This window comes from Terrabacter lapilli (assembly GCF_039531305.1).
Taxonomy (GTDB): Bacteria; Actinomycetota; Actinomycetes; order Actinomycetales; family Dermatophilaceae; genus Terrabacter; species Terrabacter lapilli.
Window position 1 is genome coordinate 392925 of the sequence record NZ_BAAAPU010000011.1, and the last position, 55388, is coordinate 448312.

A 55388-nucleotide genomic window follows, 5' to 3' on the forward strand; every position below is an offset into this window, starting at 1 on the left:
CGCACGGCGCCGCCGGGCCAGACGAAGCCTGAGGTCCCGATGTCGACCACCACCCACCCCACCACCGAGCCCACCAGCCCGGGCCAGCACACCGGCCCCGCACCGACGACGGTCTCCCCGGCCGCGCGCCGCGGCGCCATCGGCCTCGGTGTCGTCCTCGTCGCCCAGCTCATGCTGGTGCTCGACGGCACCGTCGTGAACGTCGCGCTGCCGCACATCCGCACCGACCTCGGGTTCACCCCCGCCGGCCTGTCGTGGGTCCTCAACGCGTACACCCTCGCCTTCGGCGGCCTGCTGCTCCTCGGCGGGCGCCTCGGCGACGTGTTCGGGCGCCTGCGCACCTTCGAGATCGGCCTCGCGGTCTTCACCGTGGCGAGCCTCCTCGGCGGCCTCGCCACCTCGCCCGCCTGGCTCGTCGCGGCTCGCACGCTCCAGGGCGTCGGTGCTGCCCTGGCCGCGCCCAGCGTGCTGGCACTCGTCACCACGAGCGCGCCCGACCAGGCCGCCCGCAACCGCGGCCTGGCCCTCTTCACCGCCGTCTCCTCGGCCGGCGCCTCCATCGGGCTGCTCCTCGGCGGCGTCCTGACCAGCTACGTCAGCTGGCACTGGACCCTGTTCGTCAACGTGCCGATCGGCGCCGTCGTCCTCGTCCTGGCCCGCCGCTTCGTCACCGAGACGCCTCGGGTGCCCGGCCGCTTCGACGTCGTCGGCGCCGTCACCGCGACGCTCGGCTCGGTCGGGATCGTCTACGGCTTCATCAGTGCTGCCGACCGCGGCTGGACCGCGCCGGCGACGCTCGTGTCCTTCGCCCTCGGCGTGCTCCTGGTCGCGGCCTTCGTCCGCGCCGAGTCCCGCGTGGCCTCGCCCCTGCTGCCGCTCGGGCTCGTGCGCAACCGCACCCGAGCCGGCGCGCTCGTGATCATGGCGCTCGTCGTCGGCGCACAGTTCTCGACGTTCTTCCTCGTGACGCAGTACCTCCAGCTCGTCCTCGGCTTCAGCCCCGTGGCGACGGGTGCGGCGTTCCTGCCCCTCAGCCTCGCCATCTTCGCGACGTCGCGGGTCAGCGCCCGCCTCGTGGCGACCGTGGGGCCCCGGGTCATGCTGCTCGTCGGCACGCTGGGCCTGACGGCCAGCTTCGTGTGGCTCAGCGGCATCTCCACGACGACCACCTATGCCGGTCACCTGCTCGGCGCGCTCGTGCTCAACGGCGTCTCGGCGGCCCTGGTCTTCATGCCGGTCACCGTGGTCGTCCTCGGCGGCGTCGACCGCTCGCAGGCCGGCACGGTCTCGGGCCTGCTCCAGACCGCGCAGCAGCTCGGCGGGGCCGTCGGCCTGGCCGCGATCGTCAGCGTCTACGCCTCGAGGTCGGTCCCCGGCCAGTTCGTGCCCGGCGTCGAACCGGCCTTCCGCACGTCGGCGGCCTTCACCCTCGTCGGCCTGCTGGTCGCCGCCTTCGTCCTGCGGCCGCGGCCGGCGCGCGACGCGGAGCCGCAGCCGGGGCCGCAGCCGGAGCCGGCCCGCGAGCCCGTCGCGGTGGCGACCGCGGACGCGGCCGAGGCCTGCTGACCGCTCCCTCGGCGAGAGGACGCACCTGGGGCTGCGCCCGGTGGGGTGATCACCCCACCGGGCGCAGCACCAGGTGCCGCCTCATGGCCTCCGACACGAGCGAACCCCCGCCACCCGATCGGGCAGCGGGGGTTCGGCGTCACGGCATACGAACGAATGCCCAGGGGCGCGGGGAGGCTCAGTGGCCCTTCGGCATCGCCCACCGGGCGGTCGAGGTGCCCTGCTCCTTGGCGCGGTCGAAGGCCTCGCCGATGATCTTCTCGGCCGCCGCGCGGTCGCCCCAGTGGGAGCCGTCGACGTGCTTGCCGGGCTCGAGGTCCTTGTAGCGCTCGAAGAAGTGCTGGATCTCCTTGAGCTTGAACTCGTTGACGTCGGAGATGTCCTGGATGTCCGCGTTGCGCGGGTCGATGGGCACGCACAGCACCTTGTCGTCGCCGCCGGCCTCGTCGGTCATGTGGAAGACGCCGATCGGGCGCGCCTCGACGAGGACACCGGGGAAGACCGGCTCGGGCAGCAGCACGAGGGCGTCCAGCGGGTCGCCGTCCTCGCCGAGCGAGTCCTCGATGTAGCCGTAGTCCGCGGGGTAGGCCATCGGCGTGAAGAGGTAGCGGTCGAGGCGGATGCGACCCGTCTCGTGGTCGACCTCGTACTTGTTGCGCTGTCCGCGCGGGATCTCGATGGTGACGTCGAACTCCACGTCTTCCCCTTCTCGGGCTCTTCGGGTGCGCTCGGGTGCCGGGGCACTCGGCGGCGGCTGACAGAATCGTTCGCGACAGTGTGTCAGCAAGGCCGGTCCCAGCGCGAAACAGGGCAAGGCAGCGACGAGACGGCGACGGACGGGGGTGGCGACAGTGACGCACGACGGTCCGCCGCGCCGGCGCCACTACCTCTGGGCGCTCGGCTGGTCACTCGTGACCGTCCTGCTGGGGTATGCCGTCCTCGACGTCGCGGACGCTGCGCCCGGTGTGCTGACGATGCGTCCACTCCCACCGCCCCCGCCGACCGAGACGGTCGCCACCCGCACCCTGCCCTTCGTGCCGCAGCCGACCCTGCCGACCTCGGCGGGCCCGCTGCTGCCCTCGCTCGCGGGCGAGGCCGAGGTGCCCTCGACCGGCGGCGTCGCCAAGGCGCTCGCCGCGGTCCGCGCCCTGCCCGCGCTGCGTGACTCGGCCCTCGTGGTCCGGGACGGGCAGACCGGCCAGGTCCTGCTCGACCAGCGCGGCAGCGACCTGCGCATCCCGGCCTCGACGACCAAGCTGCTCTCGGCCACCGCCATCGGCCAGGTGTTCGCCCCCGACGAGACGCTCCGCACGGTGGTGCGTGAGGGCGACCGACCGGACCAGGTCGTCCTCGTGGCGGGCGGCGACTCCCTCCTGAGCCCCGGCAAGGGCGACCCGCTCGCCGTCGCCGGTCGGGCAGGGCTCGCCGACCTGGCCGCCCAGGTGGCCACCAGGCTGAAGGCGCAGGGCACCCGCGCGATCACGCTCTACGTCGACGAGACGTATGCCGACGGGCCGACCACCGCCCCCACCTGGGCCCCGACCTTCCGCAGCTCCGGCATCACGGGCGCCGTCGCGATGCTCGGCCTCTCGACCCAGCGGGCCGCCGGCGGTGCGCCCGGACCGGCCGACCCGGTGGCCGCCGTACGCGCCGCCTTCGCCCGGCAGCTCGGGGCGATGGGCGTCACGGTGCGACTGGCCCCGCGCGGCCCCGCCCCCGGGGTGTCGGGCTCACCCATGCCGACACCCAGCCGGCCGGCGGCGAAGGCGCCGACGTCGCCCACCGACGGCTCGGGCACCTCGAGCGGCCCTTCGCCCAGCGCCGCGCAGAGCATGTCGCCGAACGGCACGGCCGGGGCGTCGGCCGTCCCGACGAGCGGCCCCGGGTCGGTGCTCGGCAGCGTGGAGTCGGCACCGGTGCGCGAGCAGCTGGCGCTGGCACTCACCGACAGCGACAACGCGCTCACCGAGATCCTCGCCCGCCAGGCGGCATACCGCTCGGGGGCCGGGACGGCGTTCGACCGGGTCGGCGCCTGGGTCGTGTCGCAGGTGGCCGCGCTCGGGCTCGACACGCGCGGCGTGACCCTGTCGGACGCCAGCGGGCTCTCCCGCGAGAACCGCGTCCGCGCCGACCTGCTCTCCGACGTGCTCGTCCTCGGCTACGACGGCCGGCACCCCGTGCTGCGGCAGGCGCTGGACGGCCTCCCGATCGGCGGGCTGACCGGGACCATGGCCGACCGGCTCTCCGGCGCGAACCACGACGCGGCCGGCCGCGCCCGGGCCAAGACCGGCACCCTGACGGGCGCGAACGCGCTGGCCGGGAGCGTGGTCGACGACAGTGGGAGGCTGCTCGTCTTCGTGGGTATGGTCGCGGGGGCAGGAACCAACGAGGCGCGGGCGGCGTTGGACCGGTTCGTAGCGGCGATCGCCTCGTGCGGCTGTCGCTGACGGTCCGGTGAGCCGCTCGGAGCGCATCGTCACGGCACGGAAAGGCCTGGCATGACAGACAGCACCATCCCGACTCCCCAGGGCGCTGACCGCCCGGACCGCTCGGGAGGGGCGCCGGCCGCCTCCGTCGACTACGAGTTCGCCAAGCGGACGGGCCGCGCGATCGTCAACCCGGGCCCGCAGGTCTCCAGCGACGAGGCCGCGTCGATCGTCGCCGACCTGCGCGAGGCGGCCGCCTCGGCCGTCGCCCCCGTGGCCGAGACGAGCGACCTGCGGGCCCCCGCGGACGCGCCCGCGCCCCTCGTCGTCGACCGGCCGGGCTGGATCAGCGCCAACGTCGACTCCTTCCGCTCGATGCTCGACCCCGTTGTCGACAAGCTCAACGCGGCCCGCAAGTCGCCCACCAACGCCACGGCCGCGCTCGTCGGCGGCAAGGTGACCGGCGCCGAGATGGGGGCGCTGCTCGCCTTCCTCTCGTCCAAGGTCCTCGGCCAGTACGACCTCGCGCCCAACGGCACCCCGCGCCTGCTGCTCGTCGCGCCCAACATCGTGGCCACCGAGCGCCGGCTGGAGGTCGACCCCACGGACTTCCGTCGGTGGGTGGCGATGCACGAGGAGACCCACCGGGTCCAGTTCACCGCCGTCCCGTGGCTGCGCGAGCACATGGTCTCGCGCACGCAGGCCCTCGCCGTCGACCTCGCGCCCACACCGGAGGACCTCTCGAGGCGCTTCGAGCAGCTGACGAGGAACCTCCCCGGAGTGCTCAGCTCCGGTGAGGGGGTCGCGCAGCTGTTCGCCACCCCCGAGCAGAAGGCGCAGATCGCCGAGCTCACCGCCGTCATGTCGCTGCTCGAGGGCCACGCCGACGTCGTCATGGACGACGTGGGGCCGCGCGTGATCCCCACCGTCGGCGAGATCCGCCGCAAGTTCGACCAGCGCCGCAACAGCGCGGTCGGCGTCGACCGCCTGCTGCGCAAGCTGCTCGGCCTCGAGGCCAAGATGCGGCAGTACCGCGACGGGGCGGTCTTCGTCCGCGCCGTGACCGACCGGGTCGGGCGCGACGGCTTCAACGCCGTGTGGTCCTCGCCCGAGACCCTGCCGCAGGCTGCCGAGATCCTCGACCCGCAGGCGTGGGTGCGCCGGGTCCACGGCTGATGCGGGGCCCCACAGACATGCCCGGACCCGACCCCGCCGTGGCCGCCACCCGTCTGGCCGTACGCGAGCACCTGGCCGACGTCCCGGAGGGCGCGCTCGTCCTCGTCGCGTGCTCGGGCGGCCCCGACTCGGTGGCGCTCGCGGCCGCCCTCGCCTTCGAGGCGCCGCGCTCGGGCGTCCGCGCCGGCGCCGTCGTCGTCGACCACGGCCTGCAGGACGGCTCGGCCGAGGTCGCCGAGGAGGCCGCGACGCTGTGCCGCGACCTGCGGCTCGACCCCGTCGAGGTGGTGCGCGCCGACGTCCGCACGACCGGAGCCGGGGTCGAGGCCGACGCCCGCTCCGCGCGCTACGCCGCCCTCGAGGCGGTCGCGGACCGGCTCGATGCCTTCCTCGTGCTCATCGGCCACACCCGCGACGACCAGGCCGAGCAGGTGCTGCTCGGCCTGTCCCGCGGGTCGGGTGCGCGCTCCCTCAGCGGTATGCCGGTACGCCGCGACCGCTTCGTGCGCCCGCTCCTCGCCCTCCCGCGCGCCACGACCCTCGCCGCCTGCGCGGCCTACGGCATCGAGCCCTGGGTCGACCCGCACAACAGCGACGACTCGTTCCGGCGGGTGCGCGCCCGGCGCCTGCTCGCGACGCTCGAGTCGGAGCTCGGGCCGGGCTTCGCGGCGGCCCTGGCCCGCAGCGCCGACCTGCTGCGCGAGGACGCCGACTACCTCGAGAGCCTCGCCATCCGGGCCCGGGCCGACCTGCCCGCCGGCCCGAGCGGCGAGGGTGTCGAGCTCGATGCCCTCGCGGCGCTGCCCCGGGCGATCCGCACCCGCGTCTGGCGGCTGCTGGCCGCCGAGGCCGGCGCGCCGCTCGCCGACGTGAGCGCCGCCCACGTGGAGTCGCTCGATGCCCTGCTGACCTCGTGGCACGGCCAGGGGCCGCTCCACGTCCCGGGTGGCATCGCCGTCGCCCGCACCGGCGGAGCCATCGTGTTCAGCCCCCTGCGCCAGACCGCCCCCGCCTGAACCCCTCGACCGCCTGGCGAGCGCTCGCACCTCGCGCCCCACGCCTGACGGCACGTCCGGGCGGTGCGGTTGAATGGTGCCGCCCCGCACGACCCCCAACCGCTACATCGAGGAGCCTTCGTGGACCACGAGCACATGGGAGAAGACCTGGCCAAGGTCCTGCTCACCGAGGAGCAGATCAAGGCCCGGCTCGCCGAGCTCGCCGAGGAGATCTGGAAGGACTACGAGGGCAGGGAGTTCCTGCTCGTCGGGGTCCTCAAGGGCGCCGTCGTCGTCATGGCCGACCTCATGCGCGCCCTGCCCGGCACCGCGCCGATGGACTGGATGGCCGTCTCGTCGTACGGCTCGGGCACCAAGAGCTCGGGTGTCGTGCGCATCCTCAAGGACCTCGACACCGACATCAGCGGCCGCCACGTGCTCATCGTCGAGGACATCATCGACTCCGGCCTGACCCTGTCGTGGATCAAGTCCAACCTCGAGTCGCGCAGCCCGGCCTCGGTCGAGATCTGCACGCTGCTGCGCAAGCCCGACGTCGTCAAGGTCGACATCCCGGTCAAGTACGTCGGCTTCGACATCCCCAACGAGTTCGTCGTCGGCTACGGCCTCGACTACGCCGAGAAGTACCGCAACCTGCGGTGCGTCGGCACCCTCGCACCGCACGTCTACGCCTGAGCAGGAGACCGCCGCATGACCTTCTCGATCGTCGCGCGCCAGGGTGAGGCCTACGGCGTCGCCGTCGCCAGCAAGTTCCTCGCCGTCGGGGCGGTCGTCCCCGACGCCCGCAGCGGCGTCGGCGCCGTGGCGACGCAGTCCTTCGCCCGGTTCGCCTACCGCGACGAGCTGCTGGCCCGGCTGGCGGCAGGGGAGGGGGGCGAGGAGGCGCTCGCCGCGGCCACGGCTCTCGACGAGGGCCGCGAGACGCGCCAGGTCGGCGTCGTCGGCGCCGGCACGGCCGCCACCTTCACCGGCGCCGAGTGCAACGCCTGGGCCGGTGGCGTCGCGCGCGAGGAGGGCGACACGGCATACGCCATCCAGGGCAACATCCTCACGGGCCCCGAGGTCATCGAGGCCATGGAGCGCGCGTGGCGCGAGTCGGCCGGCCGGCCGCTCGCCCAGCGCCTGCTCGCCGCGCTCGTGGCCGGTGACGCCGCCGGCGGCGACTCGCGCGGGCGCCAGAGCGCTGCACTGTATGCCGTCGAGCCGGGCTCGGGCTACGACGGCTGCGGGGTGCTCGCCGACCTGCGCGTCGACGACCACGCCGACCCCGTGACCGAGCTCGGCCGGCTGCTCGCCGAGTGGGAGATGTACTTCGGCAGGCCCGAGGACGTCCAGCCGCTCGAGGGCGAGCTCGGCGACGAGGTGCGCGAGCGCCTCGCCCGCGCCGGCTTCCCCGACGGTGACCTCTCCACGGCGCTGGCCGACTGGGCCGGCAACGCCAACTACGAGGCGCGCCTGACCCCCGACGGCATCGACCGCCGCGTCCTCGAGGCCCTGCGCGCGGCGACCGCCTGAGCCGGGCCCCGGCATGCGCGGGCGGCCGCAGCCACTTCCTCGACAGCGGCGGGTACGCAACTCTGGACGGGCAGGTTGGTCACCGGCCTGCCGCATGCGGAACACTGGAAGTCCCCCGGACGTTGTGCCGGTGGACCAACTCACCGGACGAGCAGGAGGACCGGGGCCGACGGCCTCGCACGTACATGGACGCTAAGCGGATTCTGCGCACCCCACTGTTGTGGATCTTGGTCCTCATCAGCGCGCTCGTCTTCGGCATGATGTTCTCGGAGTCCGGGCCGCCCCGGATCGACACCTCGGCCGCGATGACGCAGATCAACGACGGCAACGTGGAGTCGGCCAAGCTGCTCAACAACGAGCGCATGGAGCTGACGCTCAAGACGCCCTACACCTCGCCCGACGGCTCCGTGAAGGACGCCAAGACGGTGTACGCGTACTACGTCGACGCTCGCGGCGGCCAGGTCGTGCAGGCGCTCAACGCCAAGGCGCCGCCCAAGGGCGTCAACGACCAGATCGACCAGCCGAGCTGGTTCGGCTCCTTCCTCTTCTCGGTGCTGCCGGTCATCCTGATCCTCGGCCTCTTCTGGTTCCTCATGGGCCAGATGCAGGGCGGCGGCAACCGGGTCATGCAGTTCGGCAAGTCGCGCGCCAAGCTCGCCACCAAGGACACCCCGAAGGTCACCTTCGCCGACGTCGCCGGCTGCGACGAGGCCATCGAGGAGCTCCAGGAGATCAAGGAGTTCCTCCAGGAGCCGGCCAAGTTCCTCGCGGTCGGTGCCAAGATCCCCAAGGGCGTGCTGCTCTACGGCCAGCCCGGTACCGGCAAGACGCTGCTGGCCCGCGCGGTCGCCGGTGAGGCGGGCGTCCCCTTCTACTCGATCTCCGGCTCGGACTTCGTCGAGATGTTCGTCGGTGTCGGCGCCAGCCGCGTCCGCGACCTCTTCGAGCAGGCCAAGGCCAACGCGCCCGCCATCGTCTTCGTCGACGAGATCGACGCCGTCGGCCGCCACCGCGGCGCCGGCATGGGCGGCGGCCACGACGAGCGCGAGCAGACGCTCAACCAGCTGCTCGTCGAGATGGACGGCTTCGACGTCAAGACCAACGTCATCCTCATCGCGGCGACCAACCGCCCCGACATCCTCGACCCGGCCCTGCTGCGCCCGGGCCGCTTCGACCGCCAGATCGCCGTCGACGCGCCCGACATGATCGGCCGCCACCGCATCCTCGAGGTGCACGCCCAGGGCAAGCCGATGGCCGCCGACGTCGACCTGCTCGCCGTCGCCCGCCGGACCCCCGGCTTCACCGGCGCCGACCTGGCCAACGTGCTCAACGAGGCCGCGCTGCTGACCGCGCGCAGCGACAAGAAGGTCATCGACAACCCGGCGCTGGACGAGGCCATCGACCGCGTCATCGCCGGCCCACAGAAGCGCACGCGCATCATGTCGGCCAAGGAGCGCAAGATCACCGCCTACCACGAGGGTGGCCACGCCCTCGTCGCCGCGGCGCTCAACCACACCGACCCCGTCACCAAGGTGACGATCCTGCCGCGCGGCCGGGCCCTCGGCTACACGATGGTCATGCCGATCGACGACAAGTACTCCACGACGCGCAACGAGATCCTCGACCAGCTCGCATACGCCCTCGGTGGCCGCGTCGCCGAGGAGATCGTCTTCCACGAGCCGACGACCGGGGCCAGCAACGACATCGAGAAGGCCACCGGCATGGCCCGCAAGATGGTCACCGAGTACGGCATGTCCGCGCGCGTCGGCGCGATCAAGCTCGGCCAGAGCAACGGCGAGGTCTTCCTCGGCCGCGACATGGGCCACCAGCGCGACTACTCCGAGGAGATCGCCCGCGTCGTCGACGAGGAGGTCCGCAGCCTCATCGACGCGGCCCACGACGAGGCGTACCACGCGCTCAACGCCAACCGCGACCTGCTGGACCAGCTCGTCCTCGAGCTGCTCGAGAAGGAGACGCTCAACGCCCACGAGCTCGCCCAGCTCTTCGCGTCGGTCACCAAGACGCCGCAGCGGCCGACGTGGCTGTCCTCGCAGACCCGCCAGCTCAGCGACCGGCCGCCGGTGCTGACCCCCGCCGAGAGGGCGGCCCTCAACGGCTCCAACGGCCAGAACGGCCACCTGCCGCCGCCCGTGCCGGCCGACAAGGTGATCGAGGGCAGGATCGACGAGGCCGCGGCGGTCGGGGCTCACCCGCTCGCCGAGGAGCACCCGGCCGAGCAGGTCATCGAGGTGCCGGAGGACGGTCGCGTCAACCCCGACGAGAAGAGCTGACGTGGCGATCGACACGGCGCGCGCCGAGGCGGCGGTGCGCGAGCTCCTGCTGGCCATCGGCGAGGACCCGAAGCGTGAGGGGCTGCTCGACACCCCGGCCCGGGTCGCCCGGTCCTTCTCCGAGATCTACGCCGGCCTCGACATGACGGCGGCCGACGTGCTCGGCACGACCTTCGAGATCGACCACCAAGAGCTCGTCATCGTGCGCGACATCGAGGTCTACAGCACCTGCGAGCACCACCTCGTGCCCTTCCACGGCGTGGCCCACGTCGGCTACATCCCGAGCAAGGACGGCCGCGTCACGGGGCTGTCGAAGCTGGCCCGGCTCGTCGAGGTCTTCGCCCGCCGCCCCCAGGTCCAGGAGCGCCTGACCACCCAGATCGCCGACGCCCTCGTCGAGCACCTCGACGTGCAGGGCGTGATCGTGGTGGTCCAGGCCGAGCACCTGTGCATGTCGATGCGTGGCATCCGCAAGCCGGGAGCGAGCACCATCACCTCCGCCGTGCGCGGCCAGCTGCGCGACGCGGCGACTCGAGCGGAGGCGATGGCGCTGATGCTCGAGGGCAACAAGTGACGGCGAGCGGCCCCTCCACAGCAGCAAGCCACACTCCGGCGACGACACAATGACGCCCATGAACGCGCCCGCCGCCGACCCCAGCCGTCCCGATGCCGGCAGCACCGACGCCCGACCACACGCCCGATCGGACGTCCGACCCGACGCTCGACCCGATGCGATGACTCTGCTCGGGGTGCAGGACCGCACCCTCGTCATGGGCGTCGTCAACGTCACCCCCGACTCCTTCTCCGACGGCGGTGAGTGGTTCGAGCACGACGCCGCCGTCGCGCACGGTCGTGACGTGCTCGCCGCGGGCGCCGACATCGTCGACGTGGGCGGCGAGTCCACCCGCCCGGGCGCCGGTCGCCCCTCCGTCGAGGAGGAGCTGCGCCGCGTCGTCCCGGTGGTCGAGGCCCTCGCCGCCGACGGCGCCGTCGTGTCCATCGACACCATGCGCGCCTCGGTCGCCCGGGCGGCGGTCGACTCCGGCGCCACCATCGTCAACGACGTGTCCGGCGGCCTCGCCGACCCCGAGATGGTGCCGTGGGCGGCCGCGAGCCGCCTGCCGTTCATCGCGATGCACTGGCGCGGCCACAGCACCTCGATGCAGTCCCGCGCGGTCTACGACGACGTCGTCACCGACGTGCTGCACGAGCTGACGCGGCGCCGGGACGAGCTCCTTGAGGCCGGCATCGAGCCCGAGGCGCTCGTGCTCGACCCGGGCCTCGGCTTCGCCAAGAACGCCGACCACAACTGGGCGCTGATGGCGGCCCTGCCGGTGCTGCACGACCTCGGCCAGCCCGTCCTGCTCGGCGCCTCCCGCAAGACGTTCCTCGGTCGCCTCGGGCGCGGCGAGGGCGAGGCGCCCCGTCCCGCCGCCGACCGTGACGTCGAGACCACGGCGACCTCCGTCATGGCCGCCATGGCGGGACTGTGGTGCGTGCGCGTCCACGACGTCGCCTCCACCGTCCGTGCCCTCTCGGTGGTGCAGGCCGCCCTCGACCATGCGCCCGACGACCTCGAGGAGGACCACGGCTGATGGCCGCCGACCGCATCGCCCTGCACGGCGTCTCGGCGCGCGGGCACCACGGGGTGCTCGACTTCGAGAAGCGCGACGGGCAGCCCTTCCTCGTCGACGTCACGATGTGGTGCGACCTCGAGCGAGCCGGGCGCTCCGACGACCTGGGCGCGACCGTCAACTACGCCGAGGTCGCCGACGCCGTCGTCGCCCGGATCACCGGCCCGTCGTTCGACCTCATCGAGCGCCTCGCCGAGGTCATCGCCGACGACGTGCTGCGCCACGACCTCGTGGAGTCCGTCGAGGTGGTCGTCCACAAGCCCGAGGCCCCGGTGGGGCAGCCCTTCACCGACGTGCAGGTGTCCGTGCAGCGGGCGAACGCCGCCCACGTGGCCATCGCACTCGGGTCCAACCTCGGCGACCGCGGACAGACCCTCGGCGCTGCGGTGCAGGCACTGCGGGAGCTGCCCGGGCTCACCGTGATGGCAGTGTCGTCCCTCGTCGAGACCGACCCCGTGGGCGGCCCGGAGCAGCCGCCCTACCTCAACGCCGTCGCCGTCGGCCGGGCCACGCAGCCTCCGGCAGAGCTGCTCGCGGCCCTGCACCACATCGAGGCCGACCACGGGCGCACCCGCGAGGTTCGTTGGGGCGCAAGGACCCTCGACCTCGACCTCCTCCAGTACGGCACTCCCGGCGGCAGCCGCGAGGTCGTCAGCGACGACCCCGCGCTCCTGCTGCCGCACCCGCGGGCCCACGAGCGCGCCTTCGTCCTGGTGCCGTGGAGCGACGCCGACCCGGAGGCGACGCTGCGGATGGGGCCCGGGGACGGCGGCATACGCCCCGTGGCCGACGTCCTGACCGACCTCGACCGATCGGGCGTGCGGCCCGGTCCCGAATGGGAGCAGCCGTGAAACCCCACGCCGGCATCCGGGTGACGACGCTCCTGCTCGCTGCGGCCGCCATGATGGTGATCGCCTGGCTGCTGCTGCGCTTGCTGTCCTCCGGCGGCAGCGCCGTGCCCGACCCCGGCTGGATCGGCGGCGTCGCCATGCTCTTCCTCGGCGCCGCGCTGCTCATCGGGGGGTGGCAGGTGCGCAAGGTCCGCGACGGGCACCCGAACCCCGTCATCACGCCGCTGCGCGCCGCGCGCACCCTCGTCCTCGGGCAGGCCGGCGCGCTGACGGGGTCGGTCCTCGTCGGCTGGTACGTCGCCAACGTCCTCGTGCTGCTGCCCGACGCGGACGTGGACTCGCAGCTGGCCCGGATCTGGGCGTTCGCCGTGCACGCCGTGATCGCGCTGCTGCTGGCCGTCGCCGGCATGGTCGTGCAGAGCTGGTGCCGCCTGCGCCCGCGCGACGACGAGGACGAGAACGGCTCCGACCACAGCTGACGCCCGTTCTGGCGCAACGAACCTCCGTGGCGTGGTGTCATCAGGGACATGCAGCCACAGGGGGCACCCGCCGGGTCGGTTCATCCCTGGGACGACGGGCACCGACGGCGCCGGCCCCGTGCGTCTGTCGAGGCCGCGGCGCTCCTGCTCGCGGCAACGGGACTGCTCGCGGCGTGCGGCACGTCGGCGCCGTCGCCCGGCCTGCCGGGTGGAGCGGTGACGGACGTCCTCGAAGGGGGCGTCACCGGCGCGCCCGACGCCACGGACGTGCCGGGCCAGAACGGGGTCGTCGCACCGGTCGCACCGGTCGCACCTGTCAGGCCGGCGCCGCCGGACTTCGCCGGCCGTGCGGCGGTCGTGGCCGACGCTGTCCGTCGGGCCGGGGTGCCCACGGCGCCCGCGGTTCCGGTGCTCCTGTCGGGCTGGGCCCTGGACCTCGGGTTCGACACCGACGAGCAGAAGATCGCCTGGAACGCTCGCAAGGTCGACCTGGCCCCGGGGGTCCCGACCCACACGACCGGGACCGTGACCGGCCCGATGACCTCGGGGCGGGCCACCCGGTCCGTGGGCGTCATCGGTCCCCGCGAGGCGCTCGACCGGGCCCTGCGCGCGGACTCCGATGCCCCCGGCAGCTGCGACGGCGTCCCGGCCGTCTCCTGCCGGCTCGTGGTCACCCGGGCGGTGCGCGGCGATGCGCCGGTCCGGACGAGCACGGGTGAGGTGCGGCTCCCCGTCTGGCGGCTGACGATCGACGGTCTCTCGCACCCGATCTCGGTCATCGCCGTCGCGGACGGTGTGCTGGAGTGGCACGTGCCCGGGTCGGTCCAGCCGCTTCCGGGCCTGCCCGAGACGGCACCCCTCGTCCACCAGGCCGACCGGCTGATCGCCGTGAGCGGCTCGACGGTCGAGGTCGGGATCGGCGGCGGTGCGTGCGACGTCGACCTGGCCGCCCATGTCGTCGAGCTCGACGACATGGTCGTCGTCGGCGGCACCTCGCAGCCGGACCCGCAGGACACGGCATGCCCGGCGAGCTACGAGTCCAGGAGCGCCCGGCTGCAGCTGGCGCGGCCGCTGGGCTCCCGGCCGGTCATCGACGTCGTCTCGGGACGGCCCCGGATCCTCGGCGTCCCGGCGTACTGACCCGCTCAGGTGGTGCCGGTCACGGTCGCCGTCGACGTAGCCCGCGAGCCCGTCGTCGTCGTGGGCACGGCCGGCGGCTTCGGCGGCCCGTCCGGGGTCGTCGTGCGGGTCGGCCACGGCGGCGGCACGGTGTCGACGGTGTCCTCGTCGGAGCAGGCGGCCGCGAGCGTGATCGCGGCGGTGATGACGGCGACGGCGACGCCGCGCAGGAGGTTCTCGCGCGAGACCCGGCGGGGCGGCATACGACCCCTCACTTGTCGACGTCCCCGACGACGAAGAACATCGACCCGAGGATCGCGACCATGTCGGAGATCAGCTGCCCCGGCAGCATCTCGGACATCACGCTGATGTTGTTGAAGGACGCGGAGCGCAGCTTCAGGCGCCACGGCGTCTTCTCCCCGCGCGAGACGAGGTAGTAGCCGTTGAAGCCGAGCGGGTTCTCGGTGGCGGAGTAGATCTCCCCCTCGGGGACCTTGAGCACCTTGGGCAGCTTGACGTTGATGGGGCCCTGCGGCAGCTGTACGAGCCGGTCGAGGCACGCCTGCGCGACGTCGAGGGAGACGTGCACCTGCTCGAGGAGCACCTCCAGGCGGGCGAGGCAGTCGCCGGCGGTCCGGGTCACGACGCGCCCCGGGCCCTTGTCGGTGAAGAGCTCGCCGTAGGCGAGGTAGGGCGCGTCGCGTCGCAGGTCGACGTCGAGCCCGCTGGCGCGCGCGATGGGCCCGGAGACGCCGTACGCCTCGACGGTCCCGCGGGGGAGCACCCCCACTCCACGCGTGCGCGCCTCGAGGATCTCGTTGCCGACGATGAGCCGCTCGAGGGCGGGGAGCCGCTTGCGCACGTTGGCGATCGCCTTGTCGACGCGGCCCATCCAGCCGGCCGGCAGGTCCTCCTTGAGGCCGCCCACGCGGTTGAACATGTAGTGCATCCGGCCGCCGGAGACCTCCTCCATGACCGCCTGCAGCTCCTCGCGCTCGCGGAACGCGTGGAAGACCGGGGTGATCGCGCCGAGTTCGAGCGGATACGAGCCGAGGAACATCAGGTGGTTGAGCACCCGGTTGAGCTCGGCCAGGGCGGTGCGCGCCCAGACGGCCCGCTCGGGCACCTCCATGCCGAGCATGTGCTCGACGCCGAGCACCACGCCGAGCTCGTTGGAGAAGGCGCTGAGCCAGTCGTGGCGGTTGGCGAGGACGATGATCTGGCGGTAGTCACGGACCTCGAAGAGCTTCTCGGCCCCGCGGTGCATGTAGCCGATGATGGGCTCGGCGCTGACGATCCGCTCGCCGTCGACGACGATCCGCAGCCGCAGGACGCCGTGCGTGGCGGGGTGCTGCGGGCCGATGTTGAGCACCATGTCGGCGGTCGCGAGGCCGCCGGCGCCGACGCCGACCGTCAGGGCCTGGCGCGTGGGCGACGAGGCGGTGGTCTCCGTCATGCGCCCGAGCCTACGACCCGGACGGCGTGGGTATGCCGTGTGCCTCCTCCCGGGCGGCTGCCCGGCCCTCCTCCCGCTGGTCCCACCCCGTGCGGCACAGTTGGACGCGTGAGCTCGATGACGGCCCCGCACGCGACCTTCGACCTGTTCGACCCGGCGTTCGTCGCCGACCCCTACCCGGTGCTGGCGCAGGCCCGTGAGGTCGCCCCGATCGTGTGGCACGAGGGGCTCGGACTGTGGTTGACGACGACGCACGCGGCCGCCAACGACGTGCTGCGCGACCGGCGCCTCGGGCGCATCTTCCGGCCACGGGGAGCGTCCGACGACGACCCGTGGACCGTCTTCGACTGGCTGCACGCCGACTCGATCCTCGACTCTGAGCCGCCGAAGCACACGCGCCTGCGCCGCCTCGTCGCGGGTGCCTTCAACCGCGGCCACATCGAGCGCCTGCGCCCGCGCGTCGAGGAGATCGCGGACGAGCTGCTGACGGGCGCGGCCGCGCGCATCGACGGCGGGCGGTTCGACGTCATCGAGGCCTACGCCGAGCCGTTGCCGGTCCTCGTCATCTGCGAGCTGCTCGGGGTGCCGGCGTCGGACTGGAAGCGGCTGCGTGACTGGTCCCAGGCGATCGTGCGGATGTACGAGGTCGCCCCGTCGGTCGAGGCCCAGCCGGAGGCGCAGCGTGCCTGTGACGAGTTCGCCTCGTACGTCGAGGCACTCTCGGCCGAGCGGGCGGCGCGGCCCGGCGACGACCTGCTCACTGCCCTCGTCGAGGAGCGCGACGGCGGCGACCGGCTCTCACGGCGCGAGCTCGTCGCGACGGTGGTGCTGCTGCTGAACGCGGGTCACGAGGCGAGCGTCAACGGCTTCGGCAACGGACTGGCCTCGCTGATCGCCGACCCTGCTCAGCTCGAGGCGGTCCTCGGCTCGCTCGACGACGACGCGGCGGTCGCGCGCCTGGTCGAGGAGATGCTCCGGCACGACTCGCCGCTGCACCTCTTCGAGCGCACCGCCACGACCGACGTCGAGCTGCACGGGGTCACCGTCCGCGAGGGCCAGAAGGTTGCGGCGCTCCTCGGCGCCGCCAACCGGGACCCCGCGGTCTTCGCCGACCCCGACCGGTTCGACGCCGCGCGCGAGCCCAGCCCGCACCTCGCCTTCGGCGCCGGCATCCACTTCTGCCTCGGGGCGCCCCTCGCGCGGATGGAGCTGCAGATCTCGGTGCGCGCGCTGCTGCGGCGGCTCGGGGCGGTGCGGGTCGTCGAGTCCCGGCGACGCCCCACCTTCGTCCTGCGCGGCTACGAGCACCTGGTGGTCGAGCGCGTGCCCGAGACTCGAGGGACCGCGCCGGGGTGGTCCCGGCGCGGGTGACGAGAGGGGGATCGCATGAGCGAGCTGACGCCGTACCTCTGTGTGCCCGACTCGAGGGCCGCGATCGACTGGTATCGCGAGCACCTGGGCGCCGAGCTGACGGTCCCGCCGATCGTCATGGACGACGGACGGGTCGGGCACTGCGAGGTTGCCCGCGAGGGTGCGCGGTGGATGATGTCCGACCCGTTCGACGAGGTGGGCGTGGCGCCGCCGGACGACCGGCGCGGCAACCCCGTGACGCTGCACCTCACGGTCGACGACGTCGACGTCCTCTGCCGGCGGGTGGAGCAGGGTGGGGCTCGCATCGACCGAGAGCCCGCGGACACCCCGCCGATCGGCCGGCTCGCCGTCTTCCACGACCCGTTCGGACACCGCTGGTTCCTCAACCAGCCGCTGCCCGATCCGGACTGACGCCGGCTCGCGCGGCCGGTGACGGTCAGCCGCGGCCGTTGCGGTCGGCCTCGCGGCTGCGGAGCACGAGGTAGCCGCCGACCGCGAGCAGCAGGACCGTGGTGACCACGGTGAGCAGGATCGGCACAAAGAGGGAGTTCTGCGCGTCCTCGCTGCCGGTGACCGGCTTGACGTGCACCGGCGCGCCGGCCGCGGCCTTCGACCCGTCCAGGCCGATGGCCGCGTGGAAGGAGAACGTGCCCGTCACCGGGTGGCCGTCGTCGGAGGTCACGCGGTAGGAGACGGTGTAGTCGCCGGCAGGGGCCGTCAGCAGCAGGGCCTGCGTGACGGTGCGGCCGTCCGTCGTCGGGGGGCCGCTCGAGACGGGTCCCGACGGACCGGTGACGACGACCTGCGACCCGATCGACAGCGGCGCCTCCGAGAAGGTCAGCGTCACCTCCTTGGGCAGCTGCGTGATGCTCGTCCCGTCGGCCGGGTCGGTCTGCTCCAGGACGTCGTGGGCGAGGGCGGTCGTCGGCACCGCCACAAGCAGTCCGAGGGCGAGCAGGGCGGAGGCCAGACGACGCATACCTCTCAGGCTACGGGGTGACCCGGGACCTGCTTCACGGCCCACCAGAAGCCCCCGAAGCCCTCGCGGTCGAGCAGGCGCGCCTCCGCGCCGGCCCGTTCGAGCGCCGCCAGGTAGGCCAGCGGCTCGGTCTGCGCGAGCGCGTGCGGTGGCGTCGCGCCCGTCACTCCCAGCGCCTGCAGCGCCTCCCGCTGCGTGAGCACCTCGTCGGCGTCGAGGCTGTCCATCGCGACGTGCGCCGTCACGTCGCAGGAGCCGTCGGGCACCGGCGTGCGCTGCTGCCCGAGGGCGTATGCCGTGAGCGTCCCACCGCTCGGGCGATCCGCAGCCGTGTGGCCGTAGTCGACGGCCACCAGCGTGCCGGAGTCGACCCGGGAGACGAGGTCCGCCCAGGCCCGGTCGCGCGCGAGACCGACCTCGACGCGGTCACCGGGACGGCCCCGCGGCCAGTGCTCCTGGACCCACTCCTGCTCGTCGGCGGGCAGGGTCGCGCCCAACGACTCGGCGCCCGATTCCGGGTCGACGAGGACGGTGCGGACCGTGCCGCTCGCATCGACCTGCCCCACGGTGCAGGGCACGACGTCGAGCCACTCGTGGGCGACGACGAGGGCGTCGTGCAGGCCGGTCAGCGCGGTGGGAAGGGACTCGCCGCCGGGCGAGCGCAGCCACTCGACCCGCTCGTCGAGGCCCTCCGGCCGGTCCACGACGTCGACCGCCACGACCCGGGTGCGGAGGTTCTTACTGGGTGGAGGTGGTTCCTCGCGGCTGGGCGCGACGGCATACCTCGTCTTGTCAGAGATCGGGCTGGGTGGAGGTGGTTCCTCGCGCCCGGGCGCGACCGCATACCTCGACTCGGGCTGCGTCAGCTCGGCGAGCGCGGCGACGAGGTGGGAGGCCAGCTCGCCGCGGCCGGCGCCGACGTCGACGACGACGGCCGGCAGGTGCCCGTGGTCGCGCAGCCACAGCCGCAGCAGGGCTCGAGCCAGGGCGGCCCCCGTCGGACCGTGCGCCGCGGTCGTGAAGTGGGCCGCGGGGCCCCCGCGCGTGACGTAGAAACCCGACCCGGCGGCATACAGCGCCCGGTGCCACGCCTCACGCCAGGGAACGGGATCCACGCCTTGGGACTGTAGGCGATAGCGTGCCGTGCGTGAGCAGCCCCTCCGAGCGCCCTGCCCGCTTCGACGTCGGCATCGTCGGCGCCGGACGGGTCGGCGCCGTCCTCGGAGCCGCCCTCGCCAGGGCCGGCCACGTCGTGACCGGGGTGTCAGCGGTCAGCGAGGCGAGCCTGGAGCGCGCCGCGATGCTCCTGCCGGGCGTGCCGGTCAGGCCGGTGCCGCAGGTGGTCGCGGGCGCCCACCTCGTCGTGCTGGCCGTTCCCGACGACTCCCTGGCCGACCTCGTGGCCGGGCTGAGCGCCACCGGCACCTTCACGCCCGGGCAGCTGGTCATGCACACCTCCGGGGCGCACGGGATCTCGGTGTTCGAGGCCGCCGCCGGCAGCGACATCGTGCCGCTGGCCCTGCACCCGGCGATGACGTTCACCGGGACGCCGCTCGACCTGGACCGCCTGGCCGACTGCTGCTTCGGCGTGACGACGACCGACCTCGCGCGCCCGGTCGGTGAGGCGCTGGTCATCGAGATGGGCGGCGACCCGGTGTGGGTGGCCGAGGAGGACCGCGTCACCTACCACGCCGCCCTGAGCCACGGCGCCAACCACCTCGTGACGCTCGTGGCCCAGGCGATGCAGCTGCTCGGCGAGGCCGGCGTGGACGACCCGGCGCGGGTGCTCGAGCCGCTCCTCGGCGCCGCGCTCGCCAACACGCTCCAGCGGGGTGACGCAGCCCTCACCGGACCGGTCGCGCGCGGCGATGCCGGTACCGTGGCCGAGCACGTCGCGATGCTGCGCACGGTGGCCCCGGACATCCGCCCGACCTACCTGGCGCTGGCCCGCGCGACGGCGCAGCGGGCGCTGCTCAGCGGTCGCCTCCGGGCGGACGTCGCCGACCCGCTGCTCCAGCTGCTCGCGCACGAGGAGGACCCACCGTGACCGCCGCCCTGCCAGGCGCCCAGCCGGGCGCCCAGCCGGCCCAGCCCGATTCCGCGACCGGTTCGCAGCCAGCACCCGGGCGCGGCGCCGCCACGCCCGTCGTCGCCCGAACCCGTGACGAGCTGCGCGAGGCCCGCGCCCGCCTCGACGACGGCGACGTCGCGGTGGTGATGACGATGGGCGCCCTGCACCAGGGGCACGCCACGCTGATCCGGCAGGCCCGCGCGGCGCACCGGCACGTCGTCGTCACGATCTTCCTCAACCCGCTGCAGTTCGGGCCCAAGGAGGACCTCTCCCGCTACCCGCGCACCTTCGACGCGGACCTCGAGATCTGCACGCAGGCGGGCGTGGACCTCGTCTTCGCGCCGACGCCCGACGTCGTCTATCCCGAGGGCGACCCGGGCGTGCGCATCTCGGCCGGCCCGCTCGGCGACGTCCTCGAGGGCCAGGCGCGGCCCGGGCACTTCGACGGCATGCTCACGGTCGTGGCCAAGCTCATGCACCTGACCCGCTGCAGCGCGGCCTACTTCGGCCAGAAGGACGCCCAGCAGCTGCTCCTCATCCGCCGGATGTGCCGCGACCTCGACTTCCCGGTGCGGGTCGTCGCCGTGCCCACGGTACGTGAGCCCGACGGCCTGGCGATGTCGAGCCGCAACACCTATCTCACGCCGTCCGACCGGGAGACCGCCCTGTGCCTGTCGGCGGCCCTGCGGGCGGGCGCTGCCGCCGCGGCCGAGGGCCCGTCGGCCGTGCGCCGGGCGGCCCGTGCCGTGCTGGTGCGCGAGCCGCTGGCCCTCGTCGACTACCTCGTGCTGGTCCATCCGGACACGCTCGAGGACGTGCCGGAGTGGTACCGCGGCGAGGCCCTGCTGGCCGTGGCGGGCCGGGTCGGCACGACCCGGCTCATCGACAACCTGCCGGTGCTCGTCGGGCCCGGCGGCGGCGCGCTCGAGACCTTCGCCCAACCCTGACGCGTCCGCCGTCGCCTCACCGAATCCCCTTCTCCCGAGGACAGATCCAGTGCAGCGCTTCATGCTCCACTCCAAGATCCACCGAGCCACGGTGACGCAGGCCGACCTGCACTACGTCGGCTCGCTGACCATCGACCGCGACCTCATGGACGCCGCCGACCTGTGGCCGGGGCAGCAGGTCGACGTCGTCGACGTCGACAACGGCAACCGCTTGACGACGTATGCCATCGAGGGGGAGCGGGGCAGCGGCATCGTCTGCATCAACGGCGCCGCTGCTCGGCTGATCTCGCCGGGTGACACGGTCATCGTCATCGCGTATGCCGCCATGGACGATGCGGAGGCACGCACCTTCGAGCCCAACGTCGTCTTCGTCGACCGCGACAACCGCGTCGTCGAGACGGGTCACGACGCCGGGGACGTGCCCGCGGGCTTCGGCCTGCACACCTCGGCGGTCACCCAGGACAGCCTCGTCCACGGCAGGTGAGCCTGCGGCATACGGTATGGGGCACGGCGCCCGCAAGGGGAAAGCCCGGGGCGTCCTCATCGAGAAGGTGGTCATGAACGACAGCGGCATCACGGTCCCGCGGCGGCTGCGCGCGCCCGAGCCCGGCTGGACCACCACGGCCGACGTCATCGTCGTGGGGTCGGGCATCGCCGGCCTGACGACGGCACTGCGGCTGCGGCGCCGGGTCGACCGCGTGCTGCTCGTCACCAAGACGGTGCTCGACGAGGGGTCCACGGCCTGGGCGCAGGGCGGCATCGCCGCCGTCATGTCGCCGGAGGACAGCCCGGCCGAGCACATCCACGACACGCTGGTGGCCGGGGTCGGTCTCTGCGACGTCGAGGCCGTGCATGCGCTCGTCACCGAGGGCACCGACGCCGTCTGGGACCTCATCGCCCTCGGCGCCGACTTCGACCGCGGCGACACCGGACAGATCTCGCTGACGCGTGAGGGCGGCCACCACCGCGACCGCATCCTGCACGCCGGTGGCGACGCGACAGGGCGCGAGATCAGCCGCGCCCTCATCGCCGCGCTCGACCGGGTGCGCGACGACCCCGGCATCGAGGTGATCGAGCACGCCCTCGTCGTCGACCTGCTGAAGGATGCCGATGAGCGCGTCTGCGGCGTGACGCTCCACGTCATCGGTGAGGGCCAGGTCGACGGCGTCGGGGCCGCGCACGCGCGCGCCGTCGTGCTCGCCACCGGTGGGCTGGGCCAGATCTACGCCTCGACGACGAACCCGTCCGTCGCGACCGGCGACGGCATGGCGGCCGCGCTGCGGGCCGGCGCGGTGCTCGCCGACCTCGAGTTCGTCCAGTTCCACCCGACGGTGCTCTACCTCGGCGAGGGCTCGACCGGCCAGCAGCCGCTCATCTCCGAGGCGGTCCGCGGGGAGGGGGCCTTCCTCGTCGACGGGGCAGGAGAGCGGTTCATGCAGGGCCAGCACCCCCTCGCCGACCTCGCGCCGCGCGACGTCGTGGCCCGCGCCATCATCCGCCGCATGCGCGAGACGGGCACCGACCACGTCTACCTCGACTGCCGCCACCTCGGGGCGGAGTTCCTCGAGCAGCGCTTTCCGTCCATCGTGTCGCGCTGCCGCGAGCTCGGCTTCGACCCGGCGACGCAGCTGCTCCCGGTCGCGCCGGCGCAGCACTACGCCAGCGGCGGCGTGCGCACCGACCTGCACGGCCGCACCTCCCTCGAGGGCCTCTACGCATGCGGGGAGACCTCGTGCACCGGCGTGCACGGGGCCAACCGGCTCGCCTCCAACTCCCTGCTCGAGGGGCTCGTCTTCGCCCGCCGCATCGCGGACGACCTCACCGCCCGCCTCGGCTCCGGCGAGCTCCCGGAGACGACGCCCGTCCCGCCCGACGGCCGGCCCGAGCTGCTGCGGGGCAAGCGCCGCATCGACGTCCAGCGCGCCATGACGGCCGGAGCCGGAACGGTGCGCTCGGCCGACTCGCTGGCCGCGACGGAGCAGGCCCTCGCCGACCTCGCCGCGCGCGCGTCGACGGAGGACGCCGACCGGCAGGGTGGCCCCAAGAGCTGGGAGACGACCAACCTGCTGCACCTCGGACGAGCGCTCGCGTATGCCGCCGCGCTGCGTGAGGAGACGCGCGGCGGTCATGTGCGCGAGGACTTCCCGACGCGGGACGACGAGCACTTCCTGCACCACGTGCACCTCCGGCGTTCGGCGGCCGGGGTCCTGACGGCAGAGGTGGTGCCGGTGCCGCGCTCGAACCTGGAGGGCCTCGATCTCGACGCCTCGGTGCCGGTCGACGTCCTCGACGAGGACCGTGAGGACGGTGCGGTCGGATCGAACCCGGCTGTGCGGCATACGAACTCGGTGGACGGACCGGAGGAGACGGCGTGAGCGGTGACGGGCTGAGCGGGTTCCCGCTCGAGTGGGCGCACGAGCTGGTGGCGGTGGCGCTGCGCGAGGACCTCGGGCCCGAGGGCCTCGACGTGACCACGCTCGCGACGATCCCGGCCGGCCAGACGCGCACCGCGGAGGTCGTCGCCCGAGCGCCGGGCGTCGTCGCCGGGGTGCCGGTGATCGAGCTCGTGCTGTCGGCGGTCGCCGAGCAGATCGGCGGGGAGGTCCCGGCGGTGGAGGTCGTGGCCGACGACGGTGCGCGCCTCGAGCGGGGCGACGTGATCGCGCGGCTGACCGGGCCGACGCAGGTCATCCTCGTCGCGGAGCGCACGGTCCTCAACGTCCTCAGCCGGCTCTCCGGCGTGGCGACGCACACCCGGCGGTGGGCCGACGCGCTGGAGGGGACCGGGGCGATGGTGCTCGACACCCGCAAGACGACTCCGGGGATGCGCTGGCTCGAGAAGTACGCGGTGCGCTGCGGCGGCGGGACCAACAAGCGGATGGGCCTCTACGACGTAGCCATGATCAAGGACAACCACAAGCTCGCCGCCGGGTCGGTGGCGGCCGCGTACGCCCTGGTCCGGGAACGCTTCCCCGATGTCGACGTCCAGGTCGAGGTGACGACGCCGGCCGAGGCGCAGGAGGCTTACGACGCCGGGGCGCGGTTCGTCATGTGCGACAACATGAGTGTCGAGGTGCTGCGCGAGACGGTCGAGCTGCTCCGCGCCGCAGGCGAACCCGTCGAGATCGAAGCCACTGGTGGCATGACGCTCGAGGTGGCCCGCGACTACGCCGAGACAGGCGTCGACTTCATCTCGGTCGGCGGCCTGACCCACTCCTCGCCGATCGTCGACATCGCCCTCGACCTCGTGGACTGAGGGGGCCGCTCGGGCTCGGGCCCACTCCCGCACCGGGCCCCGCTCCGCAACCCCGGTGGGTGTGACGACGAGGCCACCGGCGTGCGGGACCGGCGTACCCTGCGTGACAGGAGGGTGAGGCCCATGGGCGTCGTCGACGAGCTGCTCCGTGCCAGAGCCGAGTTCGAGCGTGGCGAGTGGCGGGCTGCGTACGACACGTGGCGCGGGCTGCCCACCTCCGGCCTCGGCGCCGAGGACCTCGAACGGTCGGCGGCCGCGGCGCTCCTGCTGGGTCGGTCGGGTGAGGCGGTGGACCGCTACTCGAGCGCCTACGACGCGCGCACGGCAGACGGCGAGCACGAGGCCGCGGCGATGTGCGCCGTCCGCCTCTCGATGACCCTGCGGGCCACGGGCGGACGCTCTGCCGCCGCGGGATGGCTAGCCCGGGCCGAGCGACTGGTCAGCGGTCTCACACCTGACCGGGCCGCCTGGGGATGGACGGCCTTCGTGCGGATGTTCACCCACCTCGAGACCGGGCGCATCGACGAGGCAGCCGCGTGCGCCGTGTCCGCGTCGGACTCCGGGCGGCGCAGCGGCGACCTGGACCTGCTCGCGACGGGACTGTGCGCCCAGGGACGGATGGCCATCTACGCGGGCCGGGTGGTCGACGGCGTCGCCCTCCTCGACGAGTCCATGTTGGAGGCAGAGGGTGGCGTCCGCGAGCCGGTCACCCTGGGACACCTCTACTGCACCGCCATCGAGGGGTGCCAGGAGGTCTCGGACCTCGCCCGGGTCTCGGAGTGGACGAGGCGACTGTCCGACTGGTGTGCGAGCCAGCCGGCGCTCGTGATGTTCACCGGCCAGTGCGCCCTGCACCGGGCCCAGGTGATGCGTGCACGGGGGGCGTGGGACGAGGCGCTGGAGGAGCTCGACGCGGCGATCGTCCGCTACCTCCAGGCGGGCGCAGTGGACGCGGTGGGGCAGGCCTCGAGCGAGCGCGGTGACCTCCTGAAGCTGCGAGGAGACCTCGCTGCGGCGGAGGAGGCCTACGCGCTCGCCGCCCGCCACGGCTACGAGCCACAGCCGGGCCTGGCCCTGTTGGCGGCAGCCCGGGGCCAACGCATGGCCGCGGTGGCGACGGCCCGCCGTCTCCTGGCCGAGCCGGGCCCTGCTGTCGCCCGTAGCCGGGTGCTGGGCGGCGTCGTCGAGGTCCTCGCCGGCCAGGGCGAGGGGGTGCAGGCCCGACGGGCTGCCGAGGAGCTGGAGCAGGTCGCGGCACTCTTCGCCTCCGAGACGTTGGGGGCGGCGGCAGGCCTCGCCTGGGGCCGCGTGCAGCTGGCGCAGTCCGATGCACCTGGGGCCCTCCCGTACCTGCGCCGCGCCCGGCAGGCGGCGGCATCGCTCGACCTGCCGTACGAGACCGCCCTCGCGGACCTCGAGACCGGCCGCGCCCTGCTGGAGCTCGGCGACATCGACGCAGCGAACCGCTGCCTCGCAGCCGCCCGAACCGTCTTCGACCGGCTGGGCGCCAGGCCCGCCGCCGACGCGGTCGACGCACTGACCGGGCGCCCGACCCGGCCGGCCGGTCTGAGCCGACGCGAGCTCGAGGTCCTGGAGCTGGTGGCAGCCGGACGGAGCAACGCCGAGATCGCGAAAGAGCTGGTCCTCAGCGAGCGGACCGTGGCCCGTCACCTGTCGAACATCTTCGGCAAGCTCGGCGTCGGCAGCCGCACCGCAGCCGCAGCCTTCGCCTTCGAGCACGGGATCGCCGCCGGGTCAGGCGGCGCGCTCGACCGAGGGGCCGGCAGCCGACGCGGCTGAGCCCCAGCCCGTCCGCGCCTCGGGCCGGTGCCGTGCGACGTGCCGGGCGACGTACGCGGCGTCGCGACCGACCCCTGGCAGCACCATGGACGAGAACGAGTACTGGAAGGACAGGCCGCAGAAGTAGAGGCCCGGCACGTCTCGGGCGACCCCGCGGTACTCCCGGGGCCAGCCGTCGTCGTCCACGACGGGCAGGTCGAGCCAGCCGAAGCGCTGCTCGAAGCCGGTCGCCCAGATGACGTTGGCCACGTCGAGCACGGTGCCGTCGGCCAAGGTCGGGCGCCCACCGGTGACGCCGGTCACCCGTTCGAGCCGGCGGTCCACACCCCGCGCTGCCAGGTCCTCGCGCTTGACCCGCAGCATCGGGCCGCCGTGGTGCCGGATCCCGGCCATCGCCCGACGTCCCATCGGGGTGCGGCGGGTCAGGACGTGCCTCCAGGCGAAGAGCAGGACCGGGAAGAGTGCGTGCGCCGCGGGCGAGTCCCAGCGGACCCCCAGCTGCCCGCAGTCGCGCCCGGCCAGGGTCGTCGCCCGGTCCTGCCCCAGCTCGAAGGCGATGTCGCATCCCGAGTGCGAGGCGCCGACGACGAGCACGGGTCCCTCACGCAGCTGCGTCGGCCGGCGGTACTCGCTCGAGTGCAGCTGGAGGATGGCGGGATCGAGCTCGGCGGCGAAGGACGGGACGTGCGGGGCGCGCCCGAACGTGCCCGTCGCGACGACGACGTTGCGGCACTCGATCGCGCCCAGGTCCGTCGTGACGACGAACCCGTCGAAATCGACTGCAGCCGTGACGTTCTCGACCGTGATGCCGAGCCGGACCGGCAGCTGGAAGTGATCGGCGTAGGTGCCGAGGTAGGCCGCGACGTCGTCCTTGCCGGGGAACGCGCGCGGGTCGCCGGGGAAGCGCAGGCCGGGCAGGCCGTCGTGTGCGGCCGGCGTGTAGAGCCTCAGCGAGTCGTACTGCTGGCGCCAGCCGTCGCCGACCGCGTGGTTGCGCTCGAGCACCACGCACTCACGTCCGCGGTCGAGCAGCTCGCGTGCCGTGGCGAGCCCAGCCTGGCCGGCTCCGACGATGACGGTGTCGATGGATTCCATGGTGTCCCTCCTGGTGGTCGTCCTTCGACGGTAGGAAGGGCGAGGGAGCCATCGCGTCGGCCGTGATGCCCATCTGCGGCGCGGCCCGATGGGTAGGAATGACCATTCGGCCCGAGGGGTCAGAAGCGGCGGTACCAGAGGTTGACGGCGTAGTCGACGCCGGTGGCGTCCGGGTGCTCGGCCAGGATGAGGTCGGCGTGCTCGGGGGCGAACTCGATGCCGACGACCGCCTCGAAGTCCTCCCGGGAGTCGAAGTCCCAGCGGATGTCGAGGCGCTCGCGCTGCCAGCCCTGCCGCTCCCAGAAGCGCTCGACGGCCCGCGGGTCGTAGGACGGCAGCGCGCGCCTGAACCACTGCCCGAACGTCGACCGGGTCGCGTCGTTGTCGATGACGAAGGCCGCCCCGCCCGGGCGCATCACGCGGTCGAGCTCGGCCAGGCCCGGCTCGCAGCCCGGCCCGAAGAAGTAGGCCCACCTCGCGTGCGCGACGTCGAAGGAGCCGTCGGACACCCCGATCGAGGCCGCACCCTCCTCGCGGACCGAGACGGACGGCATACCCGAGATGCGTTGTGCGGCAAGTGAAGCCAGCGGTGGGTGCGGCTCGACACCGACGACCGACCGGGCGTCCTGCGCGAAGTACGGAAGGTGGAACCCGGTGCCGCAGCCGATGTCGACGACGTCGCGCCCGGACCAGTCGAGGACCGAGCGCATGGCGTCCTCGATGACGTGGGCGCGGTCGACGCCGCGGTTCTCGACCTCGTAGACGTCGGGGGTCTCCCAGATGTTGGGGGAGGGGATGGTCTCGCTCATTCGGCGCGCTTCCGGGCCGGCGCGGGGCCGGTCAGTCCGGGTTGGGCCTCGAGCGTCGCCGGGTGGACGAGCAGCGGCAGGAGCTTGCGCACCCCGCGCGCCCGGACCGCCTTGACCTGGGCCAGGTGCGCCTCGGCGCGGATCGCCAGCTCGGCGTACGCCTCCGGTCCCATCAGCTCGATGAGCTCCGGCGCGTTGGAGCGGTAGACGGGCTCACGGCCGACGTGCGCCTCGGGGTTGCCCGAGCAGTACCAGTCGAGGTCGTGGCCGCCGGGCCCCCAGCCGCGGCGGTCGTACTCGGTGATCGTCACCTCGAGGTAGCTCGTGTCGTCGGGCAGCTCGACCGTGCGGAAGGTGCGCCGGATCGGCAGCTGCCAGCAGACGTCGGGCTTCATCGTGTGCGGCTCGACGCCGGTGAGGATCGCGTGCTGGTGCAGGGCGCAGCCGGCGCCGGCGGGGAAGCCGGGGCGGTTGAGGAAGATGCAGGCGCCGTCGACGACCTTCGTCTTGCGCGCGCCGTCCTCCTTCTCGGTCCAGTCGTTGGTGGTGCCGGTGGCCGTGCCGACGGAGTGGTACTCCCACTCGTCCTCGCCGAGCTCCCGGACCGCCTTCTCCACGCGCTTCCAGTCGTCCTTCTCGGTGAAGTGCGCCCCGAGCGTGCAGCAGCCGTCGTCGGGCCGGCCGGCGTAGATGCCCTGGCAGCCGTTGCCGAAGATGCACGTCCAGCTGCTCGTGAGCCAGGTCAGGTCGCAGCGGTAGCGCTGCCCCGCGTCGGCGGGATCGGTGAACTCGACCCACACGCGGGGGAGGTCCAGGGGTGCTTCAGCCACCGGATCACCCTACGTCGCCCACCTCGCGGCCGGCCCGCCACTGCCCGCTCTGTGGGCCTCCGGCCGAGACCCGGCGCTGCGGGCGTATGCCGCGGGCTCCGTCGCGTGGCCCCGCCGGCGTACGCTGGCGTTGGCGTCCAGGTCGCCTCCGGTGCGCGGGAAGGGGCTCAGCCTCCCTGGGGCACGACACGTACGTGGTCCGACCTCCTTTCGGCCCGGCGAGCGCACGCGGGCACGACGAGAGGAGGCCGTCATGGCCCTGTCCCTGCCCGCCAACCCGGACCTCGGGCACCTGCGCCGCGATGCGCGCCGGCTCCAACGGGCGGTCCGGTCCGGAGAGTCCTGGGCGATCGGCCGCGTGGCGCGGCACCACCCCGAGGGTGCACCCGACGACCCCTCGGGCTTCGCGCTCGCCGACGCCCATCTCGTCGTCGCGCGCCGCCTCGGCTTCGCGAGCTGGCCGCGGCTGCGCGCCTTCCTCGCGGCAGCGGCGGACCTGAGCCGCGACCCGGCCGCCCTCGACCCCGACCCCGTTGCGCCCGGAGCCGAGTCCGCAATGGCCGCAGTGGCACTCGCGTGCCTGACGTACACCGACCGTGACGGGCCCGAGCGCTGGGCCCGGGCGGCCGAGCTGATCGCGGCCGAGCCCGATCTCGTCCAGCGCGACGTTGCCGTCGCTGCGGTCACCGGCGACGCGGAGGCCCTTCGGGCGCACGTCGCCGCGGACCCCGCGGCCGCGACGCAGGAGGGCGGGCCCTTCCGCTGGCCGCCGCTCCTCCACGTCGTCTACTCCCGTGTGCCGCAGGTCGACGCCGTCGGGTCGGCTCGGGTGCTCCTCGATGCGGGCGCCGACCCCGACAGCGGATACCTGTGGCAGGGGCTGCCCACGGCCTTCACCGCGCTCACCGGCGTCTTCGGCGAGGGTGAGCAGGGCCCGGGCCGCCAGCCTCGTCACCCGCAGTGGCGGTCCCTCGCCGAGCTGCTCCTCGAGCGCGGCGCCGACCCGAACGACCGGCAGGCGCTCTACAACCGGATGTTCAACCGCGACGACAGCCACCTCGAGCTGCTCCTTGCTCACGGGCTCGGCCGGCCCTCGTCCGAGATCTGGGCGCGCCGCACCGGTGCGCCTGCGGAGACCGTCGAGGAGATGCTGACCCGGCAGGTGGACTGGGCCCGCGACCACGGCTTCACCGACCGGCTTGCACTTCTCGTCGCCCACGGGCTCGCAGACCCAGCGGTGACGGTGGTGCCTGCCACCCCGAGCCGGCGCGACGGACGGACTGCGCTGCACGACGCGGCGTTCATGGACGACGTCGAGCAGGTGCGCCTGCTCCTGGCCGCCGGCGCCGACCCCGAGGCGCGCGACGCGGTCCACGGGACCCGGCCGTACGAGTGGGCGGTCTGGGCGCGCGCCGAAGGCGCCGCGGCGGTCTTGCGCGAGGTCACGAGCGACGGTGCGAGCGAGGGATAGCGTGAGCGCATGACGCCGGGGGCCAGCAGCGAGGCGACGCCGAGAGGGCGGGGACGCCGCCCCGGCGGCACCGACACGCGTGCCGCGATCGTCGATGCCGCCCGAAAGTCGTTCGCGGCCAAGGGATACGACAAGGCGAGCATGCGGGGGATCGCCCGTGAGGCGGGTGTCGACCCGGCTCTCGTGCACCACTACTTCGAGGGCGGCAAGGCGGCGCTCTTCGTCGAGACGCTGGACGTGCCGGTCAACCCCGCCGACCTCATCCAGCGGGTCATGGCCGGCGGCGTCGACCGGCTCGGTTGGCGCATCGTCGAGACGTTCCTGACGGTGTGGGAGCCGCCGGAGCGCCGGGACGTGCTCGTGGCCCTCGTGCGCTCGAGCATGACGAGCGACGAGGCGGCGCGGATGCTGCGCGAGTTCCTCGGCCGGGAGGTGTTCGGGAAGGTCGCCGCGAGCACCGGCGCGCCCAACCCGCAGCTCCGCGGCGCCCTCGCGGCCTCCCAGGTCATCGGGCTCATCGTCGGCCGCTACGTGATCCGCCTGCCCGCGCTCGTCGACGCGACGCGGGAGCAGCTCGTCGAGGGGCTGGGACCGGTTCTCCAGCACCATCTCGTGGACACGGCTGCTAACCCGGAGTAGATTTCATCGCATGATGAATAACAGCGAACCGGCGGTCGCCATCCGCGGCCTGCGGGTCGTCCGCGGCCGGCGCCGGGTGATCCCCGGACTCGACCTCGAGATCCCCGCCGGCCAGGTGGTCGGCCTGCTCGGGCCCTCCGGCTCGGGCAAGTCCACGCTGATGCGGTGCATCGTCGGGGTCCAGGTCATCGAGGCCGGCTCCGTGACCGTCCTCGGGCAGCCGGCCGGCTCGCCGGCGCTGCGCAACCGCGTCGGCTACGTCACGCAGAGCCCGAGCGTCTACGCCGACCTCAGCGTGCGCGACAACGTCACCTACTTCGGCCGCGCCATCGGCCTGCGGGGTGCGCAGCTGCGTGAGGCGGTCGAGCGCACCCTCGACGAGGTGGACCTGCAGTCCTGGGCCGGCCAGCTCGTCCAGGACCTCTCCGGGGGCCAGGAGTCCCGGGTCTCGCTCGCCGCAGCCCTCGTCGGTCGCCCCGACCTGCTCGTGCTCGACGAGCCCACCGTGGGTCTCGACCCGGTGCTGCGCCGCGACCTCTGGGACCTCTTCCGCCACCTCGCCGAGCGCGGCCACTCGCTCGTGGTGTCGAGCCACGTCATGGACGAGGCCACGCGGTGCGACCGGCTCGTCCTGCTCCGCGACGGGCACGTCCTCGCCGACGTGACGCCCGCCGAGCTCCTGCGGCAGACCGGGACCCCGGACGCCGACGCCGCCTTCCTGGCCCTCATCGACGCCGAGGCGGCCCGCTCCGGCGAGAGGAGCGCGTCATGAGTGCCGTCCTCGACCCCGGACTCACCGTCGCCACCTCCGGACGCGTGCTGCGCCAGGTGCGCACCGACCGCCGCACCATCGCCCTGATCCTCGTCGTGCCGTGCGTGCTGCTCGGACTGCTCGCCTGGATCTACGACGGCACGCCCGTCTTCGACTCGATCGGCCCGGCGCTGCTCGGCGTCTTCCCCATGGTGGTCATGTTCATCGTCACGTCCGTCGCGACGCTGCGCGAGCGACAGTCGGGGACCCTCGAGCGGTTGCTGACGACGCCCATGGGCAAGGGCGACTTCATGCTCGGCTATGCCATCGCCTTCGGCGCCCTGTCGGCCGTGCAGGCTGTCGTCGCAACGGGATTCGCCGTCTGGGTCTGCGGCCTCGACGTCGCCGGACCCCTCTGGCTGCTCCTGGTCGTCGCGGTCTTCGACGCCGTCCTCGGCACCGCGCTCGGGCTGCTCGCCAGCGGCTTCGCCCGGACCGAGTTCCAGGCGGTGCAGTTCATGCCGGCCTTCATCCTGCCGCAGTTCCTGCTGTGCGGGCTCATCATGCCGCGCGACCAGCTGCCGACCTTCCTCGAGTGGGTCAGCAACCTGCTGCCCCTGTCGTATGCCGTCGACGCCATGAAGGAGATCGCCGCCAACGCCGACCCGGGCGGCGCCGTGCTCACGGACCTCGCCGTCGTCGCCGGCTTCATCGTCGGCTCGCTCGCCCTCGCCTCGCTCACGCTGAGCCGCCGCTCCGCCTGACGGCATACGCCCTGCTTGCCCCGCCCGAACGCCTCGTTCGGGCGGGAAAGGGTGCCCGGGTCGGCGGGCACTAGGGTGGGCGCATGCGCCTGGGCGTCATCGACATCGGGTCGAACACGGTCCACCTCCTCGTCGTCGACGCGCACCCCGGCGCCCAGCCGCTGCCGGCGTTCTCGCACAAGACCGAGCTGCGCCTGTCGGAGAGCCTCGAGCACGACGGGCAGGTCGGCGCCGAGACCGCCGACCGGCTCGTCTCCTTCCTGCGCGAGTGCCTCGTCGTCGCCGAGGACCAGGGCGTCGGCGACCTCTTCGCCTTCGCCACCTCCGCCCTGCGCGAGTCGCCCAACGGCGAGGCCGTCATCGCGCGGGTGCGGGACGAGACGGGCATCGACCTCGAGGCGCTGAGCGGCTCGGACGAGGCCCGGATGACCTTCCTCGCCGTCCGTCGCTGGTTCGGCTGGTCGGCCGGGCGCCTGCTCGTCGTCGACATCGGCGGCGGGTCGCTCGAGCTGGCCAGCGGCCTCGACGAGGAGCCCGACGTGGCCATCAGCCTGCCCCTCGGCGCCGGTCGGCTCACCCGCGAGCGCCTCGTGGGCGACCCGCCGACCGAGGCCTCCGCCCGGGAGCTGCGCTCCCACGTGCGCACGACCCTCGCCGAACGCGTACGCCCCCTGCTGACGTCAGGGGCACCCGACCGCGCCGTCGGCACCTCCAAGACGATGCGCTCGCTCGCGCGCATCGCCGGTGCGGCGCCCCGCGCCGAGGGGCCGTTCGTGCGGCGCACCCTCACCCGCGATGACCTGCGCGCGATCGTCGCCACCGTGGGGCCGATGGAGACCGAGGCGCGGGCCCAGCTGCCCGGGGTGTCCGTGGGCCGCGCCCGCCAGCTGTATGCCGGAGCGCTGGTCGCCGAGGCGGCCCTCGACCTGCTCCAGGTCGAGGAGCTCGAGATCTGCCCGTGGGCGCTGCGTGAGGGCCTCATCCTCCGGCGGCTCGACCACCTCACCTCGTGACGGGCGCACCTGCGGCCGTCGGCCCCCGGCGCGCCTGCCGCTTCGGCACGTGGCGCAAAATGGCCGCATGAGCATCCGAGTCGGCCTGTCGACCGCCTCGCTCTACCCCGACAACGCGGCGACGGCCTTCGCGACCGCCGACCGGCTCGGCTACGACGCCGTCGAGGTCATGGTCTGGACCGATCCTGTGACGCAGGAGGCTGGCGCCCTGCGTGCCCTGTCCGAGCTGCACGAGCTGCCGATCGCCTCGGTGCACGCGCCCACGCTGCTGCTGACCCAGCGGGTCTGGGGCACCGACCCGTGGGGCAAGGTCGACCGCTCGATCGACCTCGCGCGTGAGGTCGGTGCGGGCACCGTCGTGCTCCACCCGCCCTTCCGCTGGCAGCGGGAGTATGCCGCCGGGTTCGTCGAGGGGGTGGCGCGCCGCGAGCGCGAGTCGGGCCTGCGGCTCGCCGTGGAGAACATGTACCCGTGGCGCACGGCCCGGCGTGAGGTCATGGCCTACCTGCCCCACTGGGACCCGGTGGGCCAGCCCTACGACAACGTCACGCTCGACCTGTCGCACACCGCCACGGCCGGCGCCGACGCGCTCGCCATGGCGCAGCAGCTCGGGACCCGGCTCGCGCACCTGCACCTGACCGACGGGCTGGGCTCGTTCCTCGACGAGCACCTGGTGCCGGGACGCGGCACGCAGCCGTGCGCGGCCGTCCTCGAGCACCTGGCCGACTCGGGGTGGGACGGCGAGGTCGTCGTCGAGGTCTCGACCCGCAAGGTCGGCAAGGACCAGCGCGAGGTCGACCTCGCCGAGGCGCTGGCCTTCGCCCGGCTGGGCCTCGTGCCCACGCGTGGGACCAGCCGCATCTGACCCTCCACGCCGGTCGGCGCCTTGACGGCCCGGTCAGGCGGGGGCAGGGCGCCACCCGCGCGGGCGGACCGAGATCATGTCGACGCTCGCGTCGGGGCCCGCGTCGACGGCCAGGCGCGCGGCTCGGACCACCGAGGCGACGTCGAGGTAGGCGCCCGCGTCGTACTCCGCACCCTCGAACTCCACGAGCTCGCGCTGCATGTCGGTGTCGACGCGCCCGGGGTGCAGGGAGGTGACCCGCACGCCGTGCTCGCGCTCCTCCTGGCGCAGCGAGTCGCTGAAGGCCCGCAGGGCGAACTTCGAGGCGCAGTACGCGCCCGAGGCCGGTGTGGCCGTGAAGCCGGACCCCGAGTTGACGGTGATGACGAGCCCGTGCGCCGCGCGAAGGGCGGGGAGCAGCGCCCGGGTGATGGCCGCCACCGCGACGACGTTGACCGTCATGGAGTCCACCCAGTCCTGGACCGGGGAGTCGGCGACGGTGCCGTTGCGCAGCACCCCGGCCGAGTGCACCAGCACGTCGACCCGCTCGAGGTCGGGCACGAGGGCGTCGAGGGCTGCCGCCAGCGAGCCGCCCGGGGTGCAGTCCGCGAGGTCGGCCACGAGCCCCTGCGCCGACGGCAGCGAGGCCACGACGTCGTCCACCGAGTCGCGGCTGCGCCCCCCGATGACGAGGTGGTGGCTCGGGGCGAGGTCCCGCGCGATGGCGAGGCCGATGCCCCGCGTCCCACCCGTGATGACGGCGACGGGCCGGTGCGGGGACGACGAGGCGGGGGAGGAGGAGCTCATGCGGTCACCCTACGAGCCGGGCGGCATACGCCCTCGGTCAGGCGAGGCCGAGGGCGTGCGCCTCCTCCCAGAGGTCCTCGCGGACCCGCGGGTGCGCGCACTGCTCGATGATGTCGCGGCACTGGTCCTTCTCGCTGCGGCCCCACAGGGGTGCGATGCCGTGCTCGGTGACGATGGCGCTCTGCTGGAAGCTCGTGACCGGCTCGTCGAGCAGCGGCACGATCGTCGACACGTCGGCCTTGGGGTGCCACGAGCGCAGCGCGATGAACGACTGGCCGCCGGGGGAGTGCAGGGCCCCGACGATGAAGTCGGTCTGCCCGCCGAAGCCCGAGTGGATCCGGGCGTTGATCCGTGAGGCGTTGGCCTGGCCGAAGAGGTCGACCTCGAGCGCCGTGTTGACCGAGGTCATCTGGCGCTGCTGCGCGATGAGGCCCGGGTCGTTCGTCTTCTCGGTGCGCATCATCCGCACGCGCGGGTTGCCGTCGAGCCACCGGTAGAGCTCGGGCGAGCCGAAGCAGAACGACGTGACGAGCGGGTGGTCCGGGTCGAGCGCCCCGGCCTCGTCGAGGGCGAGCACGCCGTCGGAGAACATCTCGGTCCACATCCGGATGCCCCGCCGCGTCGTGAGCCCGGCCAGCGTCGCGTCGGGCACCCCGCCGATGCCGAGCTGCATGGTGGCGCCGTCGGCGACCATGGCCGCGACGCGCTCGCCGATCACCTGGCTCTCCGGGTCCGGGTGGCTGTGGCCGTTCGAGGCCATCGGGGAGTCCACCTCGACGACGAGGTCGACGTGCTCGAGCGGCACCTGCGCGTCACCGAACGTGTAGGGCATCTGCGGGTTGACCACCGCGACGACGAGCCCACCGCGCGAGCGGCAGGCCTCGAGCGCGGCCGGGAGCACGTTGACCTCCAAGCCCATGCTGACCTGCCCGTGGCGCGGCGGCGCGCAGTGCAGCAGGACCGCGTCGGGCGGCAGCGCCCGCCCGTAGAGGAGTGGCACGAGCGACAGGCGCGAGGGCACGTAGCGCAGCCGTGGGTGGCGCCGCATACCCGGCCCGACGAAGCACGTCTCGACGGTCACGCCCTCGCGGTCGGGCAGCCCGGCCGGCGCGTTCAGCGCGTGCAGCGTGTAGGTCGGCTGTGCGGCGTCGAGCGCGCGCACCGCCTCCCACGGGACCGCCATGTTGCCGCTGACGACGACACGAGGGTTCTCGGGAAGCGTCCTCAGCCGTCGGGTGAGCTCGTCGATCGTCGCCGTTCGCACGCGTCCCATCCTCGCGCAGCGTCCTCCGCAAAGAGGGCGTATGCCGTAAGACGTGACCAACGTCCCCGTGACGCTTCGGGCGGGCGTCAGCTCGCCTTCTTGGTCGCCGCCTTCTTGGTGGTGGACTTCTTCGCCGCGGTCTTCGCCGTGGTCTTGGCCGCCGTCTTGGTGGCAGCCTTCTTCGTCGCCGACTTCTTCGCCGGGGCCTTCCTGGCGGCCGTCTTCCTGGCCTTGCCGGCGTCGCTCTCGTCGCTCGCCCCGCCGTCGGAGCCGCCGTCGGAGCCGCTGTCGGAGCCGCCGGCGGCCTGTGCCGCTTCCGAGGCACCCGAGGAGGAGGCCCCACCCGCCTTGGCCGCCTTGGCCTTGTCGACGCTGCGCTGCAGGGCCGCGAGCAGGTCGACGACCTCGCTCTCCTCGCCCTTGGCCTCCGGCGTCTCGGTGATGTCGCCGCCCTCGATCTTCGTCTCGACGAGCTTGGCCACGGCCTCGGCGTAGTCGTCCTCGAACTCGTCCGGCTCGTAGTCGCCCGACAGCGAGTCGACGAGCGAGGAGGCCATCGCGAGCTCCTTCTGCGTCGCGTGGGTCTCCTCGGAGAGCGACTCGAACTCGGGCTTGCGCACCTCGTCGGCCCACAGCAGCGTCTGGAGCACGATGACGCCCTCACGCACCCGCAGCACGGCAAGCGTCATCCGGCTGCGCACCGACACGGTGACGAGCGCCATCCGGTCGGCCTTTTCCAGGGCGTCACGCAAAAGCACATAGGGTTTGAGACCGGTCTTGTCCGGCTCGAGGTAGTAGCTCTTGTCGAAAAGGAGCGGGTCGATCTGCTCGGAAGGGACGAACTTCTCGATCGAGATCTCTTTCGTCGTCCGCGTCGGAAGGCTCCCCAGGTCCTCGTCGCTGAGGATCACCATCTGCCCGTCGGCGGCCTCATATCCCTTGGCGATGTCGGAGTAGGGCACCTCCTCGCCGTCGATCGAACAGATCCGCTGGTACTTGATGCGGCCCCCGTCCTTCTCGTGAACCTGCCGGAACTGCACGTCGTGGTTCTCCGTCGCCGAAAAGAGTCGGACCGGCACATTGACCAGGCCGAACGACACGGCGCCTTTCCAGATGGCTCGCATGAGAACAAGAATGCACCCATGCGCCCCATGCTCGCGACGCCAGCGACGACCGTTCCTGTCGGTGACCGCTGGATTCACGAGGTCAAATGGGACGGTATGCGCGTTCTGGCCGACGTCTCGGACGGTGAGCTGCGGCTCTACTCCCGCACCGAACGGGATGTCACCGTCGCGTTTCCCGAGCTGCGGGGCCTGGCGGGGGAGTATGCCGACATGCTCCTCGACGGCGAGATCGTCTCCTTGCGCGACGGCCTGCCGTCCTTCGGCGCGATGGCCGAGCGCTTCCACGTGACCGACGTCCGGCGCGCGGCGATGCTCGCCGAGCAGGCGCCCGTGACCCTGATGACCTTCGACCTGCTCCGCCTCTACGGCGTCGAGCTGCTGTCCCGGACCTGGACCGACCGGCGGGCGACCCTCGAGCGGCTCGAGCTCGGCGGGCCACGGTGGCAGACGCCGCCGACCTTCGCCGACGGTGCGACGCTGCACGCCGCGACCAAGGAGCAGGGCCTCGAGGGCATCGTGTCCAAGCGGGTCGACTCGATCTACGTCCCGGGCCTGCGGTCGCCCTACTGGCTCAAGCTGCCCCATCGCGGCACCGTGTCGGTGGTCATCGGGGGATGGCGGCCGGAGTCGACGGGCACCGTCTCCCGACGCCTCGGCTCGGTGCTCGTCGGGGTGCCGGGGCCGGACGGCCTGCACTTCCTGGGCAAGGTCGGGTCGGGCCTGGCCGGCAAGACGGGGCAGGCGCTCATGCGCGACCTCGAGACCCTGACCTCGGCCGATTCGCCCTTCGCCACGGAGCTGCCCCCGGAGGACTCCGTGGGCGCGACGTGGGTGCACCCGGTGCTCGTCGCGGACGTGGAGTCGCTGGGACTGAGCAGCCAGGGCAGGCTGCGCCAGCCGGCATACAAGGGGCTGCGCGCCGACCTCGCTCCCGGTGACCTCGACGGCGCGGGGGACGGTGGCTGATGCCCCTCGAGCCCCCGAAGGTCACGGTCGAGGTCGACGGCCGGCGCATGCGCCTGTCGAGCCTCGAGAAGGTGATGTACCCGCGCACCGGCACGACCAAGGCCCAGGTCATCGACTACTACGCGCGCATCGCGCCGGTCATCCTGCCGCACCTGCGTGACCGCGCGGTCACGCGGATCCGCTTCCCGCACGGGGTCGCCGACATGCAGTTCTTCGAGAAGAACATCCCTGCCGGCACACCCGCCTGGGTGCGTCGAGCCGGTCGCGACCCCGTCTTCCCTCTCATCGACGACCTCGCGGGCCTGACGTACTTCGCCAACCTCAACTCGCTCGAGCTGCACGTGCCGCAGTGGCGCTTCGAGGGCGAGGGGCGCGACGCCGTGGCGCTGGGCCCCGACCGTCTCGTCATCGACCTCGACCCCGGGCCGGGCACCGGACTGCACGAGTGCGCGCGCGTCGCCCTCATCGTGCGAGAGAGGCTCGGCGGCATCGGCCTCGACACGATCCCCGTGACCAGCGGGAGCAAGGGCCTCCAGCTGTATGCCGTCCTGCCCGGCCTGCACACGAGCGACCAGATCCGCGACACCGTCCAACAGCTCGCGCAGGAGCTGACCAAGGCGCACCCCGACCTCGTCGTGTGGAAGATGGCCAAGGAGCTGCGGCCCGGCAAGATCTTCCTCGACTGGAGCCAGAACGTCGCAGCGAAGACGACCGTCTGCCCGTACTCGCTGCGGGGCCGCGAGCGGCCCACCGTGGCCGCGCCCCGCTCGTGGGACGAGATCGAGGCCGGCGCCCGGGATGGTCAGCTCGTCCAGCTGACCATGGAGCAGGTGCTGGACCGGGTCGAGCGGCACGGCGACCTGGCGGAGGCGATCACCGCCTGAAGCACGGCCGCCCGCGGCGTGCGGACGGCATACGCCGTGCGGGCATGCGAAAGGGCCCGGCTCGTGGAGTGCCGGGCCCTTTCCGCCTGGGACGGGACGGGAGCGTCAGTGGGCCTTGTCGTACGCCGCCTGGATCTCCGCGGAGATACGACCACGGTCGGACACGTTGTGCCCGTTGGCGCGCGCCCATTCCCGCACGGCGCCGAGGTCGGAACGCTTTCCGCCGCCACTCGAACGACGGCGCGGGGCGGCCTTGGCCGTGCCTGCACGACGGGCGTGACCGGTCCACGTCGCGAGGTCGTCGCGAAGCTTGCGGGCATTCTCGTCGGACAGGTCTATTTCGTAGGTGACACCGTCGACGGCGAAGGTCACCGTCTCGTCGGCGTTTCCGCCGTCGATGTCATCGATCAACACCACTTCGACACGCTGGGCCATGTTTCTCCATCTGAAGTTGTCGATTCCGGAGGGGGGGAGCCGTGAATGCGGGACCCTCGAGCAGGCCTCAATTTACAGGCCTTCGCCGAGAATTGCATTTCCTTCAAAACAATGGCGTTGCGAAACGGAAACGAAGCTTCATCGGAAGCAGAGGTTTCGGGCAGAAAATGACATCCTGCCCGATAGATCTGTGCGCGGGCTGTCAGTGAGGCCGGGTATCAGGAGCGTGCGGAACCGGGGTGTTGCCCGAGTCCGCCGAGCCGTCGCCGGCGCGTGCGGACTCCGCCCCGCCCCCGGCCTTGCGGTGTTCGGCCTCCCAGCGGGCCTGGGCGAGGCGCTCACGGCGGTCTCCCTCGAGGATGCTCTTGATGACGAAGTAGAAGAGCGTGGCGACCCCGATCGTCGGGACGAGCGCGAGCACGTAGGGCATGACCGAGTCCATGCCGTCATTTTCTCACGGCGAGCCGCGCAGGCCTCTCGGGCGCTGTCGGACCGCACCCGTACGGTCGTGCCCATGCCTACGAGGACGACCGCCCGCCGCACGCCCGGCTTCCGCTGCGCCGAGTGCGGGTGGACCACCGCCAAGTGGGTGGGCCGGTGCGGCGAGTGCCAGGCCTGGGGCACGGTGGCCGAGGTCGGTGGCGCCACCGCCACGCGCACCACGGCCGCCTCGGTGGCGACCCCGGCGCAGCGCATCGCCGACGTCGACGTGTCCCGGGCCGCGGCCCGCCCCACCGGCGTTCCGGAGTTCGACCGGGTGCTCGGAGGCGGCCTGGTCCCGGGTGCGGTCGTCCTGGTCGCCGGCGAGCCCGGCGTCGGCAAGTCGACGCTGCTGCTCGACGTCGCCGCGCGCACCGCGCGCGAGGGCGCCGAGGTCCTCTACGTCAGCGGCGAGGAGTCGGCAGCGCAGGTGCGCACCCGCGCCGAGCGCATCGGTGCGATGGCCGACACCCTCTACCTGGCTGCCGAGACCGACCTGGCGACGGTGCTGGGCCATGTCGAGGCCCGGGCCCCGGGACTGCTCGTGGTCGACTCGGTCCAGACCATCGCCAGCGCCGACGTCGAGGGCCAGGCGGGCAACGTCTCGCAGGTCCGCGAGGTGGCCGGCAGCCTCATCGCGGCCGCCAAGGCGCGCGGCGTCGCGGTGCTCCTCGTGGGCCACGTCACCAAGGACGGCTCCATCGCGGGGCCCCGGGTCCTCGAGCACCTCGTCGACGTCGTCGTGCAGTTCGAGGGCGACCGCCACTCGCGGCTGCGGCTGGTGCGTGCGGTCAAGAACCGCTTCGGCCCCACCGACGAGGTCGGCTGCTTCGACCTGTCCGACGTCGGCATCACGGGCCTCGCCGACCCGAGCGGCCTCTTCCTCTCGAGCCGTGACCACGCCGTCCCGGGCACCTGCGTGACCGTCACCCTCGAGGGTCGCCGTCCGCTCGTGGCCGAGGTGCAGGCCCTCGTCGCGACCTCCACGCTGCCCTCTCCCCGCCGCACCTCGAGCGGTCTCGACGCCTCGCGCCTGGCCATGATCATCGCCGTCCTCGACAAGCGGGCCGGGGCCCCGGTGGGCTCGCGCGACATCTTCGCGGCCACGGTCGGGGGCGTGCGCATCACCGAGCCTGCGGCCGACCTCGCCATCGTCTGCGCCGTCGCGTCCTCGGTGGTCGACAAGCCGCTCGCCACCGACGTCGTCGCCTTCGGGGAGGTCGGGCTGGCCGGTGAGGTCCGCCGCGTCACCGGTCTCGACCGTCGCCTGGCCGAGGCGGCGCGCCTGGGTTTCCGGCACGCCCTGGTGCCACCGGGCACCCTGTCGGACTGCTCCGTGCCCGACGGCATACGCGTCGTCGAGGTCGCCGACGTGCCGCGAGCCATCCACGCCATGGGGCGCCTCGCCGGAGGGCAGACAGCGAGCGCGCCTGCCGTCGCCACCGTCTAGACTGCGACCGACCCGGGGTGGACCCTTCAGCGCCCCCATTGCGAACAGGGAAGTGATGGAGCGTAACGACGAGCTGCTGCTGCGCGCAGCCCTCGCCGCGGTGGCGCCGGGAACCGAGTTGCGCGACAGCCTCGAACGCATCCTCCGCGGCCGCACCGGTGCGCTCATCGTGCTGGGCTTCGACCGCGTCGTCGACTCGATCTGCACGGGCGGCTTCGTGCTCGACGTCGAGTTCTCCGCCACCCGTGTGCGCGAGCTGTGCAAGATGGACGGCGCCGTCGTGCTCGACCGCGACGGCACGCGCATCCTCCGGGCGGCCACCCAGCTCGTCCCCGACTCCCGCATCGAGACCACCGAGTCCGGCACCCGCCACCGCACCGCCGAGCGGGTGGCAAAGCAGACCGGCTTCCCCGTCATCTCCGTGAGCCAGTCGATGGGTGTGGTCGCCCTCTACGTCGGCGACCTCCGGCACGTCATCGAGGGATCGCCGACCACCCTGTCCCGGGCCGACCAGGCGCTGCAGACCCTCGAGCGCTACAAGGCCCGCCTCGACGAGGTCACCGGCACCCTCTCCGCCCTCGAGATCGAGGACCTCGTCACGATCCGCGACGTGACCGCGGTCCTCCAGCGGCTCGAGATGGTCGGGCGCATCTCCGCCGAGATCAGGGACTACGTCGTCGAGCTCGGCACCGACGGACGCCTCCTCAGCCTCCAGCTCGAGGAGCTCGTCGGCGGCCTCGGCAACGACCGCGAGCTCGTCATCCGCGACTACCTCCCGGCGACGAAGTCCGGCCTCACCGTCGAGGAGGCCCTGGCCAACCTCGAGGCCCTCAACTCCGTCGAGCTGCTCGACCTCGCCGCCGGGGCCCGGGCCGTCGGGTTCTCCGTGGTCGGCGACAGCCTCGACGCGCCCGTGTCGCCGCAGGGCTACCGCCTGCTCACCAAGGTCCCGCGTCTGCCCGCCGCGATCGTCGACCGCCTCGTCACCCACTTCGAGTCGCTCCAGCGCCTGCTCGCCGCCGGCATCGAGGACCTCATGCTCGTCGAGGGCGTCGGCGAGGGCCGCGCCCGCGCCGTGCGCGAGGGCCTCTCGCGCCTGGCCGAGTCGAGCATCCTCGAGCGCTACGTCTGAGCCCTCGCTCCGCCTGCGTATGCCGTCCCGCCCGGTCACCAGCTCCTCCCCGGTCACCAGCTCCTCCCCGGTCACCAGCTCCTCCCCGGTCACCAGCTCCTCCCCGGTGCCAGCGTCCTCCGTGGTGTCCTCCGCTGTGTCCTCCGTGCCGCTGTCGCTCCTGCACGAGCGCGTCAACCAGTGGTTTGCCGAGGAGGGGCGCAAGCACCTGCCCTGGCGTGCACCCGACTGCAGCCCCTGGGGCGTGTTCCTGTCGGAGGTCATGTCGCAACAGACGCCGCTGGCCCGGGTCGAGCCGATCTGGCGCGAGTGGATGGCGCGGTGGCCCGCCCCGGCCGACCTGGCCGCCGCAGCACCCGGCGAGGCGGTGCGCGCGTGGGGCCGGCTCGGCTACCCGCGCAGGGCACTGCGCCTCCACGAGGCGGCCACCGCGATGGTCGAGCGCCACGGCGGCGAGGTCCCGGACACCCCCGAAGCGCTGCTCGCGCTCCCCGGGGTCGGGGCCTACACGGCGGCAGCGGTGTCCTGCTTCGCCTTCGGCATCCCGGAGGTGGTCGTCGACACCAACGTCCGGCGCGTCCTCGCGCGCACGGTCGAGGGCAAGGCCTTCCCGAACCTGACGCTCAACCGTGCCGAGGCCCGCCTCGCGGCGGAGTCCATGCCGACCGACCGGGACCGCGCCAACACGTGGAACGTCGCCGTCATGGAGCTCGGCGCCCTCGTCTGCGTCGCTCGCGGTCCCCGGTGCTCGGAATGCCCCGTCGCAGACCTCTGCGCGTGGAACCTCGCCGGTCGTCCCGCATACGACGGGCCGCCCCGGCGTGGACAGTCCTGGCACGGCACCGACCGGCAGGTCCGTGGTGAGCTGCTGCGCCGGCTGCGCGAGGCGCACGCCGCCGTGCCGCTCGCCGTCCTCGAGGACGCGACCGACGACCGTCCGCAGGTGATGCGCTGCCTCGACTCGCTCGTGGCCGACGGGCTGGTCGAGCCCCTGCCGGGCAGCCGTTTCCGCCTCCCCGCCTGAGCCCCCGCACAGGGCCGGAGCGCTCACTCGAGTGGGGCGGCACGCTCACCCGAGGAGCTCAGAGGTTGCCGAGGACCGACCGCACGTCGATGGCGATGACCACGCGCTCGGGGTTGGGGCGCGGCTCGCGGTAGCGGGCGGCATACCGCTCCACGGCGTCGGCGACCGACTCGGCATCGTCGAGGACCCGGGCCGTGCCCTGCAGCGACAGCCAGTGCCGGCCCTCGACCTGGCAGAGCACGGCCGGGCAGCCGGCCGCGGCGTTGCGCGCCTTGCGGCTCGCCCGGCTCGTGATGACCCGGGCCATCGACCGCTCCGGGTCCCAGGTGAAGCCCACCGGTACGACGTGCGGTGAGCCGTCGGGCCGCAGCGTGGTCAGGGTCGCGAGATGGCGCACGGCCATGAACTCGAGGGCCTCGGGGGACAGGTCACGCGGAAGGGTCGCCACGGGCGCCAGACTACGAGCCCGCGCGGTCCTGTCCGACATGTCCCGTTGAAGCAGGGCGGGCTGGCGGGTAGCGTGCCCCCTTGTGCCTGCCCTCGCCCGACCCTCATGAGGACCTTCTGGGTGCTCGTGCGGGCCGGCTTCAGGAGGCACTCGACCTACCGCCTCGCGCTGGTGGCGGGCCTGACGACGAACTCGGTCTTCGGCTTCATCCGGGCCTCGGTGCTGCTCGCCGCCCTCGCCTCGGCCGGCACGTCGATCGGCGGCTACGACGCGCCGACCGCGGTGGCGTTCGTCTGGTGGGGCCAGGCCCTGCTCGGCACCGTCAACCTGTGGGGCTTCGCCGAGGTCAAGGACCGGGTGCGCACCGGTGACATCGCGGTCGACTTCCTCAGGCCCGTCAACCCCCAGCTGGCCTATCTGGCAAGCGATCTCGGGCGCGCCGGGATCAACCTCGTCGGCCGCGGCGTACCGGCCTTCCTGCTCGGCGCCCTCCTCTTCGACATGGCCTGGCCCCCCTCCGCGACGAGCTGGGTCGCGGGCGCCGTGTCTGTCGTGCTGGCCGTGACCGTCGCGTTCTCGGGCAACTTCGTCATCAACCTGCTGGCCTTCTGGCTCGTCGAGATCCGCGGCATCACGCTGCTGTGGATGATCATCGGCGGACTGCTCTGCGGCCTCTACCTGCCGGTGCCGTGGTTCCCCGACTGGCTGCGCACCCTCGCCAACTGGTCGCCCTTCCCGTCCATGCTGCAGAACCCGATCGACATCCTCGCCGGCCGGGTCGTCGGGGCCGACATCGTCTCGGCCGTCGCGGTCCAGGTCTTCTGGGCCGTGGCGCTGCTCGCCCTCGGCCAGCTCGTCATGCGCGCCGGCCGCCGCCGCCTGGAGGTGCAGGGTGGCTGAGAACCGGTCGAGGCTGGCGGAGCGGCTGCGCCCCTACCGGGTGCTGCTCGCGTCGCGGGCCCGCGCCCAGATGCAGTACCGCGCGTCCTTCGTCACCGACATCCTCGGCACCGTCGGCGTGGGCCTCGCCGAGTTCGCCGAGGTGTGGGTGATCTTCCACAACGTGCGTGTCCTTGGCGGTCTCGACTTCACCGCCGCACTGCTCGTCTTCGCCCTGTCCAACGTCGCGTTCGCGCTCGCGGACATGTTCGTCGGGCACCTGGACCAGCTGCCGCGCTACATCCGCGCGGGTCAGGTGGACGCGTTCTACGTGCGCCCCCTGCCGCTGCTCGCGCAGCTCATGACGAGCGACCTGTCGCTGCGCCGGGTCGGCCGCCTGACGGTCGCGCTCGTCGCCCTGGCCATCGCCCTGTCCACCGGCGGCATCGCGTGGTCGGCGGCCACCGTCGCGCTCGTGGTGCTCACGGTCGTGAGCGGCACGGCCATCTTCTCTGCCCTCTTCACGACCGCCGGCGGCCTGCAGTTCTTTCTCGTGGACGGCGCGGAGCTGACCAACTCCTTCACCTACGGCGGGTCGTATGCCGCCCAGCAGAGCCAGCAGGTCTTCCCCGCCCCGCTGCGCATCTTCTGGACGTTCGTCGTGCCCACCGCGTTCGTCGCCTACATCCCGGCCGTCGCGATCCTCGACCTGTCCGACCCCTACGCGCCCCACTGGCTCGCGTGGTGCACCCCCCTCGCAGCCCTGCTCGCGTGGGGCATCGCCGGCCTGTGCTGGCGTCTCGGGACCCGTCACTACCAAGGAGCCGGCGGATGACCGTCAACGGCAGCATCATCGAGACCCGCGACCTCGTGCGCGACTTCCGCCGGACCCGGGCCGTCGACCGGATGTCGTTCTCGGTCGAGCCCGGCGAGGCCGTCGGCTACATCGGGGCCAACGGCGCGGGCAAGTCCACGACGATCAAGATGCTGACCGGCATCCTCAAGCCGACGTCGGGGGAGGTGCGCACCTGCGGGCTGGACCCGATGCGCCAGCGGATCGAGGTGGCCCGGCGCGTGGGCGTGGTCTTCGGGCAGCGGTCGCAGCTGTGGTGGGACCTGCCGCTGCGCGACTCGTTCGCGATCCTCGGGGCGATCCACCGCCTCGACGAGGCGACGACGCTGGCGCGCACCGACCTGCTCGTCGAGCAGCTCGAGATGGGCCCGCAGCTCGCCACCCCCGTGCGGTCGCTGTCACTCGGGCAGCGCATGCGCGCCGAGCTCGCCGCCGCCCTGCTGCACTCGCCCGAGCTGCTCATCCTCGACGAGCCCACCATCGGCCTCGACGTGCTCTCCAAGCAGCGGCTCCGCGAGTTCCTCGTCGCGGAGCGGCGCGAGCGCGGCACGACCCTGCTGCTGACGACGCACGACATGGGCGACATCGAGCGGCTCTGCGACCGGGTCCTCGTCGTGGACCACGGACGGCTCGCCTTCGACGGCACGCTCGCGGGGCTGGCCGGCACGGTGGGAGCGCAGCGTGTCCTCGTGATCGACCTCGCCGAGCCGACGCCCGACCTGCACGGCGTGCCCGGTGCCTCCCTCGTGGAGAGCGAGTCCGGCGGGCTGCGCCAGCGCCTGGTCTTCGACGCCGAGGCCACGACCGTCGCGGCCGTGCTGGCCCACGTCTCCTCGCGCCACCAGGTGCGCGACCTCACCATCGAGGAGCCCGACATCGAGGACGTCGTGCGCCGCATCTACGCCGCCTCGGGACGCACCTGACTGCAGCCCGGGCCTGAGGCCGTATGCCGTCGCGCGCCCGCGCTCCCGTGCCGTCAGTCCGTGGCCGAGGACCGGGCGAGCAGGCGGGTGGTCGACACGAGGACGGCGACGAGCACGACCGCGGCGAAGACGACGAGCACCGCGGGTGCCGGGACGTAGGTCACGGCAAGCCCGGCCGCGACCACGGGGATCGTGATGCCGGCGTAGGCCGCCAGGAACATGCCGGCCAGCGTCTCGCCGCGGTGCTCCGGCGACGACACGGTCGAGGCCGTCGCGATGGCCACGTTGAAGACGAGCCCCACCCCCGCGCCGGCGACGACGCCTGCGACCGCGAAGACCGGGAGCGAGGTGGTCCAGGCCCCGACCGCGACCAGGACCAGCCCCACCGACATGGCCGCCATCCCGGCCCGGAGGCGTTCGGGCACGTCGCGGGAGCCGAGGAGCACCTGCGAGAGGGTCGAGGCGCCGATCACGCCGAAGACGATCGACCCGGTCAGCAGCCGGGAGTGCAGGCCCAGCGTGCCCCCGACGAAGCTGGCCGTCAGGGAGGTGAAGACGCCGAGCACCGAGAACGCGGCCGCGGCGGCCACCGCAGCAGCCGAGAAGTGCGAGCGCACCTGCGGCTCCACGCTGACGCGCTGCGGCCGATAGGCCGGGCGCGTGGCCGGCCGGTCGACGGTCTCGGGCGCGAACAGCAGGGCCACGAAGGCGGCGGCGAGCAGGACGACCCACACGGCATACGGCACGGTCAGGGGGTGCGGGAGGAACTGCGTCAGCAGCCCTGCGACGAGGGGGCCGAGGGCCAGGCCGCCGGTGTTGACGGCTCCGGCGACCACCGAGGCGAAGCGCCCGTCGGAGCCGGGGCGCCCGACGGCGTGCAGCTCGGCCAGGTGGGCGGTGGCGGTGGCCGTGACGGCGCCGATCCCGAGGCCGCAGAGGAACCGGGCCACGAGCAGGCTCGCGGTGTCCTGGAGCAGGACGAACATCACCGCGCTGACGAGCTCGACGGCCGTCGCGGCCAGGAGCACCGGGCGGCGACCGAGGTAGTCGCTGACGTGGCCGGCGAGGTAGAGCCCGCCCATGACGCCGATGCCGTAGGCGGCGAAGATGAGCGTGATGACGAAGGTGGGAAAGCCGTCGCGCTGCTGGTAGAGCGGGTAGAGCGGGGTTGGCAGCGTCGTGAACGCCATCAGGACGGCGAACGCGCCCACGACGACCCAGAAGCCGCGGCGGTGGCGGCCGCGGGTCGCCTCGTCGGGTGCTGCGGGTGCCGCGGGTGCCGCGGGTGCCGCGGGTGCCACGGATGCTGCGGGTGCGGCCTGGGTCGCGGCTCGGCTCTGCGTCGTCATGCCTTCCAGCGTGCGCCCTGGGCATTGACCATGTCCAACGAGCATTGTCAGTCGCATTCATCGATGTTGACGATGGATGATGGCGGCATGGACACCCGCCACCTGGAGTACTTCCTCGCCGTCGCCGAGGAGCTGAGCTTCACACGGGCGGCGGAGCGGCTGCTGGCCGTGCAGTCGACCGTCTCCTCCGGGGTCGCGGTGCTCGAGCGTGAGCTCGGCACGCCGCTGTTCATCCGGTCCACCCGGCACGTGGCGCTCACCCGGGCGGGGACCGAGCTGCTGCCCCAGGCGCGCGCGGCGCTCGAGGCGGTCGACCGGATGCGCAGCGCGGGCGCCCGGGCCACGGGTCGGGTCACCGGGTCGCTGCGGGTCGGGATGCTCACCAACCTCGAGTCGCTCGGCCTCCCGGCGATCTTCGGCGCCTTCCACCGGGCGCATCCCGCGGTCGAGCTGTCGATGCGGACCTCGCCCCGGGGCTCGACCGGCCTCGTCGACGACGTGCGGCGGTCGCGGGTCGACGTCGCCTTCTGCGGCCTCGCCAGCGACGAGCTGTCCGGACTGCATGCCCAGGTGCTGAGGCGCCAGCCCTTCGTCGCGCTGCTGCCCGCCGGCCACCGGTTGGCGGGGGAGGAGTCGCTCGCGCTGGCCGACCTGCTCGGCGAGGACTTCGTCGACATGCCGGTCGGCTTCGGCAACCGCAAGGTCCTGGACGACTGGCTGCGTGCCGCCTCCCTGCGCCGACGGGTGACGCTCGAGGTCCCGGACCTCTCCACCGTGCCCGCCTACGTCGCGGCGGGGCTCGGCATCGCCGTGGTCCCCGAGCAGACGGCCGCCGGCACGCCAGGCGTCGCCAGCGCCAGCGCCAGCGCCAGCGGCAACGGCGGCGTCGGCAACGGCGTCGTGGTCGTCCCGCTCGCCGAGCGCCTCGTCTGGGAGCTGTCCGTCATCGCCCGGAGCGAGGGCCGCTCACCCGCCGTCGACGCCCTGCTGGGGCACCTGGCCCGCCACCTGCCCTCCGCCGACTGACGGCGTCCTCCTGCCGATCTCGGCTCAGGCGGCGGTGCTCACAGCGTGCGGAGCATCCGCGTGTTGCCCAGGGTGTTGGGCTTGACCCGTTCGAGGTCGAGGAACTCCGCGACGCCCTCGTCGTAGGAGCGCAGCAGCTCGGCGTAGACGTCCGGCGGCACGGCCTGGCCCTCGATGACCTCGAACCCGTGGCGGGTGAAGAAACCGGTCTCGAAGGTGAGGCAGAAGAGCCGCTGGACGCCGATGTCCCGCGCGTCCTGCACCAGCGCTTCGAGCAGGCGCCCGCCGAGACCGGTGCCGACCTGGTCGGCAGCGACCGCCAGGGTGCGGATCTCGGCGAGGTCCTCCCACATGACGTGGAGCGCGCCGCAGCCCACGATCCGGCCGTCGAGCTCGGCGACCCGGAACTCCTGCAGGCTCTCGAAGTAGGCCACGGCGTCCTTGCTGACGAGCACCCGGCGCTCTGCCAGCGGCGCCACGAGGGCCCGGATGGCGCGTACGTCGGCCGTACGCGCCCGCCGGATCACCGGCATGGCGCCGCTCACGACAGGCTCCCGTCGCGGGGCTCCACGAGGAGACGTTGCACGGAGTCGACGAGGCGGCGCTGGGAGGTCACCGCGCCACGCTAGACGACGACGAGCCGCGAGCCGGGGCGCCGTCCGCGCGTGACCTCCTCACGGTCGACCCGGCATACGGCAGCGGTGATGCCCGGGGGCGCTGCGTACGCCGAAGGGGCCGGGGACGATGTCCCCGACCCCTTCGGTCGATCAGTCAGGCCGTGCCGTGACCGGGCTCAGGTCAGCGCTCCGAGCCGAGTCCGGACTCCGGGAAGACCTGGTCGTCCGGGACGGGCGGGCCGGCGGTCACGTTGACCCCGAGCGCCTCGTCGAGGGCCGGGCCCTCGGGAAGCTCGGCGAGGTCGTCGGCGGGCCGGTGGCTGTCGGGCCGGGCCATGTTGGAGAAGGTGAACGTCTCCGCCTTGCCCTCGCCCTCGGTGTCGACCTTGATGTACTGGCCGGACGTGAACTCGGCGAACAGGATCTTCTCCGACAGGGCGTCCTCGATCTCGCGCTGGATGGTGCGGCGCAGCGGGCGCGCACCGAGCACGGGGTCGTAGCCCTTCTTGGCGAGCAGGTCCTTGGCCGCCTGCGTGAGCTCGATGCCCATGTCCTTGTCCTTGAGCCGCTTGTCGAGCTTGGCGATCTCGAGGTCGACGATCTGCGTGATCTCCTCGCGGTTGAGGTGGGGGAACACGATCGTGTCGTCGACGCGGTTGAGGAACTCGGGCCGGAAGTGCTGCTTGAGCTCGTCGGTGACCTTCGCCTTCATCCGCTCGTAGTCCGAACGGCTGTCGGGGCCGGCCGAGAAGCCCATGTTGGCCTTGGAGATGTCCCGCGTGCCGAGGTTGGTCGTCATGATGATGACGGTGTTCTTGAAGTCGACCATCCGACCCTGCGAGTCGGTGAGGCGGCCGTCCTCGAGCACCTGCAGCAGCGAGTTGAAGATCTCCGGGTGGGCCTTCTCGACCTCGTCGAAGAGCACGACCGAGAACGGCTTGCGGCGCACCTTCTCGGTGAGCTGGCCGCCCTCCTCGTAGCCGACGTAGCCGGGAGGCGAGCCGAAGAGCCGGCTGACCGTGTGCTTCTCGGAGTACTCGGACATGTCGAGCTGGATCAGCGCGTCCTCGCTGCCGAAGAGGAACTCGGCGAGCGTCTTGGCGAGCTCGGTCTTACCGACGCCGGTGGGGCCGGCGAAGATGAACGAGCCACCGGGACGGCGCGGGTCCTTCAGGCCGGCGCGGGTGCGGCGGATCGCCTGGCTCAGCGCCTTGACGGCGTCGTCCATGCCGACGATGCGCTTGTGCAGCTCGTCCTCCATGTGGAGCAGGCGGCTGGACTCCTCCTCGGTCAGCTTGAACACCGGGATGCCGGTGCTGGCGGCCAGGACCTCGGCGATGAGCTCCTCGTCGACCTCGGCCACGACGTCCATGTCGCCCGACTTCCACTGGGCCTCACGGGCGGCCTTCTCCTGGCGCAGGCGCTTCTCGTCGTCGCGGACACGCGCCGCGCGCTCGAAGTCCTGGCCGTCGATCGCCGACTCCTTCTCGCGCACGAGCGCTGCGATCTTCTCGTCGAACTCGCGCAGGTCCGGCGGAGCGGTCATGCGACGGATGCGCAGTCGCGCGCCGGCCTCGTCGATCAGGTCGATCGCCTTGTCGGGCAGGAAGCGGTCGTTGACGTAGCGGTCGGCCATGTTGGCCGCCGCGACGAGCGCGCCGTCGGTGATCGTCACGCGGTGGTGTGCCTCGTAGCGGTCACGCAGGCCCTTGAGGATCTCGATGGCGTGCGGCAACGTCGGCTCCTGCACCTGGATCGGCTGGAAGCGCCGCTCGAGGGCCGAGTCCTTCTCGATGTGCTTGCGGTACTCGTCGAGCGTCGTCGCGCCGATCGTCTGCAGCTCACCGCGGGCGAGCATGGGCTTCAGGATCGAGGCGGCGTCGATGGCGCCCTCGGCGGCACCCGCACCGACGAGCGTGTGGATCTCGTCGATGAAGATGATGATGTCGCCGCGGGTGCGGATCTCCTTGAGGACCTTCTTCAGCCGCTCCTCGAAGTCACCGCGGTAGCGGCTGCCGGCCACGAGCGAGCCGAGGTCGAGGGTGTAGAGCTGCTTGTCCTTGAGGGTCTCGGGCACCTCGCCCTTGACGATGTCCTGGGCCAGGCCCTCGACGACGGCGGTCTTGCCGACGCCGGGCTCGCCGATGAGGACGGGGTTGTTCTTGGTGCGGCGGGACAGCACCTGCATGACCCGCTCGATCTCTTTCGCACGCCCGATGACCGGGTCGAGCTTGCCCTCGCGGGCAGCCTGCGTGAGGTTGCGACCGAACTGGTCGAGCACGAGGGAGCCCGCAGGGGTGCCCTCGGTCTGGCCCTGGCCGACACCAGCGCCGGCCTTCTCGCCGCTCTGGCCACCCTGGTAGCCGGAGAGCAGCTGGATGACCTGCTGGCGAACCTTGTTGAGCTCCGCGCCCAGCTTGACGAGGACCTGGGCGGCGACGCCCTCACCCTCGCGGATCAGGCCGAGCAGGATGTGCTCGGTGCCGATGTAGCTGTGGCCGAGCTGGAGCGCCTCGCGGAGCGAGTACTCGAGAACCTTCTTCGCGCGGGGCGTGAAGGGGATGTGTCCGGTCGGGGCCTGCTGGCCCTGGCCGATGATCTCCTGGACCTGGGCCCGGACCGCTTCGAGCGAGATGTCGAGCGATTCGAGGGCCTTCGCGGCGACGCCTTCGCCTTCGTGGATCAGACCCAGGAGGATGTGCTCGGTCCCGATGTAGTTGTGGTTGAGCAGGCGCGCTTCCTCCTGAGCGAGGACAACCACCCTTCGGGCCCTGTCGGTGAACCGTTCGAACATGTTCTTCTCCTGACTGATCGAGAGACATCTCGATGCTATCCGTGCCCGCTGTCGGTGGGCACACCCCGACCAACGTGGGCAGTGCCGGTCCTGTTCCCGATCCTGAGTCCGATCGACTCAGGTTCAGCCCGTGTTCGCCGTGGGCGGACAGGCGCCGGTGCGGCGCGTCGTCCGCTTTGTCGTGTGCCGGGTCCGTACCCGCCCGGTGTGGGTCGCCGCCCGTGTCCTCCCCACCTTCCACCCCGATGTCGCGCAGGTCGAGGCCGCATCCTGTCCAGGGCGCGGCATCGGCGGTGCACATCCGCGCCATGGCGCACTTTCAGGTCCTACGCCACCACCGTCCCGCACCAAACCGCGCCATGGCGCGCTTTCGCGGCAAAACACACCACCGCCCGGCTCTGAACCGCGCCATGGCGCACTTTCGGCCTGCGTCAGGCCGGGACGGCCAGGTCGCCCGGCCGGGCGGGGAAGTGTCGACGCCACTCGTCCCTGAGCCGGGGCACCGGCATACCCGCCCGTCGCATGGCCCGCGTGATCCTCGCGAGCGTGTTCCCGGCGTCGAGTAGATGTCGCGACACGACCACGAGCCGGCGGATCTGCTCGTCGTCCAGCGTCTCGTCCCGCGCGAGGTCGGTGAGCCACTGTTCCTCGGACTCCGCGTGCTGCCGGCCGTCGTACTCGATGATGAGCCGGTAGGGGAGGTAGGACAGGTCGTAGCGCCGCAGCAGGGTCCCGTCGTGGTCGTGCACCCGGTGGTCGACCTCGGGCTCGGGCAGGCCGGCGAGGACGATGAGCAGCCGCATGCGCGTCTCCATCGCTGAGTCGACCCCGGCGCGGACGAGCGCAGCAGCCCGACGGGCCAGGCGCGAGTAGGGGCCTCGGTGTCGGAGCGTCGCAGAGACAAGCTGCTCGGGTGTCGTGCGCCTCCGCTTGACGAGCGAGTCGCCGAGGACCACGAGGTCCACGAGCGTCAGGCAGTGCGCCAGGTCGAGGAAGGTCTGCACCGGCGACGTCACCCGAAACCCACGGAAGCCGACGACCTCCTGCCCCTCCTTGCGGCGATGGGCCGTGATCCCGTCGCGTCGGGTCCGGTTGCGTGGACTCGAGACGTGGATGTCGGGATGGTCGGGGACGATCCCGCCCCACAGAGTGGCAGCGGTGTGGTGCGACACGTGGCTGCCCGGTGTGACCACGAGAAGGGCGGCCTCGATCCGGACACCCAGCGTGACTGGGACAGCCCGCTCGATGTGGACCCCACGGAAAAGCGCGAGGTGCGAGCGCCGCAACCGACCGTCGGTGTGCCCGGCCGCCATCGCGTCAGCCCGTCGGACCGGAGGCGTGCCATCTGGACGAGTCATGTCGGAAGCCTGCCCGGGCGACCGCCACCCGCGAGTCGCCTCTCCACAAGGCCAACCGCAAGTGCGCCAAGGCGCACTTGCGGTCGCAGCTCGGGCTCAGTCCCGCACGAAAGTGCGCCGTGGCGCAGTTGTGGAGCGAGGTGAGCTGGTTCGCCGCGCGAAGGTGCGCCGTGGCGCAGTTGTGGTCGCAGCGTGGGTTGGTCCCCCGGACGAAGGTGCGCCTTGGCGCACATGGCGTGCGTATGCCGGGTGGCGGGGTCAGGGGTGGTCGTGGGCGAATCGGCGGTGGAGCTCGCGGACCTCGTCCTCGAGCTCGGGGGCCGGGCCGTCGACGACCGCGCCCGGCACGACGTCGCGGATCGACAGTGCGGCGACCGGTGACGGAGGGGCGCCCCACTCCGACCGCCACGCGGTCAGCTGGGCCGAGCTCACGGCATACGCGATCCGGCCGAGGCCGACCCACGCGTGCGCGGCCGAGCACATGGGGCAGTGCTCGCCCGAGGTGTAGACGGTGGCAGCGGCCCGCTCGGCCGCCGTGAGGTGGGCCCCGGCCCAGCGGGCGATGGCGAGCTCGGGGTGCTGCGTCGCCTCGAGCTCGACGACGTGGTTGTAGTCCTCGAAGAGCACCTCGCCCACACCCGAGACCAGGACCGAGCCGAACGGCTCGTCACCCCGTTCCAGCGCCAGGCGTGCGAGCTCGACGGCGCGGCGAAGGTGGTAGAGGTCGGTGGCGTCGAGGCTCATGCGACCCGGCCGGTCACGAGGGCGAAGGTCACGAAGGCCCCACCGTCGGCCTCGAGCATCCCCTGCACCGGCGAGCTCGCCTGGCCCTTGAGCTCCATCACGGCGCGCTCCCACAGCAGCCAGTTGGCGCAGCCGTCGGGCTGGCTGCGGGCCGTGACCTTGGCGAAGGCGCGGCTGAACTCCCACTGGCTGCGCAGCCAGTCGGCCGTGTGCCAGGCCGCCGACTCGGCGCCGACCACGCGGTCGATGTGGTCGGGGATCTCGCCCAGCTCGCGCACCTCGCTGGTGAGGGCGGGCGTCGCGATCCCCAGCTGCCCACCGGGGCGCAGGAAGGTGGCGAGGTAGGGCGGATAGTGGTCGCCGGTGCCGAAGTACTCCCACGCGTCGATGCTGACGATGGCGTCGAACGAGCCGCGGCCGAAGGGCAGGGCGTGCGCGTCGACCCGCATGGCGAGCACCCGGTCGTCGACCTCCTCCTTGCGGAAGACCGCGGCAGCCGCAGTGGGGTCGACCCAGAGGTCGGCCGCGACCACGTGCACGCCGTATTCCTTGGCCAGGAAGACCGACGTGGCGCCGAGGCCCGAGCCGAGGTCGAGCACACGCATGCCGGGGCGAAGGTCGAGGTCGGCGGCGAGGTCCTCGAGCAGCCAGAGCGGGTGCGGGCC

General features: G+C 72.9%; 56 protein-coding genes (2 of these 56 cut by a window edge). 36 read left to right on the plus strand and 20 right to left on the minus strand.

Features of this window, described 5'->3' with window-relative positions; translation table 11 throughout:
- Positions 1 to 32, plus strand: partial view of a hypothetical protein gene (locus ABD241_RS19350; protein ID WP_344066682.1) — the final stretch only. The gene continues 163 nt to the left of window position 1, outside the view; only the last 32 of its 195 coding nucleotides appear in the window; its start codon lies beyond the left edge, outside the window; it ends in the stop codon at positions 30 to 32.
- 7 nt (positions 33 to 39) lie between these two features.
- Positions 40 to 1566: an MFS transporter gene (locus tag ABD241_RS19355; RefSeq protein ID WP_344066684.1), complete on the plus strand. Its 1527-nt coding sequence runs from the start codon at positions 40 to 42 to the stop codon at positions 1564 to 1566.
- Positions 1567 to 1744: 178 nt separating this feature from the next.
- Here the strand turns inward: ABD241_RS19355 and ABD241_RS19360 are convergent, their stop codons facing one another.
- Complete coding sequence (locus ABD241_RS19360; RefSeq protein ID WP_344066687.1) at positions 1745 to 2263, minus strand: inorganic diphosphatase; 519 nt, start codon at positions 2261 to 2263, stop codon at positions 1745 to 1747.
- Positions 2264 to 2417: 154 nt separating this feature from the next.
- Here ABD241_RS19360 and ABD241_RS19365 point away from each other — a divergent pair, with 154 nt between their 5' ends.
- From ABD241_RS19365 to ABD241_RS19415, 11 genes are all read left to right on the plus strand, one after another.
- On the plus strand, positions 2418 to 4013 hold the full coding sequence (locus tag ABD241_RS19365; protein ID WP_344066690.1) for a D-alanyl-D-alanine carboxypeptidase/D-alanyl-D-alanine-endopeptidase: 1596 nt from the start codon (positions 2418 to 2420) through the stop codon (positions 4011 to 4013).
- 51 nt (positions 4014 to 4064) lie between these two features.
- Positions 4065 to 5168, plus strand: coding sequence for a zinc-dependent metalloprotease (locus tag ABD241_RS19370; protein ID WP_344066693.1), 1104 nt, complete (start codon positions 4065 to 4067; stop codon positions 5166 to 5168).
- A gap of 17 nt (positions 5169 to 5185) precedes the next feature.
- Positions 5186 to 6184, plus strand: coding sequence for a tRNA lysidine(34) synthetase TilS (gene tilS, locus ABD241_RS19375; RefSeq protein ID WP_344066696.1), 999 nt, complete (start codon positions 5186 to 5188; stop codon positions 6182 to 6184).
- A 120-nt stretch (positions 6185 to 6304) separates the two neighbouring features.
- Entirely contained in the window at positions 6305 to 6856 is a 552-nt protein-coding gene (gene hpt / locus ABD241_RS19380) for a hypoxanthine phosphoribosyltransferase (RefSeq protein WP_344066699.1), read from the plus strand.
- A gap of 15 nt (positions 6857 to 6871) precedes the next feature.
- Positions 6872 to 7696: a DUF1028 domain-containing protein gene (locus tag ABD241_RS19385; protein ID WP_344066702.1), complete on the plus strand. Its 825-nt coding sequence runs from the start codon at positions 6872 to 6874 to the stop codon at positions 7694 to 7696.
- A 185-nt stretch (positions 7697 to 7881) separates the two neighbouring features.
- Positions 7882 to 9987, plus strand: coding sequence for an ATP-dependent zinc metalloprotease FtsH (ftsH, locus tag ABD241_RS19390; protein ID WP_344066705.1), 2106 nt, complete (start codon positions 7882 to 7884; stop codon positions 9985 to 9987).
- Between the two features lies 1 nt (position 9988).
- Positions 9989 to 10561, plus strand: a complete 573-nt coding sequence (gene folE, locus ABD241_RS19395) for a GTP cyclohydrolase I FolE (protein ID WP_344066708.1) — start codon at positions 9989 to 9991, stop codon at positions 10559 to 10561.
- Between the two features lie 160 nt (positions 10562 to 10721).
- Positions 10722 to 11582, plus strand: coding sequence for a dihydropteroate synthase (gene folP / locus ABD241_RS19400; protein ID WP_344067000.1), 861 nt, complete (start codon positions 10722 to 10724; stop codon positions 11580 to 11582).
- Positions 11582 to 12472 (plus strand): 2-amino-4-hydroxy-6-hydroxymethyldihydropteridine diphosphokinase, encoded by an 891-nt coding sequence (gene folK / locus ABD241_RS19405; RefSeq protein WP_344066711.1) that lies wholly within the window; start codon positions 11582 to 11584, stop codon positions 12470 to 12472. Before folP ends, folK begins: the two co-directional genes overlap by 1 nt.
- Positions 12469 to 12951, plus strand: a complete 483-nt coding sequence (locus tag ABD241_RS19410) for a DUF3180 domain-containing protein (RefSeq protein WP_344066714.1) — start codon at positions 12469 to 12471, stop codon at positions 12949 to 12951. Before folK ends, ABD241_RS19410 begins: the two co-directional genes overlap by 4 nt.
- 216 nt (positions 12952 to 13167) lie before the next feature.
- Positions 13168 to 14091 carry a hypothetical protein gene (locus tag ABD241_RS19415; RefSeq protein ID WP_344066716.1) on the plus strand — a complete coding sequence of 308 codons (924 nt, stop codon included), beginning with the start codon at positions 13168 to 13170 and terminating at the stop codon, positions 14089 to 14091.
- A 5-nt stretch (positions 14092 to 14096) separates the two neighbouring features.
- On the opposite strand, the gene ABD241_RS19420 is transcribed toward ABD241_RS19415, so the two are convergent.
- Complete coding sequence (locus ABD241_RS19420) at positions 14097 to 14333, minus strand: hypothetical protein (protein ID WP_344066719.1); 237 nt, start codon at positions 14331 to 14333, stop codon at positions 14097 to 14099.
- Positions 14334 to 14341: 8 nt separating this feature from the next.
- The gene (locus ABD241_RS19425; protein ID WP_344066722.1) at positions 14342 to 15526 is read right to left on the minus strand and encodes an NADH-quinone oxidoreductase subunit D; all 1185 of its coding nucleotides are present in this window, start codon (positions 15524 to 15526) and stop codon (positions 14342 to 14344) included.
- 117 nt (positions 15527 to 15643) lie between these two features.
- On the opposite strand from ABD241_RS19425, the gene ABD241_RS19430 reads away from it, so the two are divergent.
- Together ABD241_RS19430 and ABD241_RS19435 are read left to right on the plus strand one after the other, a co-directional pair.
- Entirely contained in the window at positions 15644 to 16897 is a 1254-nt protein-coding gene (locus ABD241_RS19430; protein ID WP_344067003.1) for a cytochrome P450, read from the plus strand.
- Between the two features lie 15 nt (positions 16898 to 16912).
- The gene (locus ABD241_RS19435) at positions 16913 to 17308 is read left to right on the plus strand and encodes a VOC family protein (protein ID WP_344066725.1); all 396 of its coding nucleotides are present in this window, start codon (positions 16913 to 16915) and stop codon (positions 17306 to 17308) included.
- Positions 17309 to 17333: 25 nt separating this feature from the next.
- Here the strand turns inward: ABD241_RS19435 and ABD241_RS19440 are convergent, their stop codons facing one another.
- Both ABD241_RS19440 and ABD241_RS19445 read right to left on the minus strand, forming a co-directional pair.
- Positions 17334 to 17876, minus strand: coding sequence for a copper resistance CopC family protein (locus tag ABD241_RS19440; RefSeq protein WP_344066728.1), 543 nt, complete (start codon positions 17874 to 17876; stop codon positions 17334 to 17336).
- Positions 17877 to 17881: 5 nt separating this feature from the next.
- Positions 17882 to 18991, minus strand: a complete 1110-nt coding sequence (locus tag ABD241_RS19445; RefSeq protein ID WP_344066730.1) for an SAM-dependent methyltransferase — start codon at positions 18989 to 18991, stop codon at positions 17882 to 17884.
- A 23-nt stretch (positions 18992 to 19014) separates the two neighbouring features.
- Here ABD241_RS19445 and ABD241_RS19450 point away from each other — a divergent pair, with 23 nt between their 5' ends.
- The 6 genes from ABD241_RS19450 to ABD241_RS19475 all read left to right on the plus strand — a co-directional run bounded on the left by ABD241_RS19450 (position 19015) and on the right by ABD241_RS19475 (position 25950).
- Positions 19015 to 19923, plus strand: a complete 909-nt coding sequence (locus ABD241_RS19450; protein ID WP_344066733.1) for a Rossmann-like and DUF2520 domain-containing protein — start codon at positions 19015 to 19017, stop codon at positions 19921 to 19923.
- On the plus strand, positions 19920 to 20894 hold the full coding sequence (panC, locus tag ABD241_RS19455; RefSeq protein WP_425580834.1) for a pantoate--beta-alanine ligase: 975 nt from the start codon (positions 19920 to 19922) through the stop codon (positions 20892 to 20894). The genes ABD241_RS19450 and panC overlap by 4 nt, the downstream gene beginning before the upstream one ends.
- A 61-nt stretch (positions 20895 to 20955) precedes the next feature.
- Entirely contained in the window at positions 20956 to 21378 is a 423-nt protein-coding gene (gene panD / locus ABD241_RS19460; RefSeq protein ID WP_344066736.1) for an aspartate 1-decarboxylase, read from the plus strand.
- 73 nt (positions 21379 to 21451) lie between these two features.
- Positions 21452 to 23269: an L-aspartate oxidase gene (locus ABD241_RS19465; protein ID WP_344066738.1), complete on the plus strand. Its 1818-nt coding sequence runs from the start codon at positions 21452 to 21454 to the stop codon at positions 23267 to 23269.
- A complete protein-coding gene (nadC, locus tag ABD241_RS19470; RefSeq protein ID WP_344066741.1) occupies positions 23266 to 24150 on the plus strand; it encodes a carboxylating nicotinate-nucleotide diphosphorylase in 885 nt (294 codons plus the stop codon). The genes ABD241_RS19465 and nadC overlap by 4 nt, the downstream gene beginning before the upstream one ends.
- Before the next feature lie 123 nt (positions 24151 to 24273).
- Positions 24274 to 25950, plus strand: a complete 1677-nt coding sequence (locus ABD241_RS19475; protein WP_344066744.1) for a LuxR C-terminal-related transcriptional regulator — start codon at positions 24274 to 24276, stop codon at positions 25948 to 25950.
- Here ABD241_RS19475 and ABD241_RS19480 read toward each other — a convergent pair.
- The 3 genes from ABD241_RS19480 to ABD241_RS19490 form a co-directional block, all read right to left on the minus strand.
- The gene (locus ABD241_RS19480) at positions 25906 to 27045 is read right to left on the minus strand and encodes a flavin-containing monooxygenase (RefSeq protein ID WP_344066747.1); all 1140 of its coding nucleotides are present in this window, start codon (positions 27043 to 27045) and stop codon (positions 25906 to 25908) included. The genes ABD241_RS19475 and ABD241_RS19480 overlap by 45 nt on opposite strands.
- Before the next feature lie 119 nt (positions 27046 to 27164).
- Positions 27165 to 27854, minus strand: a complete 690-nt coding sequence (locus ABD241_RS19485) for a class I SAM-dependent methyltransferase (RefSeq protein WP_344066750.1) — start codon at positions 27852 to 27854, stop codon at positions 27165 to 27167.
- A complete protein-coding gene (locus tag ABD241_RS19490) occupies positions 27851 to 28684 on the minus strand; it encodes a DUF3109 family protein (protein WP_344066753.1) in 834 nt (277 codons plus the stop codon). The genes ABD241_RS19485 and ABD241_RS19490 overlap by 4 nt, the downstream gene beginning before the upstream one ends.
- 253 nt (positions 28685 to 28937) lie before the next feature.
- Here ABD241_RS19490 and ABD241_RS19495 point away from each other — a divergent pair, with 253 nt between their 5' ends.
- The 6 genes from ABD241_RS19495 (at position 28938) to ABD241_RS19520 (ending at position 34187) form a co-directional block, all read left to right on the plus strand.
- Positions 28938 to 30155 carry an ankyrin repeat domain-containing protein gene (locus ABD241_RS19495; RefSeq protein ID WP_344066756.1) on the plus strand — a complete coding sequence of 406 codons (1218 nt, stop codon included), beginning with the start codon at positions 28938 to 28940 and terminating at the stop codon, positions 30153 to 30155.
- A 9-nt stretch (positions 30156 to 30164) separates the two neighbouring features.
- A complete protein-coding gene (locus ABD241_RS19500; protein ID WP_344066759.1) occupies positions 30165 to 30794 on the plus strand; it encodes a TetR/AcrR family transcriptional regulator in 630 nt (209 codons plus the stop codon).
- Between the two features lie 10 nt (positions 30795 to 30804).
- Entirely contained in the window at positions 30805 to 31566 is a 762-nt protein-coding gene (locus ABD241_RS19505; protein WP_425580835.1) for an ABC transporter ATP-binding protein, read from the plus strand.
- Positions 31563 to 32309, plus strand: coding sequence for an ABC transporter permease (locus ABD241_RS19510; RefSeq protein ID WP_344066762.1), 747 nt, complete (start codon positions 31563 to 31565; stop codon positions 32307 to 32309). The genes ABD241_RS19505 and ABD241_RS19510 overlap by 4 nt, the downstream gene beginning before the upstream one ends.
- Positions 32310 to 32392: 83 nt before the next feature.
- The gene (locus ABD241_RS19515) at positions 32393 to 33322 is read left to right on the plus strand and encodes a Ppx/GppA phosphatase family protein (protein ID WP_344066765.1); all 930 of its coding nucleotides are present in this window, start codon (positions 32393 to 32395) and stop codon (positions 33320 to 33322) included.
- A 67-nt stretch (positions 33323 to 33389) separates the two neighbouring features.
- The gene (locus tag ABD241_RS19520; RefSeq protein WP_344066768.1) at positions 33390 to 34187 is read left to right on the plus strand and encodes a sugar phosphate isomerase/epimerase family protein; all 798 of its coding nucleotides are present in this window, start codon (positions 33390 to 33392) and stop codon (positions 34185 to 34187) included.
- Positions 34188 to 34220: 33 nt separating this feature from the next.
- On the opposite strand, the gene ABD241_RS19525 is transcribed toward ABD241_RS19520, so the two are convergent.
- The 3 genes from ABD241_RS19525 to ku form a co-directional block, all read right to left on the minus strand.
- A complete protein-coding gene (locus ABD241_RS19525) occupies positions 34221 to 34973 on the minus strand; it encodes an SDR family oxidoreductase (RefSeq protein ID WP_344066770.1) in 753 nt (250 codons plus the stop codon).
- Between the two features lie 37 nt (positions 34974 to 35010).
- A complete protein-coding gene (locus ABD241_RS19530; RefSeq protein WP_344066773.1) occupies positions 35011 to 36237 on the minus strand; it encodes an acetyl-CoA hydrolase/transferase family protein in 1227 nt (408 codons plus the stop codon).
- Between the two features lie 86 nt (positions 36238 to 36323).
- Positions 36324 to 37361, minus strand: a complete 1038-nt coding sequence (gene ku / locus ABD241_RS19535; RefSeq protein ID WP_344066776.1) for a non-homologous end joining protein Ku — start codon at positions 37359 to 37361, stop codon at positions 36324 to 36326.
- An 18-nt stretch (positions 37362 to 37379) separates the two neighbouring features.
- Here ku and ligD (ABD241_RS19540) point away from each other — a divergent pair, with 18 nt between their 5' ends.
- Both ligD (ABD241_RS19540) and ligD (ABD241_RS19545) read left to right on the plus strand, forming a co-directional pair.
- Positions 37380 to 38327, plus strand: a complete 948-nt coding sequence (gene ligD / locus ABD241_RS19540) for a non-homologous end-joining DNA ligase (RefSeq protein WP_344066779.1) — start codon at positions 37380 to 37382, stop codon at positions 38325 to 38327.
- A complete protein-coding gene (gene ligD / locus ABD241_RS19545; protein WP_344066782.1) occupies positions 38327 to 39211 on the plus strand; it encodes a non-homologous end-joining DNA ligase in 885 nt (294 codons plus the stop codon). The genes ligD (ABD241_RS19540) and ligD (ABD241_RS19545) overlap by 1 nt, the downstream gene beginning before the upstream one ends.
- A gap of 105 nt (positions 39212 to 39316) precedes the next feature.
- On the opposite strand, the gene ABD241_RS19550 is transcribed toward ligD (ABD241_RS19545), so the two are convergent.
- On the minus strand, positions 39317 to 39646 hold the full coding sequence (locus ABD241_RS19550; RefSeq protein ID WP_344066785.1) for a histone-like nucleoid-structuring protein Lsr2: 330 nt from the start codon (positions 39644 to 39646) through the stop codon (positions 39317 to 39319).
- Between the two features lie 202 nt (positions 39647 to 39848).
- Positions 39849 to 40088: a hypothetical protein gene (locus ABD241_RS19555; protein WP_344066788.1), complete on the minus strand. Its 240-nt coding sequence runs from the start codon at positions 40086 to 40088 to the stop codon at positions 39849 to 39851.
- 72 nt (positions 40089 to 40160) lie between these two features.
- Here ABD241_RS19555 and radA point away from each other — a divergent pair, with 72 nt between their 5' ends.
- From radA to ABD241_RS19570, 3 genes are all read left to right on the plus strand, one after another.
- Positions 40161 to 41576 carry a DNA repair protein RadA gene (radA, locus tag ABD241_RS19560; RefSeq protein WP_344066791.1) on the plus strand — a complete coding sequence of 472 codons (1416 nt, stop codon included), beginning with the start codon at positions 40161 to 40163 and terminating at the stop codon, positions 41574 to 41576.
- A 55-nt stretch (positions 41577 to 41631) separates the two neighbouring features.
- Entirely contained in the window at positions 41632 to 42708 is a 1077-nt protein-coding gene (disA, locus tag ABD241_RS19565) for a DNA integrity scanning diadenylate cyclase DisA (RefSeq protein ID WP_344066794.1), read from the plus strand.
- Between the two features lie 121 nt (positions 42709 to 42829).
- Positions 42830 to 43732, plus strand: coding sequence for an HhH-GPD family protein (locus ABD241_RS19570; RefSeq protein WP_425580837.1), 903 nt, complete (start codon positions 42830 to 42832; stop codon positions 43730 to 43732).
- A gap of 58 nt (positions 43733 to 43790) precedes the next feature.
- Here ABD241_RS19570 and ABD241_RS19575 read toward each other — a convergent pair whose 3' ends face one another.
- Positions 43791 to 44180: a pyridoxamine 5'-phosphate oxidase family protein gene (locus ABD241_RS19575; protein ID WP_344066800.1), complete on the minus strand. Its 390-nt coding sequence runs from the start codon at positions 44178 to 44180 to the stop codon at positions 43791 to 43793.
- Positions 44181 to 44285: 105 nt separating this feature from the next.
- Between ABD241_RS19575 and ABD241_RS19580 the strand changes: the two genes are divergently transcribed.
- The 3 genes from ABD241_RS19580 to ABD241_RS19590 are packed head-to-tail and all read left to right on the plus strand — an operon-like array spanning position 44286 to position 46835.
- Positions 44286 to 45080 (plus strand): ABC transporter permease, encoded by a 795-nt coding sequence (locus tag ABD241_RS19580; protein ID WP_344066803.1) that lies wholly within the window; start codon positions 44286 to 44288, stop codon positions 45078 to 45080.
- Positions 45073 to 45894: an ABC transporter permease gene (locus ABD241_RS19585; protein ID WP_344066806.1), complete on the plus strand. Its 822-nt coding sequence runs from the start codon at positions 45073 to 45075 to the stop codon at positions 45892 to 45894. Before ABD241_RS19580 ends, ABD241_RS19585 begins: the two co-directional genes overlap by 8 nt.
- Positions 45891 to 46835, plus strand: coding sequence for an ABC transporter ATP-binding protein (locus ABD241_RS19590; protein WP_344066809.1), 945 nt, complete (start codon positions 45891 to 45893; stop codon positions 46833 to 46835). The genes ABD241_RS19585 and ABD241_RS19590 overlap by 4 nt, the downstream gene beginning before the upstream one ends.
- A gap of 53 nt (positions 46836 to 46888) precedes the next feature.
- Here ABD241_RS19590 and ABD241_RS19595 read toward each other — a convergent pair whose 3' ends face one another.
- Positions 46889 to 48184, minus strand: a complete 1296-nt coding sequence (locus tag ABD241_RS19595) for an MFS transporter (RefSeq protein WP_344066812.1) — start codon at positions 48182 to 48184, stop codon at positions 46889 to 46891.
- A gap of 87 nt (positions 48185 to 48271) precedes the next feature.
- Here ABD241_RS19595 and ABD241_RS19600 point away from each other — a divergent pair, with 87 nt between their 5' ends.
- Entirely contained in the window at positions 48272 to 49210 is a 939-nt protein-coding gene (locus ABD241_RS19600) for a LysR family transcriptional regulator (protein WP_344066814.1), read from the plus strand.
- A 38-nt stretch (positions 49211 to 49248) separates the two neighbouring features.
- On the opposite strand, the gene ABD241_RS19605 is transcribed toward ABD241_RS19600, so the two are convergent.
- The 5 genes from ABD241_RS19605 to ABD241_RS19625 all read right to left on the minus strand — a co-directional run.
- On the minus strand, positions 49249 to 49743 hold the full coding sequence (locus ABD241_RS19605) for an amino-acid N-acetyltransferase (protein WP_344067012.1): 495 nt from the start codon (positions 49741 to 49743) through the stop codon (positions 49249 to 49251).
- Between the two features lie 265 nt (positions 49744 to 50008).
- Complete coding sequence (locus ABD241_RS19610) at positions 50009 to 52621, minus strand: ATP-dependent Clp protease ATP-binding subunit (RefSeq protein WP_344066817.1); 2613 nt, start codon at positions 52619 to 52621, stop codon at positions 50009 to 50011.
- A gap of 431 nt (positions 52622 to 53052) precedes the next feature.
- The gene (locus ABD241_RS19615) at positions 53053 to 53979 is read right to left on the minus strand and encodes a hypothetical protein (protein WP_344066820.1); all 927 of its coding nucleotides are present in this window, start codon (positions 53977 to 53979) and stop codon (positions 53053 to 53055) included.
- 258 nt (positions 53980 to 54237) lie between these two features.
- Positions 54238 to 54723: a nucleoside deaminase gene (locus ABD241_RS19620; protein WP_344066823.1), complete on the minus strand. Its 486-nt coding sequence runs from the start codon at positions 54721 to 54723 to the stop codon at positions 54238 to 54240.
- On the minus strand, positions 54720 to 55388 hold the 3' portion of the coding sequence (locus ABD241_RS19625) for an SAM-dependent methyltransferase (protein ID WP_344066827.1). It continues 84 nt past the right edge of the window; only the last 669 of its 753 coding nucleotides appear in the window; the start codon falls outside the window, past its right edge; the stop codon is at positions 54720 to 54722. The genes ABD241_RS19620 and ABD241_RS19625 overlap by 4 nt, the downstream gene beginning before the upstream one ends.

What these genes read in the sequence shown, in the direction of transcription:
- ABD241_RS19355 (WP_344066684.1), top strand. Translation starts at nt 40, where the DNA reads ATGTCGACCACCACCCACCCCACCACCGAGCCCACCAGCCCGGGCCAG.
- ABD241_RS19370 (WP_344066693.1), top strand. Translation starts at nt 4,065, where the DNA reads ATGACAGACAGCACCATCCCGACTCCCCAGGGCGCTGACCGCCCGGAC.
- tilS (WP_344066696.1), top strand. Translation starts at nt 5,186, where the DNA reads ATGCCCGGACCCGACCCCGCCGTGGCCGCCACCCGTCTGGCCGTACGC.
- ABD241_RS19385 (WP_344066702.1), top strand. Translation starts at nt 6,872, where the DNA reads ATGACCTTCTCGATCGTCGCGCGCCAGGGTGAGGCCTACGGCGTCGCC.
- ftsH (WP_344066705.1), top strand. Translation starts at nt 7,882, where the DNA reads ATGGACGCTAAGCGGATTCTGCGCACCCCACTGTTGTGGATCTTGGTC.
- folP (WP_344067000.1), top strand. Translation starts at nt 10,722, where the DNA reads ATGACTCTGCTCGGGGTGCAGGACCGCACCCTCGTCATGGGCGTCGTC.
- folK (WP_344066711.1), top strand. Translation starts at nt 11,582, where the DNA reads ATGGCCGCCGACCGCATCGCCCTGCACGGCGTCTCGGCGCGCGGGCAC.
- ABD241_RS19420 (WP_344066719.1), bottom strand. Translation starts at nt 14,333, where the DNA reads ATGCCGCCCCGCCGGGTCTCGCGCGAGAACCTCCTGCGCGGCGTCGCC.
- ABD241_RS19425 (WP_344066722.1), bottom strand. Translation starts at nt 15,526, where the DNA reads ATGACGGAGACCACCGCCTCGTCGCCCACGCGCCAGGCCCTGACGGTC.
- ABD241_RS19430 (WP_344067003.1), top strand. Translation starts at nt 15,644, where the DNA reads ATGACGGCCCCGCACGCGACCTTCGACCTGTTCGACCCGGCGTTCGTC.
- ABD241_RS19435 (WP_344066725.1), top strand. Translation starts at nt 16,913, where the DNA reads ATGAGCGAGCTGACGCCGTACCTCTGTGTGCCCGACTCGAGGGCCGCG.
- ABD241_RS19440 (WP_344066728.1), bottom strand. Translation starts at nt 17,876, where the DNA reads ATGCGTCGTCTGGCCTCCGCCCTGCTCGCCCTCGGACTGCTTGTGGCG.
- panD (WP_344066736.1), top strand. Translation starts at nt 20,956, where the DNA reads ATGCTCCACTCCAAGATCCACCGAGCCACGGTGACGCAGGCCGACCTG.
- ABD241_RS19465 (WP_344066738.1), top strand. Translation starts at nt 21,452, where the DNA reads ATGAACGACAGCGGCATCACGGTCCCGCGGCGGCTGCGCGCGCCCGAG.
- ABD241_RS19475 (WP_344066744.1), top strand. Translation starts at nt 24,274, where the DNA reads ATGGGCGTCGTCGACGAGCTGCTCCGTGCCAGAGCCGAGTTCGAGCGT.
- ABD241_RS19480 (WP_344066747.1), bottom strand. Translation starts at nt 27,045, where the DNA reads ATGGAATCCATCGACACCGTCATCGTCGGAGCCGGCCAGGCTGGGCTC.
- ABD241_RS19485 (WP_344066750.1), bottom strand. Translation starts at nt 27,854, where the DNA reads ATGAGCGAGACCATCCCCTCCCCCAACATCTGGGAGACCCCCGACGTC.
- ABD241_RS19495 (WP_344066756.1), top strand. Translation starts at nt 28,938, where the DNA reads ATGGCCCTGTCCCTGCCCGCCAACCCGGACCTCGGGCACCTGCGCCGC.
- ABD241_RS19500 (WP_344066759.1), top strand. Translation starts at nt 30,165, where the DNA reads ATGACGCCGGGGGCCAGCAGCGAGGCGACGCCGAGAGGGCGGGGACGC.
- ABD241_RS19505 (WP_425580835.1), top strand. Translation starts at nt 30,805, where the DNA reads ATGATGAATAACAGCGAACCGGCGGTCGCCATCCGCGGCCTGCGGGTC.
- ABD241_RS19510 (WP_344066762.1), top strand. Translation starts at nt 31,563, where the DNA reads ATGAGTGCCGTCCTCGACCCCGGACTCACCGTCGCCACCTCCGGACGC.
- ABD241_RS19515 (WP_344066765.1), top strand. Translation starts at nt 32,393, where the DNA reads ATGCGCCTGGGCGTCATCGACATCGGGTCGAACACGGTCCACCTCCTC.
- ABD241_RS19520 (WP_344066768.1), top strand. Translation starts at nt 33,390, where the DNA reads ATGAGCATCCGAGTCGGCCTGTCGACCGCCTCGCTCTACCCCGACAAC.
- ABD241_RS19525 (WP_344066770.1), bottom strand. Translation starts at nt 34,973, where the DNA reads ATGAGCTCCTCCTCCCCCGCCTCGTCGTCCCCGCACCGGCCCGTCGCC.
- ku (WP_344066776.1), bottom strand. Translation starts at nt 37,361, where the DNA reads ATGCGAGCCATCTGGAAAGGCGCCGTGTCGTTCGGCCTGGTCAATGTG.
- ligD (WP_344066779.1), top strand. Translation starts at nt 37,380, where the DNA reads ATGCGCCCCATGCTCGCGACGCCAGCGACGACCGTTCCTGTCGGTGAC.
- ligD (WP_344066782.1), top strand. Translation starts at nt 38,327, where the DNA reads ATGCCCCTCGAGCCCCCGAAGGTCACGGTCGAGGTCGACGGCCGGCGC.
- ABD241_RS19550 (WP_344066785.1), bottom strand. Translation starts at nt 39,646, where the DNA reads ATGGCCCAGCGTGTCGAAGTGGTGTTGATCGATGACATCGACGGCGGA.
- ABD241_RS19555 (WP_344066788.1), bottom strand. Translation starts at nt 40,088, where the DNA reads ATGGACTCGGTCATGCCCTACGTGCTCGCGCTCGTCCCGACGATCGGG.
- radA (WP_344066791.1), top strand. Translation starts at nt 40,161, where the DNA reads ATGCCTACGAGGACGACCGCCCGCCGCACGCCCGGCTTCCGCTGCGCC.
- disA (WP_344066794.1), top strand. Translation starts at nt 41,632, where the DNA reads ATGGAGCGTAACGACGAGCTGCTGCTGCGCGCAGCCCTCGCCGCGGTG.
- ABD241_RS19580 (WP_344066803.1), top strand. Translation starts at nt 44,286, where the DNA reads ATGAGGACCTTCTGGGTGCTCGTGCGGGCCGGCTTCAGGAGGCACTCG.
- ABD241_RS19590 (WP_344066809.1), top strand. Translation starts at nt 45,891, where the DNA reads ATGACCGTCAACGGCAGCATCATCGAGACCCGCGACCTCGTGCGCGAC.
- ABD241_RS19595 (WP_344066812.1), bottom strand. Translation starts at nt 48,184, where the DNA reads ATGACGACGCAGAGCCGAGCCGCGACCCAGGCCGCACCCGCAGCATCC.
- ABD241_RS19600 (WP_344066814.1), top strand. Translation starts at nt 48,272, where the DNA reads ATGGACACCCGCCACCTGGAGTACTTCCTCGCCGTCGCCGAGGAGCTG.
- ABD241_RS19605 (WP_344067012.1), bottom strand. Translation starts at nt 49,743, where the DNA reads ATGCCGGTGATCCGGCGGGCGCGTACGGCCGACGTACGCGCCATCCGG.
- ABD241_RS19610 (WP_344066817.1), bottom strand. Translation starts at nt 52,621, where the DNA reads ATGTTCGAACGGTTCACCGACAGGGCCCGAAGGGTGGTTGTCCTCGCT.
- ABD241_RS19615 (WP_344066820.1), bottom strand. Translation starts at nt 53,979, where the DNA reads ATGACTCGTCCAGATGGCACGCCTCCGGTCCGACGGGCTGACGCGATG.
- ABD241_RS19620 (WP_344066823.1), bottom strand. Translation starts at nt 54,723, where the DNA reads ATGAGCCTCGACGCCACCGACCTCTACCACCTTCGCCGCGCCGTCGAG.